We start from the raw sequence: 55,227 nt of genomic DNA, 5'->3' as shown, positions 1-55,227 counted from the left end.
TGGGCGCTTTGCGGAATGCGGGAATTGGCGTAGCTCATGCGATGCTCGGTGGATTGATGGCCGGCGCCGGCACGCCGTGGCGCCGCAGCGCGCCTTCGACTTCGGCCAGCGTGCGCAGGCTGCGGATGGCAGCGAACAACTGCTGCGCCTGCGGATAATTGCGCGCCAGCAGGTGAAGCCATTGCTTGATGCGCCCGGGAGCGTGCTCCGCCTCGACCTTGTGCCTGACGCGCTCGCGGAAGGCGCCGATCAGTGGCAGCAGCGCCGCCCATTCGTGCGCCCGCTCCTCGGCATCGGGCTGTTCCAGCCTGCCGGCACGGATGCGCGCGGCCAGGAAAGGGTCTGCCACCGCGCCGCGGCCCAGCATCACGTCGTCGACGCCGGACACCGCCCGGCAGCGCCGCCAGTCGGCCGCGCTCCAGACTTCGCCATTGGCCACCACCGGCACCGCCACGGCATCGTCGATGCGGGCGACCCACTCCCAGTGCGCCGGCGGGCGATAACCGTCGGCCTTGGTGCGCGCATGCACGACCAGCGTGCCGGCACCGCCTTCGCTCAGCGCCTGCGCGCATTCGATCGTCCTCCCCGCATCGTCGATGCCCAGCCGCATCTTGGCGCTGAGCGGAATCGATGCCGGCACGGCGGCGCGCACGGCAACGGCGATACGGTTCAGTAGCTCGGGCTCGTTCAGCAGCGCCGCACCGCCGCGATGGCGATTCACCGTCGGCGCCGGGCAGCCGAAGTTGAGATCCACGCCTGCCGGTGCCAGGCTGGCCAGCCGCGCCGCGTTGTCGTGCATGCACGCCGGATCGGAGCCGAGCAACTGCACATGCACCGGCGTTCCGCCCTCGGTACGGCTGCCCTGCCGCAGCTCCGGCGCAATGCGGCGGAAGAAGCGCTCGGGCAGCAGCGTGCCGGACACTCGCGCGAACTCGGTCACCACGTGGTCGTAGCCGCCCGACGCGGTCAGCGCGGCACGCAGCACGTCGTCGAGCAGGCCTTCCATCGGAGCGAGCAGCAGGCGCAAACCGGTACTTCCTCGAAACGGGTTCATCAGGGGCGCGGCAAGCCGCGTGGGGAGCGGAATTCTAATCCAGACGCGGCCGCAAGCCGATTTCCACTTGCCAGCCATTGCCCAGTCGCGGATAATTCCGCCTCTTTACCACTCAGGGCGGTCACAACCGCCGCCCGCGCGCATCAGGAAGACACCATGAAAGCGGACATCCATCCGAAATATGAAGACGTGAACGTGACCTGCTCCTGCGGCAACACCTTCACCACCCGCTCCACCGTCGGCAAGCCCCAGTACCACGTCGAAGTCTGCTCCGCCTGCCACCCGTTCTACACCGGCAAGCAGAAGATCGTCGACACCGCCGGCCGCGTCGAGCGCTTCCGCCAGAAGTACGGCACCGTCCAGCGCGCCAACTGATCGCGGCTGCACAGCCGGATTCGTGCCCTCCGCTCAGTCGGACTCGCGGCACATCGCAAAAAAGGCAGCCGCGGCTGCCTTTTTTATCGTCGAAACCATCGTTCAGCTCGAGGCCCAACCCGGCTTCGAGCCACCGCCTTTGCCTGCCGGAGCACTCCGCCCCACAATGCGCGCATGATTCGAGAATCCGAAACGTCCTCCCTGTTGCAGCGCCGTATCTACGGCACGCTCGGCATCACGCTGCTGGTCGGCCTCTACCTGCTCGTCGGCCTGGCCGGACACGATCCCTGGCGCGGCGACGACGCCCGCCATTTCGGGCCGATCCTGAGCATGCTGCAGGGCGAAGGCTGGCTGTTCCCGATGCTGGCCGGCGAAGCGCTGCCCGACTATCCGCCGCTGTATTACTGGACCGGCGCCCTGCTGGCCTGGGCCAGCAGCGGTTTTCTCGCGCTGCACGAAGGTGCCCGCCTGGCGAGCGCACTCTTCGTCGCGCTGGGCGTGTATTTCTCCGCCCGCACGGCGGAAGCGCTGTACGGCCGGCCGGCGCGCACCCCCGGCGCGCTGCTGATGCTGGGCGCGCTCGGCCTCGTTCTCCACGCTCACGAAACCCAACCCCTGCTCGCCCTCGTGGCAATGGTCGCGCTGACGCTGCGCGGCCTGTCGCGCGTGCCGCAATCCCCTCTCAGCGGTGCCCTGCTCGCCGGCCTCGGCAGCGCCCTGGCCTTTCTCGCCGCCGGCCTCGGCGGGCTGCTGCTGACCGCACCGCTGTTCCCGCTGATCATGCTGTTCAGCAGCGACTGCCGCAACCCGCGCGCCAGCGGCGCCCTGCTGCTGGGGCTGTGCCTCGCCCTCACACTGTCGGCGCTGTGGCCGCTGGCCGTCCATCTCCACCAGCCCGAGCTGCTGAACCTGTGGCTGCGCACGGAATGGGCCCGTCTCGGCAGTTCGCCGCTGGCGGCCGGCGAAATCGTGCGCGGGCTCGAGCTGTTCGGCTGGTTCACCTGGCCGCTGTGGCCCATCGCGCTGTGGAGCCTATGGCGCGGCCGACGCACGCTGGGCGACCTGCGCTGGCTGCTGCCGGGCCTGAGCGCGCTGCTGATGATCGCGGTCTTCGCCGCTGCCGGCGACCTTTCCCAGGCCGCAGCACTGCCCATCCTGCCCGCCATGGCACTGCTCGCCGCCGGCGGCGTGCCCAGCCTGCGACGCGGCGCGGCCAATGCACTCGACTGGTTCTCGCTGATGAGCCTGGCGGTGTTCGGCATCCTCGTCTGGCTCGCCTGGTCCGCCCAATCCGCAGGCTGGCCGCCCGGCCTCGCCCGCCACGTCGCCCGCAACGCCCCCGATTTCGTGCTGCCCGATCCGGTCTTCCAGGCCGTGCTCGGCGCGGTGATCAGCCTGATCTGGATCGCCCTGCTGTGGAAGCTGCCGCGCTCCAGCTCGCGCGCCCCCGCCAACTGGGCCATCGGCCTGACCATGCTGTGGTGCCTGGCTGTGGTACTGCTGATGCCCTGGTTCGACAACGGCCGCAGCTACCGCGAAATGGTTCGCTCGCTCGACATCGCCGTCACCGGCGAACGGGAAACCAGCCCCGGCGCCTGCATCGCCACCACCGGCCTGCCGGCGCACGTGAAAACCTCGCTCGACTATTTCGCCGACCTGCGCACCGAACGCATCATCGACGACAGCACCCCCTGCCCGCTGCTGCTGGTGATGGATGATGCGCCCCTGAAGACACCGCTCGCCCCCGAATGGCAGGCCGTGTGGGAATTCCAGCGCGGCGCGGGGCGGCGGGCGGAGCATTTCGTGCTGTTGAGGCGGGAGCTGCCCTGAGAGGGGAAACGTGCACCTACCCTCCGCCGCTTCGAGGCTTGCGCCACCGGGTGCCAGCCTCCAAAGTCGCTGCTGCCGGCCTTGTCCGCCGGCGTGAATGACGTGCTTCGGCTTTGATCGGTATCAGCCTTCTTGAAACCGGCGTGCCCCTTCGGCTTCAAGCCCCTGACCCGCTCCCTCTGTAGAACGGCCAGGGTGCCGCATCCAGAGTTGCACTTCATGGGCTTCAAGCCACGCCGGCTGATGCAGCCCCTTGTCCGCATGGCAGACTTTTCGATGATTTTGTAAATAATTCTCGATTACATATAAAATCCGCAGCCTATGCGGAACAGCGTCGCAACAAACCCAAGGACTGGACGCACCAGCCTTTCCCCCACCCTCTTCTTCGATCGACTCTAGGAGCGTGGGCGGTAGAAGATTTCGACTCGATATTTCCGCCAAACCGAGGGGTCAATGACCACGTCCGGGGTCTGGCATGCGCTTGATGTGGCTCGCCGGTCACTTCGATACCGCCCCATGCACTCGCGCGGCGTTTCTGTGGGCTCCCCACGCGCCCTGATCAGGCCGCAACCCAGCCCAATCGATGCATTCGGCGCAGGTTCGACGCCAGACACACCAGGTTCCACTCACCGTTGACCGGTGCCAGCCCGCGCACACTGAACTGCCTGAACCCCATCGCCTGCTTGATCCAGGCGCTATTCACGGTTGCGTTGCTGGGCATCACTGCCGGCGTGCAGATGAGCGACATGGGCCTGCAGGCCATCTCTCTCTCCGCCATCCAGAGCAGCTTCGGCGTCGGCGATGCCACCCTGGGCGCGCTGCAGGGGCTGGCAGGCGTGCTGGTCGGCAGTGCGCTGGCCGTGCCGCTGGCGCGTTTCGCGGATCGTTTCTCGCGCAAGGGGGTGCTGCTGTGCCTGATCCTGGCATCGACCGCGATGATGGTGCTGAGCGCGCTCGCGCCCAATTTCCCGCTGTTCTTCATCGGGCGCTTGGCAGCAGGCATCACCGAGTTCGCGATGGTGCCGCTGGTGTACTCGATGATTCAGCACCAGCACGGCCGGGTTGCCACCCGTGGCGTGGTGGCGGATGTTCGCCACCAGTTTCGCCGGCTCCCAGTAGGGCACGCGGTCGTCCTTCAAGCCGGCGGTGCACAGCACCGGCGGGTAGGCCGCCGGTTGCACGTTCTCATAGGGCGAGATGCCGGCGATGTAGTCGTAAGCCTGGGGATCGGCGAGCGGATCGCCCCAATCCGGACGCAGCAGCGGCACCAGCGGGTGGTCGGCATCACTCATGGTGTTGAGCATGTCGACGAAAGGCACCTGCGCGATCACACCGGCCCACAGTTGCGGCGCCATGTTCATGGCGCCGCACACCAGCAGCCCACCCGCCGACACGCCCTGGGCCACGATCCCGCCCGGCGCGGCATAACCGATCTCCCGCAGATGCCGCGCGCAGGCGATGAAATCGGTCATCGAGTTGCGCTTGTTCATGCGGCACCCGTCCCAATACCAGCGCCCGCCTTTTTCCGCGCCGCCGCGCACGTGCGCGATGACATAGCGAAACCCGGCATCGACCAGCACGGTCGCGGGCAGGGAGAAACGCGGCTCGCTGGAGATGCCATAGGCGCCATACCCGGTGAGCAGCAGCGGCAGCGGCTCAGCCACCGCCGCATCCCGGCGGGAAAGCACCGTGATGGGGATGGTTTCCCCATCGTCTGCGCGCGCGTGCAGGCGCTCCACCCGGTACGCCGCGGGGTCGAAGCCGCTCAGGCGCTCCTGCCCGAAGACCGTGCATTTCCCATCGGCAAGGCCGACGTCGATCCAGCGCGGCGGGCTGGCCGGCGCCTGGTGCACGATGCGCACCTGCCGGGCCTCGTAGCGCTGGGCGGGGGCGAGTTCGATGGCGTAGGCCGGTTCGTCGAAAGCGACCGTCACCTCCTGGCCGCCGGCCTGCATCAGCACCAGGCGATGCAGGCCCTCCGCGCGTTCGAGCCGTACCAGTACGTCGGCGAAGGGCAGAACGGCGACGATCGGCACACCGGCACGGTGCGGCACCAGTTCGCGCCGGACGGTGAAGGTCGTCGGGTCGAGGCTCAACAGCTTGCGGTCGATGGCCCCGTCGGCGTCCGTCAGCATCAGCAGCGCGTCGCCCCACTCATCCACTTCGTAGCGGATGCCGCGCTGGCGCGGCTGCACGATGCGCGCCGGGGCGGTTTCGGCATCGGCGGCGATCAGGCGGACCTCGCTCACGTCGGGGCCGCCGAGCGTCAGCGCGACGAAGCCGCCGGCCGCCGTGCGGGCCACCTGCATGAAGATGGCGGGATCGTGTTCCTCGTACACCAGCACCGCCTCGCCGCCCTCTACGGGCGAGCGATACAGGCGCGCCGGGCGGCTGTGCGCATCGCGCCAGATCCAGAACAAATGGCGGGACGACGGCGAGAAGGTGAAACCGCCATAGCCGAACGCATCGGCCCGCACCACGGTGCGGACGATGCCGCTGTGCAGGTCGAGCAGGCAGATGCGGTGGCGATCGTCGCCGACCACGTCCTCCGCCCAGGCGAAGTAGCGGTCGTCCGGGCTGTGCTGGTGACCGGTGGCGCGATAGTAAGCGTGGCCGCGTGCGCGCTCGGCCTCGTCGAAGAGAAACTGTTCCTACCCGTCCGGCCCCGCACGGGAAAAAACCCGGTGCGAACGGCCGGCGGGAAGCTTGAAGCTGTAGCACCAGCCTTTGTCCGATCTGGGCAGCGGTTCGCTGATCTCGGGCGCCCTGGCCGCCATGCGGGCGCGAAACTCCTCGATGCCGGGCCCCAGCGGACGCAGCACCTCCCGCGCATAGCTCATCTCGGCTTCCAGGTGTTCGCGCAGCGGCGGGGGCAACTGCTCCAAGGTGCGCGAGCCGGACTGCGGGATGAATTTCATCCAGGCATAGGCATCGATGCGCGTGCGCCCGAGCTGCCGGATCTCATGTTCCTCGCGCGGCGCCAGCGGCGGAGAAATTTCAGGCCAGGGAGCTACGGGCCCGGATGACGAGGCAAGAGACATGACCGGATCGCTCCACTCACCCATAAACCATGCACATTCCCGGCAGCGCGACCGGTGCGGCGAAGTACCCCAGCACCGAAAAGAACAGGCTGACCGCGATCAGGATCAGGATCAGGCGACGGTGGCGACGCCAGAAACGCCGCCCCCCATCCACGATGATGCCGAAACGGTGCTTCACGCCCGGACTTTCAATCCAGCCGCAGGAAAGTATCGCGGTAATGCCGCAGTTCCGCGATCGACTCCTGAATGTCGGCCAGCGCGGTATGCGCACCCGCCTTCTTGACTCCGGCATACACTTCCGGCCGCCAGCGCTTGGCCAGTTCCTTCAGCGTCGACACATCCAGGTTGCGGTAGTGGAACCATTCCTCGAACTGCGGCATCCAGCGCGCGAGGAAGCGGCGGTCCTGGCATACCGAGTTGCCGCACATCGGCGAGGTGCGCGCCGGCACCCATTCCTTCAGGAACGCGAGCATGCGTGCTTCGGCTTCGGCCTCGGACACGGTCGAGGCGCGCACGCGGTCGATCAGGCCGGATTTGCCGTGGGTGTTCTTGTTCCAGTCGTCCATCGCGTCCAGTACCGAATCGGGCTGGTGCACGGTGATCACCGGGGCTTCGGCAATGGTTTCGAGCTTTTCGTCGGTCAGGACGATGGCGATCTCGATGATGCGATCGCGGTCCGGTTCGAGGCCGGTCATCTCCATGTCCAGCCATATCAGCGTATTCGGGTCCTGTGCCATAATCCGTGCGCCTTCCTGTCGTGTTCATGCGAAACATTAGAGGGCGCGATTGTGTCATAGAACGGGCCTGCACCCCGCCGCCCCGCCCTCCTTACACACCGACGACCGCCCCATGCAAGCCGATACCCTTTCTTCCCTCGCCAACGGCCTTGCCGTCCTCTTCGTCGCCTTGCTGCTGCTGAGCCTGGCCGTCAGGACGGGCCTGATGCGCCGCCAGATCAACCACGTGCAGGCCTGCCGCGACAGCGTTCCGCCGGCCTTCGCCGAATCCATTCCGTTGAGCTCGCACCAGCGCGCGGCCGACTACACCACCGCACGAACGCGGCTGAGGATGGCCGAGATCGCCGTCAGCGCGGCCTTCGTGCTGCTGCTGACGCTGGGCGGCGGCCTGCAGGCGATCCACGACGCCTGGTCGGCCGTGCTTGCGCCCGGCGGCATCGCGCACGGCGTCGCCCTGCTCGCCGCGCTGGGCGTGCTGGGCTGGCTGGTGGACCTGCCCTTCGTGCTGCTGCGCACCTTCGTCATCGAGAAGCGCTTCGGTTTCAACCGCATGACGCCGGCGCTGTTTGCCGCCGACAGCGCGCGCGAGGCGGTGCTGGCCGCCGTCATCGGCCTGCCGCTGCTGGCCGTGCTGCTGTGGCTGGCATCGGCGATGGGCAGCCTGTGGTGGCTGTGGGTGTGGGTTTTCTGGATGGTGTTCAACCTGCTCGTGATGCTGGTGTGGCCGACTTTCATCGCGCCGCTGTTCAACCGTTTCACGCCGCTGGCGGACGAGGCACTGAAGGCCCGGGTCGAAGGCCTGCTGGCGCGCTGCGGCTTCAAGTCGCAGGGCCTGTTCGTCATGGACGGCTCGCGCCGCTCGGCCCACGGCAATGCCTATTTCACCGGCTTCGGCGCCTCGAAGCGGATCGTGTTCTTCGACACCCTGCTCGACAAGCTGAACGCCGATGAAGTCGAGGCGGTGCTGGCACACGAACTGGGGCATTTCCGCCACCGCCACATCGTCAAGCGCTTCGCCATCATCGCCCCCGCCAGCCTCGCCCTGCTCGCCCTGCTCGGCTGGCTGGCCGGGCAGCCCTGGTTCTTCGCCGGCCTCGGCGCCGAGGCGACCGACAGTGCCACCGCACTGGCGCTGTTCTTCCTGGCGCTGCCGGTGTTCACCTTTCCGCTGGGGCCGCTGATGAGCCACTGGTCGCGGGTGCACGAGTTCGAGGCCGACGCCTATGCCGCACAGCAAACGCGGGCAGCCGACCTCGTCAGCGCGCTGGTGAAGCTGTACCGCGACAACGCCTCGACGCTGACGCCCGACCCGCTGTATTCGCGCTTCTTCGATTCGCACCCGCCTGCGGCAATACGCGTCGCCCGCCTGCAATCCCTGTAGCCCAGCCCAACCGGAGGAGACGAAAAATGAACACCCGATCACTGCTTCGCATCGCCCCGTTGAAAGGCGCCACGGCTGGCCTGCTGGCTGCCGCAGCGCTGTCCGCAAACGCAGACCCCTTCCCCGACGGCGACCCCGTCGAGGGCAAGGCGATGCACGCGAAGCACTGCGTCGAATGCCACGCCAGGCAATTCGGCGGCGAAGACGGCGCCGAGATCTACACCCGCTTCGAGCGCCGCGTCACCACCGCCAGCGCGCTGGCCCAGCAGATCACCACCTGTACGACGATGCTCAATCTCGACCTCTTCCCCGAGGACGAGCAGCACCTCGCCGCCTACCTCAACCAGCACTACTACAAGTTTAAGTGAGCCACGGAAAACAGCAGCGCAAGAAGGGCAATGACGCCACGATCGACGGCCTCATCGTCGCCGCCTTCGGCCGGCACTACGAAGTCGCCACCACCGAGGGCCGGCTGCAATGCTACACCCGCGGCAAGAAGAGCAGCTTCGCCTGCGGCGACCGCGTCCGCATCACGCCGGGCGGCGACGGCCAGGGCGTCATCGACTCGCTGGTTTCGCGCCGCAACCTGCTGTGGCGTTCCGACGCCTTCCGCGAGAAGCTGATCGCGGCCAACCTGAGCCACATCCTGATCGTCGTCGCCACCGAGCCGGGCTTTTCCGATCTGCTGGTGTCGCGCTGCATCGTCGCCGCGGAAAGCCAGGACATCACGCCAATCATCGTCCTCAACAAGGCCGACCTGGGCGACAGGCTGGATGCGGCGCGCACCCAGCTCGCGCCCTTCCGCGCCCTCGGCTACGAAGTGATCGAAATTTCCGCCCTGCAGGGCGCGGCCGGCCTGCGCGAGCGCCTGGCGGGCCTGCAGTCCATCCTCGTCGGCCAGTCCGGCATGGGCAAATCGACGCTGACCAACGCGCTGATCCCGGACGCCCAGGCTGCCACCCGCGAAATATCCGAGGCGCTGGATTCGGGCAAGCACACCACCACTTTCGCCCGCTTGTACCCCCTGAGCGCGCCGCCCATCGACGAAGCAGAATCGGAAGAAGGTGCAGGCTGGCTCATCGACAGCCCCGGCCTGCAGGTGTTCGGCCTCGCTCACGTGAGCGCCGATGAACTGGCCGAGAGCTTCATCGAGTTTCGTCCGCTGCTGGGCCAATGCCGCTTCCGCGACTGCCGGCACGAAGCCGAACCGGGCTGCGCCCTGCTCGAAGCGCTGGCCGGCGGCCGCATCGCGCCGCGCCGCTTCGAGCACTATCGCACGATCCGCGCCGAGATCGCCGAAGCGAAGCGCCTGAACCCCGGCTGGTAAGGCACGGCGGCCGGGCGCGGCGGAGCGCACCCAAAGCCGCCGTCAGCTCGATTTCAGGAAGTCGCCGACGACGCGGATCTGTTCCGGATCCATCAGCATCGGCGCATGGCCCACGCCTTCGAACTCGACGATCTTCGCGCACGGTCCCCGCTGTGCCATCGCTTCCAGCGTCGATCGTTCCAGCAGGTCGGATTCGGCGCCGCGCAGGGCCAGCGTCGGGCAGCCGATGCGCTCGTACACCGGCCACATGTCGATGTCCTCGGTCGCCGGCGTGGCGCGGAAGACCTCGCCGATCGCCGGATCGTAGATCATGACGAAGCCGCCATCCGGCCCCCCGACCGGGCGCACCGAGTAATTGGTCAGATGGCGCCACTGCTCGTCGGTCAGCGGCCCGAACGGCGTGCTGACCTCGCGGATCCAGGCTTCCGCCTCTTCCATCGTGGCGAAGCGCGGTGCCGTGCCGACATAAGGGCCGATGCGCTGCAGCGACACCGCGGTGATCAGCGGGCCGACGTCGTTCAGCACCAGCCGCCGGATCGGCGAGTGCGGCAGGCTGGCGACCAGCATGCCGATGATGCCGCCCATCGAAGTGCCGACCCAATCGACCTGCTCGACGTTCAGGCGTGCGATCAGCGCGATCATGTCCGACACGTAGAGCGGGAAGCCGTAGTCCTCCTTCACGCCCAGCCAGTCGCTGCGCCCGCGTCCGACCACGTCGGGGCAGACGACGCGGAAATCGTCCGCCAGCGCCTGCGCCAGGTCGTCGAAGTCGCGTCCGTTGCGCGTCAGCCCATGGACGCAGACCAGCACGCGCGGATTGTCTACGTCGCCCCATTCGGTATAGGCCATGCGATGCAGCCCGTGCGGGCCGATGCATTGCACGCGGCGCTCGCGCACGCCATGTTTCGGGCGGCGCGGCGGGGTCGGCGCTTCGAATGCGCGGCTGAGTTCGGAGAACAGGGACATGATGGGCTCCTCGGATAGTCGCTTCCGGGGCAGTCTAGCATCGTGCCGCGGGATCATCGGCCGTGCCAGTAGCGCGGCTCGCGCAGACGCTGTGCCCTCAGGCCCACTCCCGCATCGGCGTCGGCCGCGAACACCGCCTCCACCGCCCCCTGGCTGTCGGTGCGCCAGTTGCGCGCGCCGGCAGCCGCCCAGCGCGCCCATACCTGGGGGTGCGGATGGCCGAAAGTGTTGCGATGCCCCACCGAATGGATCACCGCCTGCGGCAGCGTGGCATCCACCAGCGCGGCGGACGAGGACGAGCGGCTGCCGTGATGCCCGCTCACCACCACGTCGGCCGCCAGCGCAGCCTCGCCGTGGCGCGCCAGCATCGCCTGCTCGCCCGCAGATTCGACATCGCCCAGCAACAGCAGCACACCCGCCGGATTGGCCACGCGCAGCACGCAGGAGCGGTCGTTGTCGTGCCGCCCGCCGGCAGGCCGCGGCGCCTCGCCGTCCGGGTGCAGGAAGGCGAACTCCACACCGTCCCAGTTCCAGCGCATCCCCGACACACACGGGGTGACCATTGCCACATCACCGGCAATCGCCGCCGCCTCCCCGGACGACCACCAGCGCTCCACGTCCAGTGCCCCGGCTATGCTGCGCGCGCCGCCGACGTGGTCGCTGTCGTCGTGCGACAGCACCACGCCGTCGAGACTTCTCACGCCGAGGGCCTGCAGATAAGGCAGCACGACCCGGCTGCCGGCATCGGCATGCGCGCCATAAGGCGGACCGGTATCGAACAACAGATCATGGCTCGCGGTCTGCACATGCACCGCCAGCCCCTGCCCCACGTCCAGCACCCGCACGACGAAGCCGCCGGCCTCGGGACGTGGCGGCGGCCATACAAGCAAGGCGGCAAGGACGGCCAGCGCCGCCAGCCTGCCCGGCGTGCCGCGCGGCAGCATCGCCCCGGCCACCGCAAGCATCGCCAGCATCCCGAGCCACATCGGCGGCGCGGGCTGGCGCCAGTAGCCGGGCTCGAACGCGGCCAGCCATTCGACCCAGACCATCAGCAGCACCGTCGCCATGTGGCCCCAGTGCAGCAGGAAATCCAGCGGCAACAGCGCTGCTAGCAGCGCGAGCGGCGTGATGACGAAGTTCACCAGCGGAATCGCCAGCGCATTCGCCACCGGCGACAGCAGCGGCAGCGCCTGGAACAGCAGCACCAGCAAGGGCAGCAGTGCGAGGCTGATGCCGAGCTGGACACGTACCGCGGCACGCCAGCCGATCGCGCCGTGCTGCCGCCCGCCCAGCACGAAGCCGATCGCCGCCACCGCGCCGAAGGACAGCCAGAAACCCGCCGACAGGCAGGCCCAGGGGTCGGTGACCAGTACCGCGAGCAAGGCCAGCACCAGCACCCGCGAAGGCAGGATGGAACGGCCACGGTACACTGCGATGGCGACCACGAACAGCATGATCAGCGCACGCTGCACCGGAATGCCCATTCCCGCCAGCAAGGCATAGCCGGTGCCGGCCAGCACCGCCGCCAGCGCCTGCACCCTGCGCACCGGGCAGCGCAGCACCAACCACGGTAGTCTGCGCCACACGCCGCCAAGCGCCGCACCCATGACGGTGGCAACCAACGTTATGTGCATTCCGGATATTGCGACGAGATGACTGAGGCCCGTGCGGCGGAAGCTTTCCCATTGCTCGGATGGGATGCCGCGCTGGTCGCCGATCACCAGCGCCACCAGGATGCCGCCATGGGGCGCATCGCCGAGTACGGCGGTGAATCGCTCGCGCACGGCATCGCGCAGCCGGTGCACCGCGTCCATCGCCCTGATATCTACTGCCTCCAGGCGCCGGGCACCACTGCGCACGTAACCGGTCGCACGCAGTTCGCGCTCCAGCAGCCAGGCTTCGTAGTCGAAACCACCGGGATTGTGAAAGCCGTGGGGACGCTTGAGCCGCACGGTGAAGCGCCAGCGTTCTCCCGGCTTCACCGCCGGCGGCGCCTCGGTGCTGCCGCGCGGCCTGTACCACGACAGCAGCAGCTTGCCGGGCACGCCTTCGACCGCCGCATCCGGCTCGAAGCGGAAGCGTACGCCTTCATCCAGTGCTTGCGGCAGATCGGCGACATATCCCGTCAGTTCGATATCGACGCCTTCGAGATCGCCGCGCAATTCGTCCGCCAGCCGCCAGTCCGCACGCAGCGCCGCCCAGCCGAAACCCAGCACGAAGGCGAGCCCGATCGCTGCAGAACCACGCACAAAGCCCCACACGGCACGTGCTCGGCCCACTTCTCCGGCCTTGCTGCCAATGAAATGCCTGCCGATTACCCACAACGACGCGAAGACTGCCGCAGCCAGGCCGATCATCGCGATATCGGGCAACTGCGCCTGCCCCTGCAGCAGCACGACACCTCCAGCGAAGGACACGGCAAGCACTCTCATGGCTTCGGATATTGCCATCGCCATCATGACGATGGCAATCACAGCCAACTCTTCGTATCTGCTTACCGAATCGCACCCGGCGTGCCGCGCGGCATCCGCGCTCCGCTGCTACACTTTCGCGCCTCGAACACCATGCGCAAACGACTCAAGAACTTCCTGCCGGACCACGAAAGCATTCGCCAGAACCGCTGGCTGAGGCCGTTCTCGTCCACGCTGCTGCATCCGCGGCTGTGGCACCTCAACCGCCACTCCGCGGCCGGCGCCGTGGCAGTGGGCCTTTTCTGCGGTTTGATTCCCGGCCCGCTGCAGATGCTCGGCGCCGCCATCATGTGCGTGGCCTTCCGGGTCAATCTGCCGCTGGCGCTGCTGACCACGCTCTACACCAATCCCCTGACGATCGTGCCGCTGTACGTGCTCGCCTACGGTTTCGGCAGCCTGGTGATGGGCCTGAACGGCACGGACTTCGTTGCCCCGCCCGAGCTCGAGGGCATGCGCTTCTCGGCCTGGATTCCCGCCCTGATCGACTGGATGGCGGGACTCGGCAAGCCGCTGGCGCTCGGCCTGGTGCTGCTCGCCGCCACGCTGTCGATCAGCGGCTATCTGGCGGTCCGCTGGGGCTGGCGGATCTGGCTGATCCGCCAGTGGCGCAGGCGCAAGGATAGGAGCCGCAAGCGCTGAAGGACACGGCGGGAGCCGCCTGCCGTGTCCTTCGGCCTGTATTCAGACCTGGAAGCGCCCCACCTGCTGGCGCAGGGTCGCGGCCAGGTTCTCCAGCACCTCGGCGGTGGACGTGGTCTGGTGCGCAGCAACGCTGTTGTCGCCCGCCATCGCCGCGATGCGCTCGACGTTCTGCGCGATCTCGTTGCTCGCCAGGCTCTGTTCGTTGAGCGCCACCGTGATCTCGCGCACCGCCTCCAGCACCTGCTGCGCACCGCCGTGGATCTGCGCGATCGATTCGCCCGCCTGGTTGCTCAGCGCCACGCCGTCGCGCACGCGCTGCACGCCCTGCTGCATGGTCTCGACCGCGCGCTCGGTGCCCTGCTGGATGGCCTGCACCATACTGGCGATTTCCTGCGTCGCGAGCGACGTGCGTTCGGCGAGCTTGCGCACCTCGTCGGCCACCACGGCGAAGCCGCGCCCGGTTTCGCCGGCCCGCGCCGCTTCGATCGCCGCGTTGAGCGCCAGCAGGTTGGTCTGGTCGGCGATGTCGCGGATCGAATCGACGATCGTGGTGATCTGACGGGACTTCTCGCCCAGTTCGCCGATCGCTTCGCCCGAACGGTCGACCGCATCGGCGATGCGCTCCATTTCCTCGACCGAGCGGCGCATCACCGCACCGCCCTCTTCGGACAGGCGTCCCGAGGTCTCGGCCATTTCCTGCGCAGTCGCCGCGTGGCGGGAGATCTCCTGCACGCTGACGGTCATTTCCTCGACCGCCACGGCCACGCCGGAGGCCGATTCGCTCTGGGTTTCCGAGCCGTCGGAGACGCGCCGGGCCGATCCGGAGAGTTCGCTGGCCGAGGAACCGAGCTGGGAAGCGCCCTGCTGGATCTCGCGGATCAGCACGGCGACTTCGTCCGCCATCTTGTTGAACTGCTGGGCGACTTCGGCCAGCTCGTCGCGCGCCGAAAACTCGACGCGATCGCGGTAATCGCCGGCGGCGAAGCGCTGGGCGCCGGTCGACAGTTCGCGCACCGAGCGCAGGATGGCGAGATAGACGCCGATGAAGAGATAACCCGCAACCAGCATCGCCACCACCGACAGCACGATCTGCAGCTGCAGCTGCCCCGACAGACGGTCGAGCCGTTCGTGCAGCAGCTTGCCGGCCTGGGGACGCAGTACTTCGTTGAAGTTGCGCACTGCGACGTCGATCGCATCGGTGACGAGAGCGAAATAGGCGGGGGCGGAAATCGTGAATTGCTGATCGACGATGTCGCGCATCACCGCCGTGCGCACGCCGCTCACTGCGGCAGAGATCTCGCCGCGCATGCGCTCGAGCCCGCTCGCAAGCGTGGCATTCGCCCTGCCGGCGCGGCCCAGGCGGTCGAGCAGATCGGCCTCGGCGCGGCCGATCTCCGCCAGCAGCGCGATCACGCCAAGTTCGTCGCTGCGCAGCAGTTCGTGGCGGGCGACGATGTTGGTACCGCGGGCACGAAGCTGGCCCAGACGCTCGCTCAGTTCGGGCAGCGAAGTCAGCAGCGGCGTGATCAGGTTCGCACTCGCGGCATCGGGGTCGAGCGCCAGGCCGGACGCATCACCAACGTCGCCGAGCCAGTGCAGCAGCCGGGCGATCGCCTCGGTGTGGGCACGGAAACTTTCCGGCCCGCCGAGTTGGGTCGCCGACCGTGCCAGGCGGTCCAGTTCGCTGCGGATCGGCGCCCAGGGTGCCTGCAGCGGCCGCCACAGCGGATCGGCCCCGATCGCGGCATCGAGCTTGCTCAGCGCGGCCTGCAGTTCGCTTGCCTTCGCCTCCCGCCGCGGCACCATTTCGGCGCTGCCGCCCAGCACGCCCGCGCTCAGCCCCCGATGCTGCTGGGTCAGCAGGACCACGTCGAAGCCGGCGTCGAACAGGGTGAGGCCGGCGATCTCGCGTTCGGCCACGTCCATGTTCTGGCGTAGGCTGACATAGACCTGGGCCAGCAAGGCCAGCGCGGCAACGAAACAGACGAACATGATCAGCATGAACTTGAAGGGGTAGCTCATGCGGTCGAGCAGACGGATGGCCGGGACGAAGAGGGCTTTCATTTTGTTCGACCCGCGCTGGCGCAGGCTCCATTGAGTGAGTCCCCATACTATCGTCCCCAATCTGGGCAACTTTATGACCCTGATCAATCCGCTGCGCTCTCCCCTGCCAATGGGCCCATCAGTGTGACGCAAGTCTCAGTTCAGCCGGCCGTCGTCGAGCCGCAGGCTGCGCTGCGCACGGGCGGCCAGGGTTTCGTCATGGGTCACGATGACGAAGCTGGTCGCCAGGCGCTCGTTGAGCGACAGCATCAGCTCGAACACCGCTTCGGCGGTGCGCCGGTCGAGGTTTCCGGTAGGCTCGTCGGCCAGCACGCAGGCGGGCTGCGACACCAGCGCGCGCGCGATCGCGGCACGCTGGCGCTCTCCGCCGGAGAGTTCGCCCGGTGCATGGTCGAGCCGGTGCCCGAGGCCGACTTCGCGCAGCATGGCCGCCGCCTGTGCGTCCGCCTCGGCCTTGCCGACGCGGCGGATGTAGAGCGGCATGGCGACGTTCTCCAGCGCGGAGAATTCCGGCAGCAGGTGATGGAACTGATAGACGAAGCCCAGCGCCACATTGCGCAGCCGGCCGCGCTCGCGCTCGGACAGGGTGGAGAAGTCACGTCCCATCAGCCGCACCGAGCCGGCACTCGGCACGTCCAGCCCGCCCAGCAGATGCAGCAGCGTGCTCTTGCCCGAACCGGAAGCGCCGACGATCGCCACCCGCTCACCGCGCCCGATCGACAGGCTCACGCCGTCGAGCACCGCCACCGCATCCGCGCCCTCGCGGAATTGCTTGGCCAGGCCGTCGCAGGCCAGTACCGGCTCGCCCGGCTTGATCACCGTGTCACTCATAGCGCAGCGCCTCCGCCGGATTCACCCGCGACGCCCGCCAGCTCGGATACAGCGCTGCCAGCAGGGTCAGCACGAAGGATACCGAGACGATGCTGATCACGTCCGCCGGCAGCACTTTCGAGGGCAGTTCCTTGATGTAGTAGATTTCCTTGTTCCACAGCGTCGCGCCGGTCAGCGTCTCCAGCGCCGGAATGACGACGTCGAGGTTGCCGGCGATCGCCAGCCCGCCTGCCACGCCGGCCAGCAGCCCGACCAGGCCGATGATCGAACCCTGCAGCACGAAGATGCCCATGATCGAGGCCGGGCTGGCGCCCAGCGTGCGCAGGATGGCGATGTCGGCATATTTTTCCTGGACCGCCATCACCAGCGTCGACACGATGTTGAAGGCCGCCACCGCGACGATCAGGAACAGGATCAGCGTCATCATCGTCTTCTCCAGCGCCACGGCGCGGAAGAAGTTCGCGTGGCTGCGCGTCCAGTCGTGGATCATCAGGCCGGGCACGGAAATCTGCATCGCCAGCTCGCGGGCAACGCGCGGCGCGGCGAACAGATCGTCCAGCTTCAGCCGCACGCCGCTCACCGCATCGCCCAGCCGGTACAGCGCCTGGGCGTCGGCCACATGCACCAGCGCCAGGCCGGAGTCGTATTCGTACATGCCGGCCTCGAACACACCGACCAGTTCGAACTGCTTCACCCGCGGCAGCACCGCCGCAGGCGTCACCAGGCCTTGCGGCGCGATCAGGGTGATCTTGTCGCCGAGCTGCACGCGCAGCGCCTGGGCCAGGTCGCGGCCGAGCACGATGCCGAAGCGGCCGGGCTGCAGCGCATCGAAGCTGCCCGCCTTCATGTACTGGCCGAAATCCGCGACCTTGTCCTCCTCGCTCGGGACGACGCCGCGCACGACGGTGCCGCGCACGCCTTCGTCGAAGGACAGCATGCCCTGCTCCTGCACGTAGGGCGCGGCAGCCTTCACCGCGGGATGGCGCATGGCCTCGTCGGCCACCCGCTGCCAGTCGCGCAGGCCGCCGTCGAAGCTCTGCACCTGGACGTGCGAAGCCACGCCGAGGATGCGCGAGCGCAATTCTTCCTGAAAGCCGTTCATCACCGACAACACCACGATCAGCGCCGCGACGCCAAGCGCGATGCCGAACATCGACACCAGCGAAATGAAGGAAATGAAGCGGTTGCGCCCCTGTGCCCGCTTGCGCGAGCGCGTGTAGCGCAGGCCGACGAGAAATTCGTAGAGCATCGGAAAAGGTTCGGCAGGTCTGTCCAGCAAGCCCGGCATTGTGCCCGCGCAGAGGCGATCGTGACCAGCCCGATCGATGTCCGACTGTAAGCAGGCCGGGCAAATGCCTCGCCGCCGTTCCGACACGGGCGCGGGAAAATCACGATGGCGTAACGCAGCGCATGCTTCTACGCTGAACCTGTCCTGCCCGCGCCCCTGCCGCAGATCCGGCCGAGGCGCGGCGCCGACCATCGAATCCCGATCACCACGCCGAGGAAAACGACCATGATCCGCATCCTGCTGCTCGCCGCAACGCTGCTGTTCGCACCTCTGAGCCACGCCGCCTACACCTCGATGTACGTGTTCGGCGACAGCCTGTCCGACAACGGCAACGCCTACGCTCTCAGCGGCGGCATCTGGCCTGTCTCTCCGCCCTATGCGGAGCAGTTCTCCGACGGCCCCACCGCCGCCGAATACCTCGCCGGCCGCCTCGGCATCGACCTGCGGCCGTCGACAGCAGGCGGCACCAACTTCGCCGTCGGCGGCGCGACCAGCGGAACGCAGAACTACAACTACGAGATTTCGTCCCCCGCAGCGCTGCCACCGGCACTCGGGCAAAGCGGCGCCCTGGCCCAGGTCGCAGGTTTCGTCGGCAGCGCACCGGCCTTCGATCCGGCAAGCTCGCTGTTCATGCTGTGGGCCGCGCCCAACGACTTCTTCCTCGCCCTCAGCCAGGGCACCGACCTTCTTGCCGCGGCCGGCACCGCCGTCTCGAATCTGATCACCTCGGTCGGGCTGCTGGCCAGCGCCGGAGCGACGGACATCCTCGTGCCGAACATGCCCAATCTGTCACGGACCCCGTTCGGACTCAGCCTGGAGCCGCAGCAGCAGGCTGCGCTCGATGCTCTCTCGCGCGGCTTCAACGATGCCCTCGCCGACGCGCTCGATCTCGCCCGCAGCGGCTTCGTCCCGGGCATCCCCGGCGGACTGCGCCTGATGTTCTTCGATACCGCCGCTTTCCTCGACGAAGTGATCTCCGACGCCGCCCGCTTCGGCTTCACCGACGTCGTCACGCCCTGCGTGACCTCGCCCGCCGGCTGCGAAGGCGCCTTGTTCTTCGACGGCGTCCACCCCACCACTGCCGGCCATCGCCTGCTCGCGGACCGTTTCCTCGCCGCCATCGCCGTACCCGAACCGCCGACGGGCACGCTGCTGCTGGCTGCGCTTGCCGGCGTACTGCTGATGCGCCGCCGTCCGTAGCCGGATCAGCGGCCCGACCGCGGCGCGCGCTTCGCCGCCGGTTTGCCGTTCTTGCGCCCGAATGGTGCGCAGGGCGCCCGGCCATCGCCCGGCGGGCGCCGCGAGGATGCGGCCGGCGGCCGCCCACCTTTCGCCACCGGCTGTACCGGCTGCTGGCGCGGTACCAGGCAGTTCGGCCCGTTGCCGATCAGGTCGGCGCGCCCCATCCGCATCAGGCCCTCGCGCAGGATCGGCCAGTTCTCGGGGTCGTGCCAGCGCAGGAAGGCCTTGTGCAGCTTGCGGATCTTGCCCGCGCGCGCGGTCTCGACCGCTTCCGAGTCGGCCGACACTTTCTTCAAGGGGTTCTTGCGCGAGTGGTACATCGTCGTCGCCAGCGCCATCGGCGTGGGCAGGAAGGTCTGTACCTGGTCGAGGCGGAAATCGTGCTTCTTCAGCCACAGCGCCAGGTTCAGCATGTCCTCGTCGGTGGTGCCGGGGTGGGCGGCGATGAAGTATGGCACCAGATGCTGCTTCTTGCCCGCCTGCGCCGAGAACTTCTCGAACATGCGGCGGAACTCCTCGTAGGCGCCGATGCCCGGCTTCATCATCTTGGAGAGCGTGTTCTCCTCGGTGTGCTCGGGGGCGATCTTGAGCAGGCCGCTGACGTGGTGCGTGACCAGTTCCTTGACGTATTCGGGCGAGCGCACGGCGAGGTCGTAGCGCAGCCCGGAGCCGATCGTGATGCGCTTGACGCCGGGCAGCGCCCTCGCCTTGCGGTAGAGTTCGACCAGCGAGGAGTGATCGGTGTTCAGATTCTCGCAGATGCCCGGATACACGCAGGACAGCCGGCGGCAGTTTTCCTCGATCGCCTTGCTCTTGCAGGCCATGCGGTACATGTTGGCGGTGGGGCCGCCGAGATCGGTGATGTGGCCCTTGAAGTCGGGCGACTTGTCGCGGATGTCCTCGATCTCGCGCAGGATCGACTCGTGCGAGCGGCTCTGGATGATGCGGCCCTCGTGCTCGGTGATCGAGCAGAAGGTACAGCCGCCGAAACAGCCGCGCATGATGTTGATCGAGAACTTGATCATGTCCCAGGCCGGGATGCGCGCACCGCCGTAGGCCGGGTGCGGGGCGCGGGCATAGGGCCGGCCATAGACGAAATCCATCTCGGGCGTGCTCAGCGGCTGCGGCGGCGGGTTGATCCAGACGTCGCGCGCACCCGGGCCTTCGCCGTGGCGCTGCACCATCGCGCGGGCATTGCCGGGATTCGATTCCAGATGGAACACCCGCGAAGCGTGGGCGTACATCACCGCGTCGTCCTTGACCTGCTCGAAGGACGGCAGGCGGATCACGGTATGGGCGCGGTCGACGCGGCGGGCGGCGACACGTTCGGCCGCCGGCACGATGCGCACCGGCTGCGCGCCGTCGGCGGTGGGCTTGGGTGCAGCGGCAGCCGGCTCCATCGCGTAGGGGTCGGGATGGGCGTCGATGCGGCCCGGCCGGTCGAGCGCCAGCGAATCGGTCTCGTGCCAGGCCGCCGACGGCAGCCAGCCCGGCTTGACCATGAAGGCGGTGCCGCGCAGATCGCGGATCGCCTCGATCGGCTCGCCAACGGCCAACCGTTTGGTCAGCGCCACCAGCGCGCGCTCAGCGTTGCCGAACAGCAGCATGTCGGCCTTGGAGTCGGGCAGCACCGAGCGCCGCACCTTGTCCGACCAGTAGTCGTAATGCGCGATGCGGCGCAAGCTGGCCTCGATGCTGCCGATGACGATGTTGGCATCCGGAAAGGCTTCGCGGGCGCGCTGCGCATACACCGTGACTGCGCGGTCGGGGCGCCTGCCGGCCTCGGCATCGGGCGTATAGGCATCCTCGGAGCGGATCTTGCGGTCGGAGGTGTAGCGGTTGACCAGCGAATCCATGTTGCCGGCGGTGATGCCGAAATACAGCCTGGGTTTGCCCAGCGCTCGGAAAGGCTCGGCCGACTGCCAGTCCGGCTGGCTGATGATGCCGACACGAAAGCCGTGCGCTTCGAGCAGGCGGCCGACCAGCGCCATGCCGAAGCTGGGATGGTCGATGTAGGCGTCGCCGGTGACGAGGATGACGTCGCACGCATCCCAGCCGAGCTCGTCCATCTCCTTGCGCGACATCGGCAGGAAAGACGCAGCGCGATGGCCGGGGAGCGCGTCCGCGGCAATGCTGGAAGCCGCTGATTCGGCTCCGGAAAACATGTTCGATTTCATGGCCGCCATTGTACGGTGCCGCGCGCCGGCGGGTGTTCGCGGCGGCAATCCATGATCGCTCGCACACCACGCCTGCGCCCGGCTGAAGCAAAGCCGGCGTTTGCTTGCCGGACATGCAGAGGTGCGGCGCCGGGGAAGGCCTCGCGGGCTCGCTGCGCCGCCGCGCGCAAAGAAATGAGTATCTTTGGTTGAATGTTTCATTCATACTGCGCCGCAGCGATGTTCAAGTCGTGTAGTCTGTGTTTGTTGGTCTAGCATCCGATTCCTCGGTTTTATTCCCCCAAGTCATACCTCGCCTTCTTGAAACTCGCCCCAGTCAGAGGGGGGTTTTCCTCATTTTCAGGAGATTCAGGACATGGCAACAGGTACCGTCAAGTGGTTCAACGATTCCAAGGGTTTTGGCTTCATCACGCCGGAAGCGGGTGGTGATGACCTTTTCGCCCACTTCTCCGCCATCCAGGGCCAGGGTTTCAAGACCCTCGCGGAAGGCCAGCGCGTCAGCTTCGACGTGACCACCGGCCCCAAGGGTCTGCAAGCGTCGAACATTCGCGCCGCTGACTGAAACTGTGTTGCGGCCCTGCGCTTGTGGCGCAGGCCGTCTCTACAGATCGACGAAAGGCCCGACAAAAGAGTCGGGCCTTTTGTTTTCAGGCTTCTGGAAGATGGCCCCCATTGCGGCCATCTCCTGCGCCATCCGCAGGTGCAAGGCCGCCCGACAATCCCTATCGAACAAGGAAGATCCAATGCCCGGACTCATACAACGAACCGAACTCAAGACCTTCTATTACACGCCGGTCCATTGCCCGTTCTGCGGTGTTCGCGTCATGGGCGCCGACCCCGAGGACGAGACCCGGATCACTGCCTGCCCGCACACGCTGTTCATCGCCCACGATACGGCTTTCGAATATCGCTCGGAGCGTCTCGACGAGAACCTCCGCCTCAACGGCCTCTCGGAACGGGAGATCAAGGCGAAGTGGAACGAGGACGCGGGTGGCATCGACGGCTTCACCGACAAGATCAGCCTGGCCGATGCGATCAAGGTCGCCGCCTACGCACCGGCTCCGTCTGCGTACGGGTCGTACTATGGCTTTGCGCCGGTCGAATAAGGCGCATCGACAACCCAGCGAGCCTACCCCATTCACCACAGGCGCGGATCGGGCCGATGTTCGATGCGCCGGGTCCGCACTTTTTTCGCATCCGGATGTGCGGGGTTCAACAGGTAATTCCAGCCCACCGGCACCACGACCGACGGCACCCGCATCAGCAGCATGGCGCCCGCCTTCACCCATTCATCGCCCAGTGCCTGGCTTTCGGCGCAGCCCACCGACCAGTCCACATTGGCCTCGTCCCAGCCTTCCGGCGGCTCGACGGCATGCGCCGCGGCCAGCGAGGCGGCGGGCAGCCTCGCCTCCACCGCGATCATGCCGCGCGGCGGCTGGCGAGGCGTATGGACGCGCTTTTCGAGTTGCGCCAGCGCCAGGCTGTCGGCCAGATAGATCACCGGCGTGCCGACGCTGTTCCAGCGTCCGCCCACCGTCGCCGCGCCAGTGCCGGCGCAGCCGAAGTCCTCTGCCGCGCACAGCACCATGCCGGTGTCGAAATCGATCCAGTCCTGTGCCAGCCGCCACAGGATGGCCATCAGGCCGCGGTCCCGGCCATGATGCGGCGCAGGGCGTTGATGACCGCCTGGTGGCCGGGCGTGGTGGCGAGCAGTTCGATCGGCACCGCGCCACCGAGAACCGGCACCGGCGCCGCAAGCCATTCCCGGGCGGCCTCTTCATCGCCGAACACCCGCGCAGCCGCGCGCTCGACGTCTATCAGCCGCGCAACCCGGTCGGAATCGTCCTGCGACAGCGGCTTGCCCTCGCGCACGCGGCGGTCGTAGGTCGCAGGTGCCACGCCGAGCAGTTGCGCAAGACTGCGCCCGCTGCGGCCGAAGCGGTTGGCGAAGCTGTCCAGCGAACCGACCTCGAAGCCTTCGCGCACCATGTGGTCGCGTTCGAGCGCGGACCTGGCATGCAGATAGTGCTCGATGCTGGCGCCCGCAGCCGAATGCCCGCGAGCAAACGCATAGGCTGCGCCGGGCTCGTGTGCGGCGTGTCCTGCCTTCGATTTGCTCATGACGCTTCCTTGAATCGTTTGATTGCCTTTCGTGAATCAAGTGAACACCGTCACCCCTGGATTGTCAAGCGATATCCGCTGCCGGACAGCCATGCCACCCTGCCCTCCAGGACCCGGGCCGACGTATGCCGGCAGCCGCATGCTAGACTCGCGCCGCTTTCCATCCGCGCGCTTCCGATGCAGATCCATCTCCTGATTCCCGGCCTGCTGTGGCCCGCCGCCACGCTGCTCGGCCCGGCTTCCGGGCTTGCACTGGACGGCCTGGCCGCGCTGCTCGGCCGCGGGCGGCGACTTGTCCGTGAATTCGAACCCTACGACCGCCAGCTCGCCCGCCTGTTCGGCCTGGAAGGCGGCGGACTGCCGCTCGGCATGCTGCGCCGCCTGGGCGAAACGGATGCCGCGGCGCCGCCACCCGGCAGCCACTGGCTGTGCGCCGATCCGGTCAATCTCTCCTTCGCCCGCGAGCACCTGCTGCTGTACGCCTTTGCCGATGGCGAGCTCGCGATGGACGAGGCCAATACCCTCGTCACCGCCCTCAACGATGTATTCGCAGATCTGGGCCGCTTCGAAGTCTGCACCCCGACGCGCTGGTACCTGCGGCTCGACAAGCCCACCCGCGCCACGCTCTATCCGCTGGACGACGTCATCGGCCGGCCGGTCAAGCATTTCCTGCCCGAAGGCGAGGACGCCCGGCTGTGGCAGCGCACCATGAACGAGGCCCAGATCGTGCTGCACAACCATGCCGCCAGCCGCGCGCGCGAAGACGCGGGTTTGCGTGCGGTCAACAGCCTGTGGCTGTGGGGCGCGGGCGAAGTCGAAACCGCCCCGCTTGCCCCCGCCAAGGCCGTGCAGGCCACCGATCCGCTCAGCCTCGGTTTCGCCCGCGCCGCCGGCGTACCGGCAAGCGCGCCCGCCCCCGCCAGTGCCCTGCGCCAGGACACCCTGGTCGTGCTCGATGCACTTCGCAAGCCCGCCCAGCAGCTCGACCTCGACGCCTGGCGCGACGGCTTGCAGGCCATCGAGCGCAACTGGTTCGCGCCGCTGGCCGCTGCCGTGCAGAATGGGCAGTTGAAAACCTTGCGCCTCAGCGCGCCGAGCGACCGTGGCACGCTGGAAGTCGAAGTGCGCAGCACCGACCGCTGGAAGTTCTGGCGCAAACCCCATGCCTTCGACGTCCTGCTGAAGTCCATCGCGCCGGCGCCCACTGAGCTGCCCACGGCGCCGCCGCCCACGCATCCCGACACCGACCGATGACCCGCATCCAGTCCCGCCCCGTTTCGCCGCAAGCCCTCGGCCGCCTCGCCGATGCCGGCCTGCACCCCCTGCTCGCCCGCCTTTACGCCGCCCGCGGCATCAGCCGCGCCGACGAGCTCGACACCAGCCTCAAGCACCTGCTGCCGCCCGAAGCCCTCACCGGCACCCGCGAAGCCGCACAACTGCTGGCCGATGCCATCGAGGCCGGCGCGCGCATGGTCATCGTCGCCGACTACGACTGCGACGGCGCCACCGCCTGTGCCGTCGGCATGCGCGCGCTGCGCGCCTTCGGCGCCGACGTGCATTACCTGGTGCCGGACCGCGTCACCCTCGGCTACGGCCTCACCCCGGCAATGGTCGAGATCGCCGCCCGGCTCGAACCGGACGTGCTGATCACCGTCGACAACGGCATCGCCAGCGTCGAAGGCATCGCCGCCGCGCGAGCGCACGGCATGGCGACGCTCGTCACCGACCACCACCTGCCCGGCGACGAGTTGCCCGACGCCGACGTCATCGTCAATCCCAACCAGCCCGGCTGCGACTTCCCCAGCAAGGCGCTGGCCGGTGTCGGCGTCATGTTCTACACCATGCTCGCGCTGCGCGCCGAACTGCGCGAGCGCGGCGCCTTCGCCGGCGGCAAGGAACCCAACCTCGCCGACCTGCTCGACCTCGTCGCCCTCGGCACCGTCGCCGACGTGGTCAAACTCGACCGCAACAACCGCATCCTGGTCGCCCAAGGCCTCGCCCGCATGCGTGCCGGCCGCCTGCAGCCCGGCATCCGCGCGCTGTTCTCGCTCGCTGGCCGCGAGCCGGCGCGCGCCAGCACCACCGACCTCGGCTTCATGATCGGCCCGCGCCTGAACGCCGCCGGCCGGCTGTCGGACATGAGCCTGGGCATCGAATGCCTGATCACCGACGACGCCGGCCGCGCCATGCACATCGCCCAGGAGCTCGATCGGCTCAACCGCGAGCGCCGCAGCATCGAGGCCGGCATGCAGGAAGAAGCCCTCGCCCGCCTCGCCGTCAACGGCGAGATCAGCGCCGGCAGCCGCGCCACCATCGCGCTGTTCGAGCCCGACTGGCACCAGGGCGTGATCGGCCTCGTCGCCAGCCGCATCAAGGAAAGACTGCACCGCCCGACCATCGCCTTCGCCCGCAGCAGCGACGGCGAGCTGAAAGGCTCCGGCCGCTCGATCCCCGGCCTGCATCTGCGCGACGCGCTCGACCTCGTCACCAAGCGCCACCCCGACCTGATCGCACGCTTCGGCGGCCACGCCATGGCCGCCGGCCTGAGCATCCGCGAAGCCGACCTGCGCCGCTTCGACGAAGCCTTCGAGGAAGTCGTCGGCGAACTACTGGACCCCGCCCAGCTCGAACACCGCATCGACACCGACGGCAGCCTGGAGCCCGGCTATTTCGCCCTCGACGCGGTGCGCATGCTGGACAACGAAATCTGGGGCCAGGGCTTTCCGCCGCCGGTCTTCGACGACGTCTTCCGCGTCGAGCGCCAGCGCGTGCTCAAGGACAAGCATCTCAAGCTCGAACTGTCGCGCGGCAGCACCCGCTTCGAGGCCATCCGCTTCAACCACGCCGACGGTGCCGCCGGCCAGATCCATGCCGCCTACCGGCTGGGCATCAACGAATACAACGGGGTGTCGAGCGTGCAGTTGATGCTGGAGCACTTCGAGGCGGCCTGAGGGCAGGACGCAAGCGATTCCTCAACGCCGGGGCCGCTCGATGAGCCGGACGGTGCTTCCATATCGGGCCAATCTTCCATCTGCGGTGAGCAGAATCAGCGGCTCGGCGGCCGACTGGGCAATCAGCACGTCGATGGGCTCATCGAAATCGTCTCCCATCCTCCAGTCCTGGCCGCTCAGGCTCCCCGGCGGAGCAATCCGGCACTTCCGGGGCCGGTCTTACGGTTCGTCGTGGACCTCGATAACCGCATGGCGCTCCCGTGCGCCTTTTGCCACCCGGCAGCTCACGGAAACATCCTTGTCCCCGGTACGGAGGCTTCCTTCCACGATCAGGAGATTCCCCTTTTCATGGTGGCGCCCGCTCCGCTGCCAGGTCGCAATACCCTTGCCGGCGAAATAGGCCTCCGCTTCCGATCGGCACCATGACAGCAATTCGCTGCCCTGGCGGAACTCGATCTCTTCCTGCTGATAGGGCTGCGCGGCGAGATTTGGCGCGGAGATCAGAACAGCCAGTCCCAGAACGAATCGCATCGAAATCTCCCTGTCTTGCCTGATCATTCTTCCCGCTCCGTCAGCCACGCGTTTTCCGCTGTCCCGTTTTCCGCGTTGCCGGCTTTCGCGCGGCCGTCTTCTGCGAACCGGACTTCGACCCTGCCCCTTTCCCCGGGTCGAGCAGATCCAGCCACAGCAGCGCATCCGCATAGGACATGAAGTTTTCCAGATATTGCGGCGCGATGTCACGCATGCGGATCAGTGCCTGCAGCACGAGGAAATGCGAATTGAGCGGCCCGGCATTGTCCGGCGCCTGAGCCAGCGCCTGCGACAATTGCTGCTCCAGGCTGAGGCGCGACCAGGTGCTGCCGAAGTAGCGCAGGGATTTCAGCTCGACGGCAGGCGTGCCGGGGCCGACCGGCGATGCCGCCTGAGCCGGAGCGGCGGCGTTGGCGCCGCTGCGGGCGGCATGGGCGAGCAGTTCGGCGAGCGGGCTGCGGCCCCGCGGTGGCACCTGGAGACCGGCGCCTGCCCCAGTTTCGCCACCGGCGCGCTCGAAGCGCTCCCGGAACGTGGCCAGCCGGCGCGCGAGCTTGTGCTGCAGCGCCGTGCGTGCCGCGCCGCACAGGTGTTCGCCGCGCCGCCACATTGCTTCGATGACGTAGAAAGCGACCGCATCGAAGCGCGCCGCGCCGCGGCTGCGCAAGGCATCGATGATGGCCGCCGCACCATCTTCCGCCGCGGCGTCGGGCAGCGACCCCGGCCGAAACCGCAGGGGCGCTTCGGTCTCCGTGGAAAACCCGGCGGCGAACCCGCTGCGGACGGGGGCCGGCAGCGCCGCGCCGGACGGCTGCGTCTCGTCAGCCATCGCGCGCGGCGGTTTGTTCCGCTGGCTTCTGCGGCGTTTTCGGCACCGGCGCCATCTCCACCCGCCGGTTGCGCGAGCGGCCTTCGGCGTCGTCGTTCGATGCCACCGGCTGCTCGGGGCCGAAGGCGGCAGCGAACACCGACGAGGACGGCACGCCGTCCTCGATCAGCGCGCGCGTGACGGTCAGCGCACGCTGGGCGGACAAATCCCAGTTGTCGGCGAAGCGGCGGTTGCTGTCGAGCACCGGCCTGTCGTCGGTGAAGCCGCTGACCATCAGCATCTCGTCGCGCGTGCCGAGGTAGGCCGCCAGCGGCTGGACCAGGCTTCGCAGCAACTGGCGGCCTTCCAGTTGCAGATCGGCGGAGTTGTGCGCGAACAGCACGCTGCCGCTGATGCCGATGCGCCCGTCGTCCAGCGTCACCCGTCCGCTGGCCAGCGGCACCGCCAGGGCCTTTTCCAGCGCTTCACGGCGCTGCTCCGCCTCGCGCCGCTTCTGCACTTCGGCTTCCAGCGTGGTCGCCAGTTCGAGCTGCACGCCCAGCACGCCGATCAGGATCAGCACGAAAGCGCCCAGCAGCCCCGACATCAGGTCGCCGAACACGCCCCAGGCCGGCGCGGAGTCCTCGATGCTGCCGTGGATTTCTTCCATGCTCAGGCTTCTCCGGCGGGCGCCCCGGCCGGGCGCTGCCGCAGGTCCTCGACGATGCGCTGCTGCGACATCAGGCTGAGGTCGATGATCTCGCGCGCCTGCGCCACGTAATAGGCCAGTTGCTCGTCGCTGCGTGTCATGGATTTTTCCAGCGCGCTTTCGATGCGCTGCAAGCCCGCCATCAGCTTGTCGTTGGATTCGCTGAAGAGCTGCACCGCCAGCCCGAAAGCTTCGGCCAGGCTCGCCACCTCGACCGCGCCGCCCGCGATCTGGCCGGCGGTTTCGTCGAGCCGCAGGGATTCGGCCTCGATGCGTTGCGCGAAGCCGGCGCCGGCACGTTCCAGCGCCGACGCCGACGAGGCGACCAGCGCGTCGATCGCCTGGCGCTGCTCGGTGGACGCATGGTTGATCGCATCCAGCAAGCCGCCCAGGGTCTCCATGATGCGGCTGCGCTCGGCCAGCGCGGCATTGTCGCGCGCGATGCTGGCCGACAGTTCCTGCCGCAGCTCGCCGATCACTTCGGCCGCGGCGCGCGGTGCTTCGGCGGCGGTCTGCAGCAGGCCGCCGACCTGTTCGATGGTGCGGCTGGCCTGTTCCTGCGTGGCCGCGCTCAGGCTGCGCGCGGTTTCCTCCAGGCGGGCGAGAACGTCCTGCTGCCGCATGCCGGCCTGTTCACCCGCCTGGCGCCATTCGTCGCGCAAGGCGGCCGCCATCGCATCCAGTGCCTGTGCCTGCGCAGCCTGCCGGGCCGCATCCTGCGCGGCCAGTTCAGCCTGCAGCGCGGACAATTGCGTCCCCACCTGCTCCACCAGCCCGGCCGAGCGCTGCGCGAAAGTATCGGCAAAAGCCTGCAAGGCCTGCCGCAGTTCGGCGCTCGTCGTCCGGCTGCTGTGCTCGTGGCCGGCCAGCGCCTTCACCCAGGCTTCGGCCGCACTGCCGGCACCGGCATCGAAGCGTGCCGCCAGCCCGTCGAAGCGCGCCTGCAGGGCATCGGCCACGCGCATGTGCAGTTCGGTGGTGTGGCGCGCGATGCCTTCGGTCGCCGCCGCAAGCTCGGTAAGCAGGCCGGCATGCGCGTCTCCGACCGAAGCCAGCAGGGCGGCGGCGCGCTGCGCGAATTCTTCGGCCCATGCGGCGTGGGAAGCATCCAGCCTGCGGCCCATTGCCTCGCTATCGGCTTCATGGCGGGCGAGCGCCGCCGTCCAGGTGTCGGCGACGCGGGTGGTGGCTTGATCCAGACGTTGCGCCACGCCATCGAGCTGCGCCTGCACGCCGTCGGCCACGCGCTGCTGCAGCGCGGCCGTCTCGCGCGCGATGCCGGCCATGGTGTCGGCCACCACCGGCTGGATGGTCTGCCCGGCCAGGCGCGCGCTTTCGGTCAGGCTGTGTTTCAGCGATGTGTCCACCGACGCGGCCAGCGCCGAATAGGCGCTGCGCGCTTCGTCGTGGAAACGCTGCTGACCGGCGGTCAGATGTTCGTTCAACTCCCTGCCCTGGCGCTCCATCTGCACCATCATGGCCTGCAGGCTGTCGACCAGCGCCGGCAGCGTGCGGGCCTGTTGCTCGATGGCGGCGAAAGCCTTCTGGCGCTGATGCGCCAGCGAGGCGCCGCGCAGTTCGCCGGCGATGCGGGCATCCAGCAGTTGCGAAGCCTGCATGCGTGCGCGGCGGCACAGCGCCGACATCAGCCCCAGCATCGCCGATGCTGCCACGCCCGCGACCGAAGTGCCGAAGGCGACGCCCAGCCCTTTCACCGGCGCCGCCAGCGACGCACGGATGGTCTGCAGATCGGTGGTGGTTTCGAGCGCGGCCACCGCGCCGTCCAGCGTCATCACCATGCCCAGGAAAGTGCCCAGCATGCCCAGCAGCACCAGCATGCCCACCAGATAGGGCGTCAGCGCCGGGCCGGGCAGGCCGATGCGCTCGCCTTCGACGCGCAGGCGCACCGCGTTGCGCAGCGAAACCGGCAGGCCGCCCAGCCAGCGTTCGAATCCGGCTGCCACTGCGCTGCTCTCCGCCGCCCCGGCGCCTTCTCCCGCATCCGCGGCCGGAAGCGCGCCCAGCGCCTGCCGCAGCGCCGCCGTGGCGCGCTCGAAGCGCAGCAGTTCCAGCGTACCGGCCAGGTACACCAGGCCGATCAGCACCGTCATTCCCAGGGCCAGCGGACTGCGTCCGACATAGCCCGCGCCCACCCACACCACCACGGCCCCCCCCAGCAGGAAGGCCGCCACGCTCATGCTTCTGTTCATTCCCGTTCCGTCGATTCCGTATCCAGCGCCGCCACCAGCCCCGCCACCGGCATCAGCCGCAGGTCCAGTTCGGCCAGCAGCACGTGCTGCATCTCGGCGCAAAAGCGCGCCAGCCAGCCATCCGGCTGCATCCATCGGCCAGAGCCGTCGTCCTGCCCTGCTCCGCCGCTTGTTTCAGCGCCGCTTTTGCCCTCACCTCTTCCGGCCGATTCCGCGCCGGGCCGCGCGCCATGCGCCTCGGACAGACGGGCGAAGCGCTTGCCCAGCAACACCGGCACCTGCGCCAGCAAGCCGGCTTCGCGCGCAGCCAGCGCCTGTTCCATCACCGCATCCAGCGTGGCGAGCTGCTTCAGCACGGCGGACCGCCGTGCCATTTCCGCCCGCGCCCGCGCCCGCAAGGGCGCGATGCCGCCCGCCAGGCTGCGCTGCCGGGCCAGGTAATAGCGGTGGAGCGGCAAGAAATTCGGCGCAGCGGGGTCGGCAAGCGCGTCGGCGGCAGCTTCGGCCAACGCTTCCGGCCAGACCGCAGCCGGATCGGCACCGCCCCGCGCCGCCTCATCGGCGGCGGCGATGCTCTCCGCCAGGCCGCTCCGCATGCGCACCAGCTCCGCACGCAAGGCCGCCGCGTTCGCTGCCGGAGATGCCGTGACAAGCGCTGTGGTGGCGGCAGCTGCGCCCGAATTCAGTGCCGGATACAGCGCCAGCGCATCCTTGAAATCCAGCCACGCGCCCAGGCGCTCGGCAAAGGACTGCCTGGGCTCCACGGCATCCGCCACAGCCAGCTCTGCCAAGGCCCGCACCAGCGCGGCACTGTTGAAACGCGTATTCGGCAGCCCCTGCGCCATCCCCCGACCCGATGCCCAATGGGCGGAAAAGGGCGAAGGCTACACCAAAGCGGGGCGATGGAGCGTGCGCGTCAGGTCGATCGCGCCATTCAAAACCTCGCAGCGGACGGCAAACGTGCTAGCTGTGCATGCAGCAGTCCCCGCGTTTGGCCGCCAAAACTGACCAGTCCATCCAGCTATGGCCACTTTATCCGGAAGCGCTACCCGCCTAGACTCCAATCCCTCGCAACCGTGTCGAAACAGGAGCTTTCCGATGGCAAACCATTCACTGAAAGACAAGGTCGTTCTGATCGCGGGTGGCGGCAAGAACCTGGGCGGCTTGATCGCGCGCGATTTTGCCGCGCAAGGCGCAAAAGCCGTGGCCGTGCATTACAACAGCGACGCCAGCAAGGCGGAAGCCGATGCCACCGTGGCCGCCGTCAAGGCACTGGGTGTGCAAGCCGCTGCCTTTCAGGGGGATCTGACCAAAGGCGCGAACGTCGAAAAACTGTTTGCCGATGTCCGTGCGGAGTTCGGCCAGATCGACGTGGCCGTCAATACCGTGGGCAAAGTGTTGAAGAAGCCCATCGTCGAGATCAGCGAAGAGGAGTTCGACGATCTGGACGCCGTCAACAACAAAAGCGCCTTCCTGTTCATCCGCGAAGCGGGCAGGCAACTGGCGGACAATGGCAAGGTGGTGACGCTGGTGACTTCACTGCTGGGCGCATTCACCCCTTTCTATGCCGCCTATGCGGGCGGCAAGGCGCCGGTGGAGCACTACACCCGCGCTGCCGCCAAGGAATTTGGCGCACGGGGCATTTCCGTCACCGCCGTCGGCCCCGGCCCCATGGACACCCCCTTCTTCTACCCCGCTGAAGGCCCGGACGCAGTTGCCTACCACAAGACCGCTGCGGCACTGTCACCCTTCAGCCCGACCGGGCTGACCCATATCGAGGACGTCGTGCCCTTCATCCGCCATCTGGTGACCGATGGCTGGTGGATCACCGGCCAGACCATTCTGATCAACGGCGGCTACACCACCAAGTAGCACCGGCGGCTCCCGTTTCGTCTTCATCGTCGACGGCGGCCAGGTGCGTCGATGCGTATCATGCCACCGGGAGCGACACGTCGCCGCGCGCTCCCCAAGCAAGGGAAAAGCCATGCGCACAGCCATCATCATCCTGCTCGGCCTTGCAGCCACCGCAATCACGCTGTGGTTCACACCCTCGGCGCAACGCAAGATTGCCGCTGCGCTGTTCACCGTCGCCTGGCTGGCGGTCACCTTGCTGAACCTGCGCACCGGCCTGTCGCATGGCTATACGCTGGCACAGGAACTGCCAATCCATCTCGTGCTTTTCGGTGTACCCGTCATCACGTTCTGGGTTCTCGTGCTGCTGAAGAAAGGCTGAGCATGGCAGCCGCCGCGTCCAGCATGGCAGCCATGCAGAACGCCCTCACTGACCGGCCATGCCGGACTGCGTGATCATGGATCGTCTGGAGCAGTACCGAATCTTCATTCAGGTGGTCGAGGCGCGCAGCTTCATCCGCGCCGCCAATGCGCTCGGCATTCCACGCTCCAGCGTGTCGGCAGCCGTGCAAGGTCTCGAACGCACGCTGGAAACATGCCTGCTGCACCGGACCACTCGCCAAGTCAGCCTGACGCCCGATGGCCAGCGCCTGCTGGAGCGCCTGACGCCGCTGCTGGCCGACGCGGAAGAGATCGAGCAACTGTTCAGTTCCGGGCGGCGGCAGGTTGTCGGCGGCCTGCATGTCGACGTGCCCAGCCGCATTGCGCGCCGGCTATTGGCACCCGCATTGCCAGAGCTGCTGGCGCAGCACCCTCGATTCGTTCTTACGCTGGGCGCCAGCGACCGCAACATCAACCTCGCGCAAGACGGCGTGGACTGCGTCGTGCGCGTCGGCAGCGTGCAGGACAGCAGCCTTGCAGCACGACCTCTCGGACGTGTGCGCATGGTCAACTGCGCCAGCCCGGACTACCTGGAACAGCACGGCCATCCCGAGCATCCGGACAATCTGGACCGTCACTGGGCCATTGGTTACGCATCGAGCCCCGGACAGGCGGCCACATGGGACTACCTGGACGCGAACGATTGCCTGCGCACCGTCAGCATGCGCCACCCGGTGCTGGTGAACAACGTCGAGACCTACATCGCATGCTGCCGCGCGGGGCTGGGACTGATACAGGTACCGCGCTTCGACGTGGAAGATCTGCTGGAAAAGCGCGCCCTGGTCGAAGTGCTGCCGCACTGGCCCGCGCCGCCGATGGAAGTGACCGTGCTGTATCCGCACCGGCACCAGCGCTCGTCCCGGCTGCGCCTGTTCATCGACTGGCTGGAAAGCCTGCTGGCTCCGCACCTGGACAAAAACAGCCCATGAAGTCGAGGCCTCGCGCAGCGCAATCGCGCCGCGGCGTGCATTCCGCCCGCATCAGTTCCCTGAACTGAAGAAACGCAGCCTGCTCAGGGCGCCAGGCGGCAAGGCTCCCATCAGCGCACCCAGCGACACCACGAGAATCCCGACCATGGTCATCAGGCCCAGAGCCTCGTCCAGGATCAGGAAACCGCCGATAGCCGAGAAGGCCGGGACCAGCGCCAGCATCATCGAGGCCTGGCAGGCGCCGATCTTCTGGTTGGCATAGCTGTACATGCCGGCCGCCAGCATCGCGGCGATGATGCCCTGGTAGACCGCCTGCAGGCCGATCTCGCCCCAGCCGGCCTGGGCGATGTTGCCCGGCAGCCACAGGAAATAGACCGGCATGTAGGACAGCATCGAGAAGGTGGCGATGCCGAGGATGCCCAACTGGGGACGGATCTGCCAGCGGCGCATCAGCAGCCCGAAGACCGCCCAGCTCAGCGCGGCGGCAAGGAACAGCACGTCGCCGATCCATTCGCCCGGCGTCGGCGACGCGAACAGACTCCGGAAGCCGATCAGCACCAGGCCGGCGGTCGACAGGGCCAGCGCCAGCACGGTCTGGCGGGCGATGTGGAAGCGCGCCATGGCGGCGACGATGACCACGGTCCAGAACGGAATCCCGCCGTTGACGAACACGCCGGCATGCGCGCTCGGCGCGAAGGCAAAGCCCGAATAGACGAGGATGCCGTAGCCCAGTCCGCCGAACACGGCCAGCACCATGTAACGCGGCCACTCGCGCGGCGGCACCATGCGGATGAAGAAGGGCATCGCCAGCACCCCGGACACGCCGTAGCGCAGCGCCGCGAGGTCGAAGGGGGTGAAGGTCGCGGTGCTGCCGAAGCGCGACACGATGTTGAAGCCCGACCAGCAGATGACGACGACCAGCGCGGCCAGCAAGCCCTTGGCCGTATCGGAAAGTCCCGTGTGATGAGCGCTGCTCAACTGAACCTCTTCTCCAGAATGAATGGGCCGCCCTCGCAGGGGCGCCCGTGCGAGGGTGCGCGGCAGTGTGCCACGCAATGCCCCGATGCACCGCATGTGGCGCTCAAGGCAGGATGAAACGGCTCTTTTCCCGGCGCTCGGTGCCGGCATCACCAAGCGCAACGGTATGGAATTCGATCGGCCTCGCTCCCGCCGGCGCTCCTCCGGCGGGAGACGACACGACCAGCGGCACGGTGTGGATGCTGCCCGGCCCGACGCCGAACTCGTTGCCGCCTTCGATCCGCAGTCCCGGCAGCCCGGCGACCTCGACACGGAAGCGGCGCGGCACCTCCTCCATGTTGATCAATTTCAGCGTGTAGTCGTTTTCGATGCGGCCTTCGGCGGTTTCGCGCGACAGCAGGCCGCGGTCGCGGATCACGTCGACGCGCAGCGTCGAACGCTGGCCCAGCGTCCATGCGCTGAGCACTGAGAACAGCAGCAGCAGGCTGGCATAGACCAGTACCCGCGGCCCCGGCAGCCGTTGCCGTTTCCCGCTGCCGCCCCTCTTCGGCATGCCGGCGAGTTCGTGCTCGGACGCAAAGCGGATCAGCCCGCGCGGCGCGGCGAGCTTGTCCATCACCTGGTTACAGCCGTCTACACACAGGCCGCAGTTGATGCACTGGTATTGCAGGCCGTCGCGGATGTCGATGCCGGTCGGGCAGACCTGCACGCAGATGCCGCAGTCGATGCAGTCGCCGGTGCTGCCCGCGTGCCGCAGCGCCCCGCGCGGCTCGCCGCGGCGGCGGTCGTAGCTGACACTGGCGGTCGCGGCATCGATCATCACGCCCTGGAAGCGGGAATACGGGCACATGTGCTGGCACACCGCCTCGCGCGCCAGCCCGGCCTGCACGTAGGTGAACGAGGCGTAGAAGATCAGCCAGAAGCTTTCCCACGGGCCGGTCTGCAGGGCCACGACCGACGGCAGCAGTTCGCGGATCGGCGTGAAATAGCCGACGAAGGTGATCGCGGTCCAGATCGCCACCAGCGCCCAGATGCCGTGCTTGGCGGCCTTGATCGCCAGCTTGCGCGCCGACATCGGGCTCTGGTCCAGCTTCAGGCGCGCCAGGTGGTCGCCTTCGACCTTGGTCTCGATCCACACGAAGATCGAGGTATACACCGTCTGCGGACAGGCGAAGCCGCAGAACAGCCGCCCGGCCAGCGCGGTGGCGAAGAACAGCGCGGTCGCCGCCAGGATCAGCAGGAAAGCCAGCAGCAGCGCGTCCTGCGGCCACAGCACGAGGCCGAAGAGATAGAGCTTTTCATGCACGATGTCGAACAGGATCGCCTGCCTCGCTCCCTCGCCCGTGTCCCAGCGCAGCCAGCAGGCGCCATAGAAAACGATCTGGGTCAGCCACACCATCGCCCAGCGCGCGCTATTGAAGCGCCCTTCGACTGCCTTGGCGTGGATCGTGCCCTTGTTGCGGTAAAGCTCAAGTCTGGCTTCGCGCACCTTGCTGACAGCCTTGCCCATCGGGGAACTCCGGTTCTTGCGATGGGCGAAGTACATCATCCGGCACAGAACCGGAACAGATTCAGACGACACGATTTTCGATAGGAACAGATCAGGCGAGCTGCTGCCCGATCAGCGCACCGAGCGTACGCAAGGCCTCATCCTGCCGGGCGCCGGCCGGATGGCCGAAGTTCAAGCGCAGGTAGTTGCGAAACTCGCGCGTCGCCGAAAAGATCGGTCCGGGTGCGATGCTGATGCCGCACGCCAGCGCCTGCTGATGAAGGCGCAGGCCATCGGCCTGCGGCGGCAGCTCCAGCCACAGGAAATAGCCGCCGTCGGGGCGCGCCAGCCGGATACCGGGTGGAAAGTGCCGCTCGATGCCCGCCACCAGCATCGCCTCCTGCTCCGCCAGTTGGCGGCGCAAGCTGCGCAGGTGCGCATCGAAGCCGCCGCGCTTCATGTAGCCGGCCAGCGCGACCTGCAGCGGCACCGCCGTCGCCAGGCTGGTGGAGAACTTCTGCCGCTGGACTTCCCTGGCATGGCGCCCGGCCGCCACCCAGCCCACCCGGTAGCCTGGCGCAAGGCACTTCGAGAACGAGGACACGTGCAGCACCAGGCCGTCCGCGTCCAGCGCCTTGGCGGCGGCCGGTGCATCGCGGCCGAAATACAGTTCGGCGTAGACGTCGTCCTCGATCAGCGGCACCTGGTGCCTGCGCAGCAGTTCGACCAGCGCGCGCCTGTTCTCGTCCGGCACCCGGCTGCCGGTGGGGTTGGAGAAGTTGAGCATGAACAGGCAGGCCTTGACCGGATGGCGGCGCAGCGCACCGGCCAGCGCATCCAGGCTCACGCCCTCGCGCGGATGGCTCGGAATCTCCACCACCTTCAGCCCCAGCCGCTCGCTGGCCTGCAGTCCTGCATAGAAGGTGGGCGACTCCACCGCGATCAGGTCGCCCGGCCGGGTCAGCGCCTGCAGGCACAGGTTGATGCCTTCCAGCGCGCCGGAGGTGATGACGATTTCCTGCGGCGACACCGCGGCTCCCTGCGCCAGGTAGCGCAGGGCGATCTGCCGCCGCAGCTCCTCGTTGCCCGGCGGCAGATCGGTCACCGTCGACAGCGGCGCCAGCTTGCGCCCCGCGCCGGCGAGGAAGCGGCCCAGCTTGTCCAGCGGATACAAGTCCGGGCTCGGAAAGCTGGACCCGAGTGGCACGATCGCGGGGTCACGCACGCTGTCCAGGATCTGGAAGATGAAGTCGCTGACCTGCAGCGCCGTCGCCTCGCCGACCGGATCGCTCATGGCCGGTTCGGGCAGGCCATGCCCGAGCCGGGCGCGGACGAAATAGCCCGACTTCGGCCGCGCCTCGATCAGCCCCCTGCTTTCGAGCAGGTGGTAGGCCTGCGTTACCGTGACCGGGCTGACGCCATGGCGCCGGCACGCCTGCCGAACCGAGGGCAGCCGCTCGCCCGGGCGCAGCACGCCATCGGCGATCAGCGCCGCCGTCCTGTCCGCGATGTCCTGGTAGAGCGTCATGGCCGGATGCTAACAGCCTGGCGGCGCAGTGCCGCCAGGCATGCCCGCGCAGACCGGCCTCGGGCACCGCACTGGAAGCGGAGGCGTCCGTTCCTACACCTGCTGCTGCCTGTCGAAGTACGCCTCCAGCTCCGCCACCGGCAGCGGGCGGCTGAACAGGTAGCCCTGATAGGCATTGCAGCCTTGCTGCACGAGGAACTCGCGCTGGGCTTCCGTCTCCACCCCTTCCGCCAGCACTTGCAGCCCCAGGTTCTCGGCCAGGACGATGATCATCCTGGCGATCACCGCATCATTGGGGTCGACCAGAATGTCGCAGACGAAACCCTTGTCGATCTTCAACCTGTCGAGCGGCAAGCGTTTGAGATAGGCCAGTGACGAATAGCCCGTGCCAAAATCGTCGAGCGAGAAGCGCACGCCCATTGCCTTCATCGCGTCCATCTTGGCGACCACGCTTTCGACATCGTCCAGCAAGGCGCTTTCCGTGAGCTCGATTTCGAGGCGCGAAGGCGGGGCACCGGTACGCCCAAGGATTTCGATCAGTTCGTCGACGAAGTGCTCGTGACGGAACTGCCGTGCGCTGACATTGACCGCAATCGCGAGCTCTGCCCTTGCCGGGTCCGACGCCCAGTGCGCAAGCTGTACACAGGCGGATTCCAGCACCCACCGGCCCAGCGGCACGATGAATCCGTTTTCCTCCGCCAGCGGGATGAACTCGGCCGGCGAAATCATGCCGCGTTCGGGATGGCACCAGCGCACCAGCGCCTCGACCGCGACGACGCGTCCGTCGGCGAGGATCTGGGGCTGGTAGTGCAGGACGAACTGCTGCCGTTCGAGCGCCTGCCACAGTCCGGCATCGAGTTCGGCACGGCGGCTGACTTCAGCCTGCATCTGCGGATCGAAGAAGCGGATCGCATCGCGCCCGGCAAGCTTCGCCCGGTACATGGCCAGGTCAGCGCGCTTCAAGGGCTCTTCCGTGCCTTCCTGCGGGTCGTCGCCGAACAGCGTCACGCCAATGCTCGCGGACCCCCGATATTCGGCGTTGCCGAGACGGAAGGTCTTGCGCAAGGCGTGCAGGATCTTGCTGGCGACGAGTTCGGCCTCGCGTACCGCCGCGGCGGTCTCGCCGTTCAGCCCTTCCAGCATCGCCACGAACTCGTCGCCACCCAGGCGGGCGACACTGTCGTCCTTGCGCACGCACTGGAGCAGGATCCCGGCCACCTGCTGAAGCAGACGGTCGCCTTGGTGATGCCCGGCGGTGTCATTGACGGACTTGAAGTTGTCCAGATCGATGAACAGCAAGGCACCCCTGCCCTTGTGATACGCGCATGAGCGCACTGCCGTTTCCAGGCGCTCGATCAGAAGACGGCGATTGGGCAGGCCGGTCAGCGGGTCGAAGAACGCCAGCTTCTTGACCACGGCCTCCGACTTCTTGCGCGCGGAAATGTCGCGCGCCGAATGGAACACGACCGGCTTGCCATCGAGTTCGAGCGGATAGGACGTCAGCTCGACGGGAAAAACCTCCCCGTCCGCCCGACGGTGCAAGGTTTCCAGCGTGCAGACCTCGCCCGATGCATGAATCTTCCGGATGGCGTCGAGCGCCTCCGCGGCCGTCAACCTGGCCTCCCACGTCGACACGTTCATGCCGATGATTTCGCTGCGCGGATAACCCAGCATGCGGCAGAACGCATCGCTGGCTTCGATCACCTTGCACTGCAGGTCGGTGATGTGGATGCCGTCGCTCGCGTTCTGCAGCAGGATCCGGCTGCGCTGGTTGGCACGTTCGTTCACACCGATCAGGCGCCAGAGCAGCCAGGCGGCAAAGGTGGTGACGAACAGGAAGAGCAGCGCCAGCATGCCAGCCTTGCGCATGTCGTCCCGCCACGCTGCGAGGTAGTCTTCTTCCCCCCAGCCGACGACCACGAACGCCGGCATCAGGGACAGACGGCGAAAAGCGTTGATGCGGCTGATGCCGTCCGCCGTTCTGGCGCTGTAGAAGGACTCCGCTCTCGCCCCTGCCGCAACGATGTCTCTCAGTTCGCGGGAGCCGCCCTGGCTGCCGATCCGGCCCCCCATGCCCGCCGACGGCGGAACGCGGGCGGCGAGCCTCATGTCCAGGTCGCGCATCAACGCAATGCTGTGCGGGCCGAGCTTGAGCCCGGACAGCAGCAGTTCGAGCTGGCGTGACGACACCACGGCTGCGACCACCCCTGCAAACCGACCATCGGGGTAGTTGTAGCGCCGCGAGAAAACCATCATCCATGTGTCCCCGCCCTCCCCCTGGATCAGCTTGCTGGCGACCAGCCCGAGGTCTGCCCCCGACCGGTGCTCTTCGAAGAAGGACTGGCCGGCGCAACGGGTGCATGCCTGTGCCGTGACGCCGAAACCGAGCACGGCCATGCCGTGCTCGTCGGTAACGCGAAGTTCGGCAATTTCCGCAATCCGGCCCTGTTGCTGGGAGATCGCCGCCATCGTGCGCTCCACCTCCAGCCTTGCGCCCGAACGCAGTTCGCGCTCCAGTTGATCGCCGATCAATTGCAGGGAGAGATCGATCTCCCTGACCGAAGACGTGATGCTCTGGTCGAGCAGCAGGGACAGGTTCTCGACCATCGCGCGAACCTCGGCTTCCTTGCGCTGCTTCGATTCGCCAAGCGTATAGAGCAACACGGCACCGACGAGCATGTTCAACACCACAATCGTGGTAATCAGAGCAGGAAGAACAGAATCCTTGTTCCGGTACATGTAGCCTCGATGCGTTTGAACGATGACGGAAAAGCCCCCCGAAGAGCCTTTCTCCAGCGGCGGACATTCTCGCTCCCTGCCCGGCATAGCGCACCAACAAATGATGGATGGCGCTCAGCCGGAATGCATGAGCTGCCATCATCGGCTCCCGATCGGGGCCATCCTGGCGGCCCGAGCCGCACCCGCTCCCGAACCGGGCACGCGATCCACCTGCGGGCGAACGCCGGCTGCCGGTATAATGCGCGGCTTTCCAGATTCCGCCGGAGCCTTGCATGGAAGCCGAACGCCAGAACGCCATCGCCGAGAAACTCGCCGACCTCGCCGCCCGGGGTCGCGAACTACGGAGGTATCTTTGACTACGATGTGAAAGCATCGAAGCTCGAAGAAGTCAATCGCGCGCTGGAAGACCCGGCCGTCTGGAACAACGCCGAGCGTGCGCAGGAACTCGGCAAGGAAAAGCGTGTGCTCGAGGACGTGGTGCTGACGCTGCAGCACATCGACGCCCAGTCGCGCGACCTGAAGGATCTGTACGAACTCGCCGAAGCCGAGGACGACGACGACACCTTCGAGGCGGTCGAGGCCGATCTCGGCGGGCTGGCGGCGGACATCGAGAAGCTCGAATTCCGCCGCATGTTCAGCAACCCGATGGACCCCAACAACTGCTTCATCGAAATCCAGGCCGGCGCCGGCGGCACCGAGGCGCAGGACTGGGCGGGCATGCTCGAGCGCATGTACCTGCGCTACGCCGAGAAGAACGGTTTCAGCGTCGAGCTGATGGAAGAGACCGAAGGCGAAGTCGCCGGCATCAAGAACTGCACGATCAAGATCAGCGGCGAATACGCCTACGGCTACCTGCGCACCGAGACCGGCATCCACCGCCTGGTGCGCAAATCGCCGTTCGACTCCAACGCCCGCCGCCACACCAGCTTCACGTCGGTGTTCGTGTATCCGGAAGTCGATGATTCGATCGAGATCGAGATCAACCCGGCCGACCTGCGCATCGACACCTACCGCGCCTCCGGCGCCGGCGGCCAGCACATCAACAAGACCGACTCCGCGGTGCGCATCACGCACGAGCCGACCGGCATCGTCGTGCAGTGCCAGAACGACCGTTCGCAGCACAAGAACAAGGCCGAAGCGATGTCGATGCTGAAGGCGCGCCTGTACGAACTCGAACTGCGCAAGCGCCAGTCCGAGCAGCAGAAGCTGGAAGACAGCAAGAGCGACATCGGCTGGGGCCACCAGATCCGCAGCTACGTGCTCGACCAGTCGCGCATCAAGGACCTGCGCACCAACTACGAAGTAGGCAACACCCAGGCGGTGCTGGACGGCGACCTGGCGGACTTCATCGCCGCGAGCCTGAAGCAGGGCGTCTGATCATCGTCGCGGCCAAGGCCGCTCCTACGGCGTGTAGGAGCGGCCTTGGCCGCGATCAACGAACCTTGATCAACCGACCACCTTGAATCCGTCTCTCAATCTGTCCGATTTCCTCGCTCCCGGCGTCGACGCCGACGAAGTGCCCGAACTGGCGGCGCTGGCGTCGGCGCGGCCGCTGCTCGACGCCTTCATCACGCTGTTCCGCGGCACCGAAGCCGAAGTGCTGATGCGCCTGCTGGTGCTGCGCGAGATCGGTCAGGAGGCCGAGGTGCCGCGCTGGTCGCCCGACGCGCTGCGCGCGCGCTTCGCCTATCTCGACCCGGTGAAGCTCGAAACGGTGCTCAAGCGCCTGCGCGACAATGCCCTGCTCGCCATCGGCGAGGACGGCCAGTACGCGCTGTCGGACATCGGCCGCAACGCCGTCGCCGCACTGGCCATGCTGCTGCGCTTCGGCGACGAGGAAGACGCCGAGCTGGGCTTTCTCACCGCGCAACTGGCCGGCCTGCAGGCTGTCGGCGGCGTCACCGCCGAATCGCTCGGCCACCTGCTGTCCAAGCTCACCGACCTCACCTGGCACTTCGAGGAAGCGATCGCCTCCGGCTCCGAGTTCCGCATCCTCGACGCCCGCCGCCGGCTGTCGGCCAATGGCCGCTGGCTGGAGCGCGGCACCGACATCCTCAACAAGCTGCTGGCCGAGCCGGATGCCGATTTCGAGCTCGCCCGCGTCGCCCAGCGCATCGGCCTGGCGCAGTCGCGGCTGGCGCGCGCCGACGCCTCCTTCCAGCGCGCGCTGAACAAGATCGAGGCGCAGCGCGTGACGCTGGGCAGCTCCGGCATCTCCTCGTCGGACGTCGCCGCCTGGCTGCGCCGGCTGGACGGCGCCACGCTGGCGGGCCTTGCCATGGGCTGCACTGCCGCAGTGCCCGAACTACCGCTGCTGGCCGGCGGGCATGAACTGCTGGACCGCGCCGAAAGCGCGCTCGGCGGCGAAGCTGCGCAGAACGCGACCGACGCCACGCTGCCACCGCCCGATGCCACACCGGTCGACGCCGCGCCCGAGACCGAAGACCTGGCGATGCTGGAGCACTTCACCCACCGCCTCGACGCCCTGCCCGGCGCCCGGCCGCTGCACCAGGTCGTCGCCGGCGGCGGCTTCGCGCCGGCCAGCTACCGCCTGTCGCTGCTCGCCCTGCTGGCCGACGGCGAGGATGCCAGCCCGGTCGACGGGCCGGTCGGCGCCTTCATGCGCCTGCCGCTGGACGTCCATTTCGGTGACGAACTGGTCACAGTCGGCGAAGACGAGATCGCCGCCATCAACACCGGCGAGGTCATTCCCCGCGTCCCGCGCCCGCCGCGCGCCCCTGCCCCACTCACCCACTCCTGAACGGTGCGCCCATGGAACACGAACTGAAGACGCTCACCGCCCGCCTGCTCGCCCAGCGCTGGCTGCCGCGCAGTGACCGCATGGTGCGGCGCGCGCTGGTCGATGAGAGCTTTCGCATCGAACTCGACCGCCGCCTGGCCGACGTCGGCCTGCAACTGCTCGACAACCCCTACGCCGCCCACGTCGGCGTCGCGCTGCAGGCCGACATGGCCGAGCCGGTGTTCGGCGCCGGCCGCGAGTATGCGGCGAGCAACCTGGGCCTGACGCGCGACGAGATCGCGCTGCTGGTGGTGATCTGGTCGCTGATCGTGCTGCCAAAGCGCGAGCGCCAGGTCACGCGGCGCGAGCTCGTCGACGACGGCCAGACCGACATGTTCGGCGGCGACAAGCCGGTCGCCCACGGCGAAGCCGTCTCCGGCAGCCTGACCGAAAGCTCGCTGCTGGCCGACTTCGGCCCCCGCCTCGGCGGCAAGACGCGCATGACGATCGCGCTCGGCAAGCTCGCCCGCCTGGGCTTCATCGAACGCCGCGCCGGCATCATCGGCGAAGGGCCGCTGCTCGACGTCGCGCTCGATTACCGCGTGATGGCCGACCGCATCATCCACGGCACGCTGGGCGAAGTGATCGCCCGCGCCGGCCACCCCATGCCGGAAACCAACGCCTTCGAAAACGCCGAAATCCTCGCCGACATCGGCGAGGACGACGCGGAAGACCCCGCCTGACGGCACCCGCAAACCCGCACGGCTCCGTCGCACCGCGCCCTACGGACAGTTCCCCGCAGAGCTTGCCACGCCTGACCGTGGGCGGAGGGGGCAGCTCCAGCAGCTCGCTTACCCGCCCGACCGGATTCGCAGCAGTTCGCCGGGCGCGTATACCGGCAGGCCAGCGGCGGCGAAGTCGCGCACGTTGCGGGTGACGATGGCCTGGCAGCCGGCATGGCGGGCGGCTTCGTGCAGCACGGCATCTTCAAAGTCGGCAAAGGCTGTTCCCAGTGCGTCGCTCAGGACCACGCGGCTGACGGGCGCGATGTCGAACAGGTCCAGCAGCGTACCGACGTGGGTGCGCGCCTGGTGCGCATCCAGTGCGCGCTGGCACAGGTAGAACAGCGTGGTGACGGTGGTGGCGCACAGGCTGCCGCGTATCTCGCCACGTTCCACCAAGGCCAGCACCTGGGCGCTGTCGTGCGCAAAGGGCGCGCGGTCGAGCAGGACGTCGAGCACGACGCTGGTATCGAAAAGGATGTTCATCGATGCTTGTTTTCAAGATAAGCGCGGTAGTCCTGCTCATCGGGCAGGTTTGCGCCGGCACGCTTGAGCGCGCCCTTCAGCGCGGCGATGGTGGGCGGCAGCGACGACTGGGCGGGCGTCTCGCCAAGCTGTGCGAAATAGTCGGCCACGAGCTGCGACAAGGATTTGCCGTTGCGCCGCGCCTGCGCTTTGGCCTGTTCGATCAGTACCGCATCGAGCCGCAGGGTGAGTTTGGTTTGCATGGCGCACTCCAGTTGACGTGTAGTTTTGGAAATATTGTACGTCAACCTCGAAGCTGTTGCGGGCCGGCAATCCAGCGAGTGATGCCGGGTCCGCGCCTGCCGCCCCGTCCCCCGCTTCAGCGGCCGCCGGCGGCATGCAGGAAGGCAAGCACCTCGGCCATCAAGCCGTTGATCGCGGCGTATCTGCCATTTTCCGCAGCCAGGATTTCGGCTTCGGACTGCACATGGGGCGCGGGCTGCAGCTCATCGCGGCAATGCTCGACGATCTGCCGCGCCGACTCGGGCGTGGTTTCCAGGTGGAACTGCAGCCCGATCACCGCCTTGCCGAACTGGAAAGCCTGGTTGTCGCAGGCCGCGCTGCGCGCCAGACGGACCGCACCGGCCGGCAGCGTGAAGGTTTCGCCATGCCAGTGAAAGACCTCCACCGACGGCGGAAAGCGGAACAGCGCCGGACCGTCGTGCGCCACCGCCTCGACCGGAAACCAGCCGATCTCGCGCTCGCGGTTGGCAAACACCCGCCCACCCAGCGCGCAGGCAATCAGTTGGGCGCCCAGGCACACGCCCAGCACCGGCCTGCCGAGGCGGATGACTTCGCCGATGAAACGCTTTTCCGCCGCCAGCCACGGCAACTCGGCCTCGTCGTTGACGCTCATCGGCCCACCCATGACGACCAGCAGATCGACCGACTCCGGCTCGGGCAGCAGCGCGTTCTCGTGGAAGCGGGTGGTGCCGATGTCGTAGCCGGCGTTTTCCAGCCAGGGGCCGATGCTGCCCGGTCCCTCGAAAGCGACGTGCTGCAGGATGTGCGCGTGCATGGGTCGGATATCCGTTTCTCTTATCCAGTTGTCGGGGAGACGCGGAATTGGAACACCGCGTCGTCATCCCAGCAATCCAGCAAGATGCGTTCCACCCGCTGCTGCCACAACTGGCCGAAGCGGCGGCGCGCTCCGTCGTCCGCTTCGCCATGCAGGCAGCGCCCCATCAGCGCCGACATCTCGGCTACCGCCGGCACCTGCGACAGATCCGACGCCGCATCGACGAAGCGGCCGGTATCGATGCGCGTCAGCCGCAATGCGAGCGGCAATTCAGCCTCGAAACGCTGCAGGCCGCGGCGCACGAAACGTCCGGCGATGCCCTTGAAACCGCCCTGCTGCGTGGCGCCGGTGATCAGCGTCAGCACGCTGGCGATGACGCCGGTCACGCCCTGCTCCAGCGGTTCGGCGAAATCGACGCGGACGCCGCCGCGCTCGGGCAAGGCATCCGGGTAGAGCAGGCCCATCGCGCGGCAGGCCAGCACATAAGCCGACGCCACGGTCGGGCAGGAATGCCCGGCCAGCTTCACGGCATCCTCGTAGCCGTATTCGAGCACGCCGCCCTCGGCGGCGCCGAGGAAGTCGGCCAGGGGATCATGCACGCGGATGCGCGGCACGTGGTGGAAGAATTCGGGAAAGCTCATCGGGTCGGCCTCTGTGGAGCGATGCACGGGCGCCCAGTGTCGCGGGGCCGGCCATGCACGGCATTGATGCAGCTCAGTTTCCGTCCCGCACCACGCTGGCTCGGCTTCCGGCATGGCCGGGGCATTTGCCGCCGGCCGGGGCCGCCGCTACACTGCCCGCCTCGCATCCTGCCCGCGCCATCCGCTGCCGGGCCGCAAACCCTTTCGGCCGAATACCCGATGTTTCACATCAAGACCCTGGAACTCGTCCATTGGGACTTCTGGCGCCGCTTCTCGCTGCCGCTGGACGCCCAGATCATCACCATCGTCGGCCCCAACGGCTCGGGCAAGACCACGCTGCTCGACGCCCTGCGCACGCTGTTCGCGCTGCGCTGCTCGGGCAAGCGCGACTTCCGCCGCTATGTGCGCCGCGCCGACCGCAGCTTCGCGTGGATACGCGCCATCGTCGCCAACCTGCCGGGCAGCAGCGGCAAGCGGCCTTTCTTCCCCTGCCTGTCGGACGAAGTCACCCTCGCCTGCCGCATCCGCAAGGCCGGCGGCGACTGGATACGCGACTACACCATCGTCGACGGCAACCAGGACATCGAGGCGCTGGAAGCCAGCAACGACTGGATCGGCCTGCGCGACTACCAGCACCGCCTCGCCTGGGGCGGCCTGACGCCGGCCATCACCAAGGTGCTGGCGCTGGAACAGGGCGACACCGACAAGCTGTGCGAATACTCGCCCAAGGCGCTGCTGGAACTGGTCTTCGACGTGTTCGGCGACAAGGAGGTGCTGGACAACTACCAGGCCGCGCGCGAGGAGCAGAAATCCGCCGAGCGCGAACTCGACGAACTCGGCATCGACCTCGACCGCCTGAAGACCCAGGCCGAGGAAAAGAAGGCCGAAGCCAACCGCTTCCTGGAATGGAAGCAGCTCGCCGACGAAGCTCAGGCCCTGCAGGCCGAGCTCGTGCCGCGCCTGGAAGTGGCCGAACTCGCGCGCGACACCGCCGCCGAGCGCGAGGCGCTGCGCCGCGTCGGCAGCGAACGCACCGACAAGCTGGCCGAACAGCGCGACGCCCGCCTGCGGCTCGACGCCGTGCGCGCCGAACAGGACGCCGGCAAGGCCGAACGCGCGCGCCTGAAGGATGGCGACGCCGCCACCGAACAGGCCTACCTCGCCGCCCACGACCGCGTGCGCGACCTGGAAAAGCTGCTCGCCGAACGCGACACCCTGCGCGCCCAGCTCGCCAGCGAACACGGCGCCGACGCCGTCGCGCTGGAACAGGAACACGAGGAAGCCGATGCCGCCCGCGCCCGCCTGCGCACCAAGGAACGCGAACTCGTCGCCGCCTTCGAGGACAAGACCGAAACCCTGCGCGCCGAGCGCAACCGCAACAGCCCCCCGGGCGACGCCGAAGTCTCCCGCTTCCGCGTCCGCCTCAGCGCCGAAGGCATCGCCCACCGCAGTCTGGCCGAAGTGGTCGAAGTGACCGATCCGGCCTGGCAGGCCGCGCTCGAAGCCATCCTGCGCCCCTACCGCCACCTGATCCTGCTCGAACGCGAAGCCGACCGCCACGCCGCCTGGGCGCTGGGCGAGCGCGAACGCTTCCGCCACTTCATCGTGCCCGAGCGCGAAACCGCGCCGCCGCCGCGGCCGATGAGCCTGGCCGAAGTGGTGGAATTCGACGCCCCGGTGCCGCGCTGGCTGGCCGACCTGCTCAACCGCATCCGCCGCGTCGAAAACGCCGACGCCGCGCGCGAGCTGCCGCGCGAGCAGGAATGGATCACCCGCGACGGCTACCACCGCGAACGCCGCGGCGCCCGCCACCTGGGCCGGCCGCAGGAATTCCACTTCGGCGAACTCGCCCGCCAGTCGCGCATCGCCGCGCTGCAGGACGAAATCACCGCGCTCGACAAGCAGTTGCACGCCCTGCGGCCCAAGCTGGACGAAGCCACCGAGCGCGTCACCGCCCTGCGCCAACGCATGCTCGGCCTGCAATCGGCGCAACTGCTGGCCGCCAATGCCGAACGCTACGCCGCCGCCGAAGCCGAGCTGCCGCAGGCGAAAAAAGCGCTGACCGCCGCCATCGCCGAGCGCGCCGACATGCGCGGCACACTGGACGCGCTGAACGAAAAACTCAGCGGCATCCAGATCGAAGCCGACCGCCGCCAGCGCGAGCTCAAGGCCATCGACCAGCGCCTGGCCGACATCGCCCGCGAACACGGCCCGCGCCGCCGCACCCAGGCCGAGCGCATCCTCGCCCTGCGCCGCCGCCGGCGCGGCATGCCGCCGCACTGGCTCGACAGCGGCGAACTCGCCCTGCTCGCCGAACGCTACGGCGACGCCCGCGGCGCCCGCGCCGAGCTCGACCGCCTGCGCCGCCGCCTCGAAGAAGGCGACTGGATCACCGACCCGGCGGTGCTCGTCGTGCGCGACCGCCTCGCCGCCGACGTCGCCCTGCGCGAACGCGACTACCTCGACCGCCAGGGCTACTGCGCCACCGCGCGCCACCACACCGACAACGCCCGCGCCGCCTACATCGCCAAGCTGCGCGCCACCGTGCGCCAGTACGCCAAAAACCTGAAGGCGCTGGGCGAGCTCGCCAACCTCAGCGTCGACTGCCCCACCCCTCACCTCGACAACGACGACCTGTCGCTGGCCCAGGCCGGGCTGGAAGTGCGCTTCGACTTCGACCGCAAGGGCGCCGTCGGCCTCAACGACGGCGAAGCCTCGGGCGGCCAGCAGGTGATGAAATCCCTGATCCTGCTGATCGCCCTGCTGATGGACGAAGCCCGCCCCGGCGGCTTCGTCTTCATCGACGAACCCTTCGCCCACCTCGACGTCGCCAACATCGACCGCGTCGGCACCTTCCTGCGCGCCACCCGCGCGCAATACCTCATCACGACTCCGGTAACGCACAACGCCAACGTCTTCGCCCCCGCGCAACTGACACTGGTCACGCGCAAGAAACAGCCGGGGGATGATTGGGCGCCACCGATCGGGGTGCTGCAACGGGCAGTCTCGTGATAGGCTTCAAACACCTGAAATAGCCAATTCATGGAGTTCAGCCATGATCACATTTACCTCGGTCGAAGCACAAAACCGCTTTGGCGAACTGATAGACCGCTCGCAGCGCGAACCAGTGCAGGTAACTCGCCGCGGGCGCGTCGTTGCCTACGTCGTTTCCGAGCACGACATGCAGGAAGTACGCGCCCTGCAACAGCGGCGCAACGACGCCGCACACTGGTACGCGCAATACCGGCAAGCCCTCGTCCGGAGCAGCGGCGACACCGCTGCCGGATTGACCGACGACGACATCAACGACCTCGTGCATGAGCTTCGCTAGGCGCATCGTCGTCGATACGGGAGTATTGGTCAGCGCCGCCATCCGGCCGGGCTCGATCCCGGCACTCGCATTGGAAAAGGCCTTTCTCCAATTCGAGATTTGCGTCAGCGACGAAACACTGGCCGAACTGCAAACAGTGCTGTCACGCCCCAAGTTCGACCGTTACACCCCTCCGGCCCAACGCGATGAATTCATCACTGGCTTCACCCGGCATGCGCATCACTTCGAAGTCATCCACGAGGTCAATGACTGCATCGATCCGAAGGACAACAAGTTTCTCGCCCTTGCCGAAACCGCAGAGGCCGAACTGATCGTCGCCAGCGACCCCCATCTCACCAGCCTGCACCCTTGGCATGGAATTCCCATCATGCCGCCAGCAGCCTTTCTCGTCGCCATGCGGTAGATCGAGTGGAAGCGAAAGAACTCACCTGGCTCCCGCCCGACACCCACGGCATCTCCGCCGCCTGGCTCACCGACCCCACCCGCTCCACCTTGCGCGGCAAGCGCCTGCGCTGCGCCTTCAACAGCCCCGCCGCCGCACTGGATACCTGGCCCGCAAGCTGGCGCGAAGTCCTGGCGCTGTGGGTACGCCGTGCCGAAACCGGCAAGCACTACCGCTGCGCCACCCTGCTCGCCCGCGCCAGCGCCGCACGGGCAAACGCCGCGCTGCAGCTCTTCGAACGCCTGCTGGCCGACGGCCTGGCGGAAGTGGAAGAGCGGCGCGATCCGCAACGCGGCTGGCAGGCCCACAGCCTGCGCTTTCTCGACCCCGCTGCGCTGCGCGCAGCCCTCGGCCAGCCTGAGCCGGACGCCGACCAGCTCCGCTGGACCGAACTGCGCAACACTCCGCTGGGCCTGGAAGAACTCGACGCTGCCCGCAGCACGCTGGACGAAAGCCCGCCAGGCATCGCCCTGGCCCGGCTGGAGCTGCTTGTTGCCCTGCAAAACTGGCACGATGCCGGACACCGCAGCGGGCAGGCTACCCGGCGGGATTTCGCCTTCTTCGCCCGTACCGAGACCAAAAAGATCACCGACGCCGAATGGCGCTGGCTGACCGACAACGTCGACCTGGCCGCATTCGGCATCGCCGCCCACGCACCCCTGCTGCTCATCGCCGCAAACCTCAGCCTGGAAAGCGCCACCGGCACGCTGGCGCTGGCCGCCCTGCCCGGCTTTGTCGGCCTGCCGCCCCAGGCCGTGCAGGCCATTACCGCGATCGGCAACCCGCCTTCCTGCTGGCGCCTGGTGGAAAACCGCAGCGCCTTCAAAAAGGCCGCCGCAGCCCGAACCCCGGACGAAGCCGTGCTGTGGCTACCCGGCTACCCACCCGGCTGGTGGCGCGACGCCGTCGCCCACTTGCTGCGCCTCGCCCCCGCACCCGCCGCCATCGCCTGCGACCCCGATCCGGACGGCATCGCCATCGCCGTGCAGGCCAGCACCCTGTGGGAAAAAGCCGGCCAGGAATGGGCGCCCTGGCGCATGGATGCCGCCGACCTGCACCGGCTGATCCACCGCCGCCCACTCACCGAACGCGACCGCGGCCTGCTCGAACAACTACAGCAGCAGGCCCTGCCATCCACGCTCGCCGAACTTGCTTCAGCCATGCTGGATACGGGTGAAAAAGGCGAGCAGGAAAGCCTGTTCTGGCAGTAAGCGGCGCTTGGAACGCGGTTCTGCTATGGAGTCGATACTCAGGATGCAGACATGACAGGCTGATGGCTGACCGTCGGATCGAATCGCCGGATTGCCAAGCCTCTCACCTGGAGCTACGATGTGTATGTTGAGAATGGGAAATACACATCATGCGTACCAACATCGTGATTGACGACACGCTCATGAACGAAACACTGCGCGCAACGGGATTGAAGACCAAGCGTGAAGCAGTCGAGCTTGGCCTTCGGACACTCCTTCGCCTCCGGCAACAGGAAGAAATTCGCCGATTTCGCGGCAAGCTGAACTGGCAGGGAGACCTCGATTCGATGAGGTCCGACAAATGATTCTGGTCGATTCCAGCGTCTGGATCGACTACTTCCGTGGAAACGCGACACCACAAGCCGAAAAACTGGACTCGCTGCTTGGCGTGGAGCCAATTGCAATAGGTGACTTGATCCTGGCCGAAGTGCTACAAGGCTTCACCGCCGAACGCGACTTCAACCAAGCCAGAACACTGATGGCCTCATTGGTCATCGTTGACCTGTGCGGGCGGGACATTGCCATCCAGGCCACCAGAAACTTCCGCTCGTTGCGGACGCTGGGCGTGACGGTGAGGAAAACGATCGATACCGTGATTGCCACCCACTGCATCGAAAATGGCCTGCCCTTGCTATATAGCGACAGGGATTTCGATCCGTTCGTCACGCATCTGGGCCTCCAGTCCGCGCTTGCTGCAAGCTGACCGGCAAGGACTGCTCCAGCACCTCCCGGTACAGGAACAGGATTGCAGCCACCGCCTTCCAGTAGCCTCGCCGTTGCTGCAAAGCCATCGCCCAGCGACTCAATGTGTCGGTCTTGTTCTTCGCTGCCGCCAACACTGCTCGCGCACCCATGACCAGCAAACTGCGCAAGTAGGGATCGCCGGCCTTGGTGATGCGGCCCAGTCGGGCCGTGCCGCCCGAGCTGTATTGGCCGGGCACCAGGCCGAGCCAGGCGGCGAACTGCCGACCGCAGCCGAAGTCATGACCGTTGCCGATCATGGCGACCAGGCAGGTAGCACCATCAGGTGCGATTGCTGATCGAGCGTCTTGATCGGCACGAAACGCATGTGGGGCCGCTGCACTGCCTCGCAGATCGCAGCGGCGTCGGCCGCATCGTTCTTGCTGCGTCGCCCGCTCATGCGGTAGGGCGTGACGAACTTCGGTGCGATCAGGCGAACGGTATGACCCGAAGCCTGGAACAGCCGTGCCCAGTGATGCGCACCCGAGCACGCTTCCATGCCGATCACGCACGGTGGCAGGCTTGCGATCAATTCATGCAGCTTCTCACGCGGCACTGCCGGGCGTACCAGCTCGGCGCGGCCGGCTTCGTTGACGCCATGCACGGCAAACACGTTCTTGGCGAGATCGATGCCAACGGTCACAATGCTCATGGACCTCCCCTTTCGGACGGATTGATGAGACTTCGCACTTCCCATCGTGGCACTCAGGTGCCGATCACCGCAATGCGGTCAGGCCGGGACGGGGAAGTCCCTTTCATTCGTTGGGCCGCTCATGCTTGAAGCTCTCGCCCAGATCATTCTTGTCGGCATCTTCTACTGGCCAGGTTGGGTTGTGCTTCGCGCGGTTACTCTCGGCCGTTACCCGCCCAAGAAGGGCACTAAACACGATCCCGAGTTTGTGGCTGTTGTGGGGCTAGCGTTCTTCATCGCAATTCTCATAGCCATCTATTCGTAACTATGCCCTTGCTTGAAGCAGTTGCCATTTCGCTCGGAGAACTCGCTGGTTATATGGCTACCCGGTGCGCCTGCATTGGCCGTCGTCCTTCGTCAGTGCGCCGTGGCCGCCGTCTCGCCAGCGCCAACTTTCATGCCTGGGCTGTTGCAGGCAGTAGCCCAACCCATCCCCAAGGGACTTCCCGTCAACTGTTTTCTGCAGACAGCAGCCGTTGATCATGCACCCATCTTCTTCTCCTGCTGATCACGCCCGGACGTGACCGATTCTGGACTGCCGGCATCGCGCCGGACAAGGACAGAACAGACTGTCCTTTCCCCAATCGGCCTTATTCGGCACGTGCTCCCTTTCATGCTGATCACACACGGCGGCAAGCTTGCGATCAGTTCGCGCAGCTTTTCACGCGGCACCGCCGGGCGTACCAACTCGACGCAACCGGCTTCATCGATGCCATGCACGGCAAACACGTTCTTGGCGAGATCGACTCCAACGGTCATAATGCTCATGGACTTCCCCTTTCGGACCGATTGATGAGAGTTCGCACTTCCCATCGTGACACTCAGGTGCCGATTGCCGCAATGCGGTCAGGCCGGGACGGGGAAGTCCTTTTCATTCGTTATGCATCGGAGTAATCATCGTGGCCAACCGTATCTTTACTCAACCAATGTCATTCCCGGGCCAAGCGCCAAGGCCAACGACAGAAAACTGATTGGCATCTCGGAATGGAACTACGACATACCAATCGTTTTCAAGCTTCTCCTCTCTGGCAACCCAAAGACATGTCCATCTTCGATTTGGGACAACCCGGAGGAAATTGCTCTAATAGGTGACTACGCTTCCGGCGTCAAGAACCTCGAAGGATTCTTGTCGAAAGTAGCGCTTCCATCGGCTCAGGACTTGATTGCCGAATCCATCGATTTCTTGAACAAACCAGACAACCAGAACCAATACTTCGTGTTGGAGTGCGGTGAGATTTTCGATATGAGTGAGATACCACTTCTTGAGCAGAATCTGGCACTCCTTGAGCAGATAAGAAATTTACAACCTGAAGCGGAACAGGCGCTGCAATCCTTGGTGCCACCTCCCGTTGTGCCGCCTAAACCAGTTGGTTTCTTTTCTAAGCTGCTGGGCCGTGCACCCGAATCACAGACGCCAGCGCAAGATCCGATGAAGCCGATCTATGCCCTCGGGCTTGGAAACTGGTCAAACATCCTGTACTTCGACTTTACCAATGCATAACAAGCCCAACGACCGGGCCGTTAAAATGCTACGCTTTTTGCAAACACCCGCTTCTTGCGCCTCTTCGGTATGAACATCACATGGTGCTTGCAGTCCCATCCCGTGGGACTCAGGCTCTGGTACTCTTTCATCGTGAATCTCCTTCTCTTGGCAGAGATCAGAAATTCACGCCGACCGCCGTAAAGGTCAAACCTTGGTGAGTCCCTCGTCACAGTCGGGGGCTTACCTCTATAAGTCAATCTTGGCACCGAACAGGCCAGCGGCGGAAGTGGGAAGTCCCTTTGTAGTCATTCAAGCCGACGCCGCTTCGCGGCGCGGCTTAATTCATTCGTTAACGCCCTATGAAAGTCGATCAGCAAGCCCGAGCAGTACTAGCCGAATCAACCCGGTGGCTCATTGGTGCCCGCATCACCAACTATCAGTTCGACGATTCGGTGCCAGAATCGGACGACCCGGCAGTACGGGAGATCTACAATCAGTTCTTGTGGCTGCTCTACTGCGATCTCCGGGAGCATCGCTTGATAGGCACTGACAAGCTATCGCAAGCGCAAAGAGTCACGGCAGTCCGCTGCGTACTCTTCCTCAAGTCAGGTCTTCCCTACTTATGGCCGCCACTCTCTCGCGGCCAATCAGCACTTCTCACACTCGGCAATTTACTGACTTTTGGCTTGGCTGGACGTATCTACTTCCGCCGCCTCAGCTCTGAGCTGCCCCACGAATTTCGTCTTCCAGCGTAGTCGTCGTAGGATCGACACAACGAGAGGAAGAACGACGTGAAGCGCATCCCGAAACAGGAATACACGGCTGAGTTCAAGGAGCAGGCCGTCAAGCGAACTGACGAGGTCGGCAGCATC

Annotated in this window: 52 protein-coding genes and 5 pseudogenes (1 of these 57 only partly in view); 25 read left to right on the top strand and 32 right to left on the bottom strand. The window is 67.0% G+C overall.

The features are described from left to right. On the bottom strand, nt 1–38 hold the 5' end (the start) of the coding sequence (trmB, locus tag TBU01S_RS15220) for a tRNA (guanine(46)-N(7))-methyltransferase TrmB (RefSeq protein WP_068637639.1). 643 nt of this gene lie to the left of the window's left edge; 38 of the gene's 681 nt are visible here — the first part of the coding sequence; it begins with the start codon at nt 36–38; its stop codon lies beyond the left edge, outside the window. Next, nucleotides 35–1,054: a tRNA dihydrouridine synthase gene (locus tag TBU01S_RS15215; RefSeq protein WP_068637637.1), complete on the bottom strand. Its 1,020-nt coding sequence runs from the start codon at nt 1,052–1,054 to the stop codon at nt 35–37. The genes trmB and TBU01S_RS15215 overlap by 4 nt, the downstream gene beginning before the upstream one ends. 156 nt (nt 1,055–1,210) lie before the next feature. Between TBU01S_RS15215 and rpmE the strand changes: the two genes are divergently transcribed. Both rpmE and TBU01S_RS15205 read left to right on the top strand, forming a co-directional pair. Next, nucleotides 1,211–1,429, top strand: coding sequence for a 50S ribosomal protein L31 (rpmE, locus tag TBU01S_RS15210; RefSeq protein ID WP_068637635.1), 219 nt, complete (start codon nt 1,211–1,213; stop codon nt 1,427–1,429). Nucleotides 1,430–1,603: 174 nt separating this feature from the next. Next, the gene (locus tag TBU01S_RS15205; RefSeq protein ID WP_068637633.1) at nt 1,604–3,259 is read left to right on the top strand and encodes an ArnT family glycosyltransferase; all 1,656 of its coding nucleotides are present in this window, start codon (nt 1,604–1,606) and stop codon (nt 3,257–3,259) included. A 559-nt stretch (nt 3,260–3,818) separates the two neighbouring features. On the opposite strand, the pseudogene TBU01S_RS23115 reads toward TBU01S_RS15205, so the two are convergent. Then, nucleotides 3,819–3,947: pseudogene (locus TBU01S_RS23115) on the bottom strand (transposase); the annotation flags it as partial. Nucleotides 3,948–3,996: 49 nt separating this feature from the next. Between TBU01S_RS23115 and TBU01S_RS25125 the strand changes: the two are divergent. Further along, nucleotides 3,997–4,245: pseudogene (locus tag TBU01S_RS25125) on the top strand (MFS transporter); the annotation flags it as partial. Between the two features lie 111 nt (nt 4,246–4,356). Here the strand turns inward: TBU01S_RS25125 and TBU01S_RS25120 are convergent. The 4 genes and pseudogenes from TBU01S_RS25120 to orn form a co-directional block, all read right to left on the bottom strand. Next, nucleotides 4,357–5,898 (bottom strand): annotated as a pseudogene (locus TBU01S_RS25120) (prolyl oligopeptidase family serine peptidase); the annotation flags it as partial. 12 nt (nt 5,899–5,910) lie between these two features. After that, nucleotides 5,911–6,300, bottom strand: coding sequence for a beta-propeller domain-containing protein (locus TBU01S_RS24530; RefSeq protein ID WP_217999633.1), 390 nt, complete (start codon nt 6,298–6,300; stop codon nt 5,911–5,913). 16 nt (nt 6,301–6,316) lie between these two features. After that, nucleotides 6,317–6,478 carry a hypothetical protein gene (locus tag TBU01S_RS24325; protein WP_169802976.1) on the bottom strand — a complete coding sequence of 54 codons (162 nt, stop codon included), beginning with the start codon at nt 6,476–6,478 and terminating at the stop codon, nt 6,317–6,319. A 10-nt stretch (nt 6,479–6,488) separates the two neighbouring features. Then, on the bottom strand, nt 6,489–7,037 hold the full coding sequence (gene orn / locus TBU01S_RS15195) for an oligoribonuclease (RefSeq protein WP_068637631.1): 549 nt from the start codon (nt 7,035–7,037) through the stop codon (nt 6,489–6,491). A gap of 112 nt (nt 7,038–7,149) precedes the next feature. Between orn and TBU01S_RS15190 the strand changes: the two genes are divergently transcribed. Genes TBU01S_RS15190 through rsgA form a run of 3 tightly spaced genes read left to right on the top strand, consistent with a single transcriptional unit; the run spans nt 7,150 to nt 9,745 of the window. Further along, nucleotides 7,150–8,418, top strand: a complete 1,269-nt coding sequence (locus tag TBU01S_RS15190; protein ID WP_068637630.1) for a M48 family metallopeptidase — start codon at nt 7,150–7,152, stop codon at nt 8,416–8,418. A gap of 26 nt (nt 8,419–8,444) precedes the next feature. Then, entirely contained in the window at nt 8,445–8,786 is a 342-nt protein-coding gene (locus tag TBU01S_RS15185) for a cytochrome c (protein ID WP_217999632.1), read from the top strand. A 41-nt stretch (nt 8,787–8,827) separates the two neighbouring features. Next, complete coding sequence (gene rsgA, locus TBU01S_RS15180; RefSeq protein ID WP_068637675.1) at nt 8,828–9,745, top strand: ribosome small subunit-dependent GTPase A; 918 nt, start codon at nt 8,828–8,830, stop codon at nt 9,743–9,745. A gap of 42 nt (nt 9,746–9,787) precedes the next feature. On the opposite strand, the gene TBU01S_RS15175 is transcribed toward rsgA, so the two are convergent. Both TBU01S_RS15175 and TBU01S_RS15170 read right to left on the bottom strand, forming a co-directional pair. Beyond that, complete coding sequence (locus tag TBU01S_RS15175) at nt 9,788–10,711, bottom strand: alpha/beta fold hydrolase (RefSeq protein ID WP_068637628.1); 924 nt, start codon at nt 10,709–10,711, stop codon at nt 9,788–9,790. Between the two features lie 53 nt (nt 10,712–10,764). Next, complete coding sequence (locus TBU01S_RS15170; protein ID WP_245650932.1) at nt 10,765–13,185, bottom strand: DNA internalization-related competence protein ComEC/Rec2; 2,421 nt, start codon at nt 13,183–13,185, stop codon at nt 10,765–10,767. Between the two features lie 90 nt (nt 13,186–13,275). On the opposite strand from TBU01S_RS15170, the gene TBU01S_RS15165 reads away from it, so the two are divergent. Continuing rightward, complete coding sequence (locus tag TBU01S_RS15165; protein WP_068637671.1) at nt 13,276–13,821, top strand: DUF2062 domain-containing protein; 546 nt, start codon at nt 13,276–13,278, stop codon at nt 13,819–13,821. A gap of 42 nt (nt 13,822–13,863) precedes the next feature. On the opposite strand, the gene TBU01S_RS15160 is transcribed toward TBU01S_RS15165, so the two are convergent. The 3 genes from TBU01S_RS15160 to TBU01S_RS15150 all read right to left on the bottom strand — a co-directional run bounded on the left by TBU01S_RS15160 (nt 13,864) and on the right by TBU01S_RS15150 (nt 17,968). Continuing rightward, complete coding sequence (locus TBU01S_RS15160; RefSeq protein WP_068637626.1) at nt 13,864–15,888, bottom strand: methyl-accepting chemotaxis protein; 2,025 nt, start codon at nt 15,886–15,888, stop codon at nt 13,864–13,866. A gap of 135 nt (nt 15,889–16,023) precedes the next feature. Continuing rightward, a complete protein-coding gene (lolD, locus tag TBU01S_RS15155; RefSeq protein WP_068637624.1) occupies nt 16,024–16,719 on the bottom strand; it encodes a lipoprotein-releasing ABC transporter ATP-binding protein LolD in 696 nt (231 codons plus the stop codon). After that, entirely contained in the window at nt 16,712–17,968 is a 1,257-nt protein-coding gene (locus TBU01S_RS15150) for a lipoprotein-releasing ABC transporter permease subunit (protein ID WP_068637669.1), read from the bottom strand. The genes lolD and TBU01S_RS15150 overlap by 8 nt, the downstream gene beginning before the upstream one ends. Before the next feature lie 264 nt (nt 17,969–18,232). Between TBU01S_RS15150 and TBU01S_RS15145 the strand changes: the two genes are divergently transcribed. Continuing rightward, nucleotides 18,233–19,207: an SGNH/GDSL hydrolase family protein gene (locus tag TBU01S_RS15145; RefSeq protein WP_088178888.1), complete on the top strand. Its 975-nt coding sequence runs from the start codon at nt 18,233–18,235 to the stop codon at nt 19,205–19,207. Between the two features lie 5 nt (nt 19,208–19,212). Here TBU01S_RS15145 and TBU01S_RS15140 read toward each other — a convergent pair whose 3' ends face one another. Beyond that, a complete protein-coding gene (locus tag TBU01S_RS15140; protein ID WP_083953637.1) occupies nt 19,213–21,414 on the bottom strand; it encodes a YgiQ family radical SAM protein in 2,202 nt (733 codons plus the stop codon). Nucleotides 21,415–21,781: 367 nt separating this feature from the next. On the opposite strand from TBU01S_RS15140, the gene TBU01S_RS15135 reads away from it, so the two are divergent. Further along, the gene (locus tag TBU01S_RS15135) at nt 21,782–21,988 is read left to right on the top strand and encodes a cold-shock protein (RefSeq protein WP_068637622.1); all 207 of its coding nucleotides are present in this window, start codon (nt 21,782–21,784) and stop codon (nt 21,986–21,988) included. Nucleotides 21,989–22,169: 181 nt separating this feature from the next. Beyond that, nucleotides 22,170–22,532, top strand: a complete 363-nt coding sequence (locus TBU01S_RS15130) for a hypothetical protein (protein ID WP_068637620.1) — start codon at nt 22,170–22,172, stop codon at nt 22,530–22,532. A 32-nt stretch (nt 22,533–22,564) separates the two neighbouring features. Here the strand turns inward: TBU01S_RS15130 and TBU01S_RS15125 are convergent, their stop codons facing one another. Continuing rightward, nucleotides 22,565–23,065 carry an RES family NAD+ phosphorylase gene (locus TBU01S_RS15125; protein ID WP_068637615.1) on the bottom strand — a complete coding sequence of 167 codons (501 nt, stop codon included), beginning with the start codon at nt 23,063–23,065 and terminating at the stop codon, nt 22,565–22,567. Further along, on the bottom strand, nt 23,065–23,547 hold the full coding sequence (locus TBU01S_RS15120) for an Xre family toxin-antitoxin system antitoxin (protein WP_068637613.1): 483 nt from the start codon (nt 23,545–23,547) through the stop codon (nt 23,065–23,067). The genes TBU01S_RS15125 and TBU01S_RS15120 overlap by 1 nt, the downstream gene beginning before the upstream one ends. A 177-nt stretch (nt 23,548–23,724) precedes the next feature. On the opposite strand from TBU01S_RS15120, the gene TBU01S_RS15115 reads away from it, so the two are divergent. Both TBU01S_RS15115 and recJ read left to right on the top strand, forming a co-directional pair. Next, nucleotides 23,725–24,801, top strand: coding sequence for a hypothetical protein (locus TBU01S_RS15115; protein WP_068637611.1), 1,077 nt, complete (start codon nt 23,725–23,727; stop codon nt 24,799–24,801). After that, nucleotides 24,798–26,498 carry a single-stranded-DNA-specific exonuclease RecJ gene (gene recJ / locus TBU01S_RS15110; protein WP_068637609.1) on the top strand — a complete coding sequence of 567 codons (1,701 nt, stop codon included), beginning with the start codon at nt 24,798–24,800 and terminating at the stop codon, nt 26,496–26,498. Before TBU01S_RS15115 ends, recJ begins: the two co-directional genes overlap by 4 nt. Nucleotides 26,499–26,519: 21 nt before the next feature. Here the strand turns inward: recJ and TBU01S_RS23105 are convergent, their stop codons facing one another. The 6 genes from TBU01S_RS23105 to TBU01S_RS15085 are packed head-to-tail and all read right to left on the bottom strand — an operon-like array spanning nt 26,520 to nt 31,601. Then, nucleotides 26,520–26,657, bottom strand: a complete 138-nt coding sequence (locus tag TBU01S_RS23105) for a PIN domain-containing protein (protein ID WP_174524541.1) — start codon at nt 26,655–26,657, stop codon at nt 26,520–26,522. Nucleotides 26,658–26,717: 60 nt separating this feature from the next. Next, entirely contained in the window at nt 26,718–27,029 is a 312-nt protein-coding gene (locus TBU01S_RS15105) for a hypothetical protein (RefSeq protein ID WP_157659160.1), read from the bottom strand. A gap of 40 nt (nt 27,030–27,069) precedes the next feature. Next, the gene (locus TBU01S_RS15100) at nt 27,070–27,858 is read right to left on the bottom strand and encodes a DUF2894 domain-containing protein (RefSeq protein WP_083953636.1); all 789 of its coding nucleotides are present in this window, start codon (nt 27,856–27,858) and stop codon (nt 27,070–27,072) included. After that, a complete protein-coding gene (locus tag TBU01S_RS15095; RefSeq protein ID WP_068637605.1) occupies nt 27,851–28,507 on the bottom strand; it encodes an OmpA family protein in 657 nt (218 codons plus the stop codon). Before TBU01S_RS15095 ends, TBU01S_RS15100 begins: the two co-directional genes overlap by 8 nt. Before the next feature lie 2 nt (nt 28,508–28,509). Then, entirely contained in the window at nt 28,510–30,756 is a 2,247-nt protein-coding gene (locus TBU01S_RS15090) for a DUF802 domain-containing protein (RefSeq protein WP_068637603.1), read from the bottom strand. Then, on the bottom strand, nt 30,753–31,601 hold the full coding sequence (locus tag TBU01S_RS15085; protein ID WP_068637601.1) for a DUF3348 family protein: 849 nt from the start codon (nt 31,599–31,601) through the stop codon (nt 30,753–30,755). The genes TBU01S_RS15090 and TBU01S_RS15085 overlap by 4 nt, the downstream gene beginning before the upstream one ends. Nucleotides 31,602–31,854: 253 nt before the next feature. Between TBU01S_RS15085 and TBU01S_RS15080 the strand changes: the two genes are divergently transcribed. The 3 genes from TBU01S_RS15080 to TBU01S_RS15070 all read left to right on the top strand — a co-directional run bounded on the left by TBU01S_RS15080 (nt 31,855) and on the right by TBU01S_RS15070 (nt 33,977). After that, entirely contained in the window at nt 31,855–32,628 is a 774-nt protein-coding gene (locus tag TBU01S_RS15080) for an SDR family oxidoreductase (protein ID WP_068637599.1), read from the top strand. A gap of 112 nt (nt 32,629–32,740) precedes the next feature. Then, a complete protein-coding gene (locus TBU01S_RS15075; protein WP_068637597.1) occupies nt 32,741–32,989 on the top strand; it encodes a hypothetical protein in 249 nt (82 codons plus the stop codon). Nucleotides 32,990–33,065: 76 nt separating this feature from the next. Further along, nucleotides 33,066–33,977, top strand: coding sequence for a LysR family transcriptional regulator (locus TBU01S_RS15070; protein ID WP_068637661.1), 912 nt, complete (start codon nt 33,066–33,068; stop codon nt 33,975–33,977). A gap of 51 nt (nt 33,978–34,028) precedes the next feature. Here the strand turns inward: TBU01S_RS15070 and TBU01S_RS15065 are convergent, their stop codons facing one another. The 4 genes from TBU01S_RS15065 to TBU01S_RS15050 form a co-directional block, all read right to left on the bottom strand. After that, nucleotides 34,029–34,955: a DMT family transporter gene (locus TBU01S_RS15065; protein ID WP_068637595.1), complete on the bottom strand. Its 927-nt coding sequence runs from the start codon at nt 34,953–34,955 to the stop codon at nt 34,029–34,031. A gap of 103 nt (nt 34,956–35,058) precedes the next feature. Beyond that, nucleotides 35,059–36,465 (bottom strand): cytochrome c oxidase accessory protein CcoG, encoded by a 1,407-nt coding sequence (ccoG, locus tag TBU01S_RS15060; RefSeq protein WP_068637593.1) that lies wholly within the window; start codon nt 36,463–36,465, stop codon nt 35,059–35,061. 91 nt (nt 36,466–36,556) lie between these two features. After that, a complete protein-coding gene (locus TBU01S_RS15055; RefSeq protein ID WP_068637590.1) occupies nt 36,557–37,972 on the bottom strand; it encodes an aminotransferase-like domain-containing protein in 1,416 nt (471 codons plus the stop codon). Between the two features lie 93 nt (nt 37,973–38,065). Continuing rightward, entirely contained in the window at nt 38,066–40,711 is a 2,646-nt protein-coding gene (locus TBU01S_RS15050) for a bifunctional diguanylate cyclase/phosphodiesterase (RefSeq protein ID WP_068637588.1), read from the bottom strand. Nucleotides 40,712–40,983: 272 nt separating this feature from the next. Between TBU01S_RS15050 and prfB the strand changes: the two genes are divergently transcribed. The 3 genes from prfB (at nt 40,984) to TBU01S_RS15035 (ending at nt 44,194) form a co-directional block, all read left to right on the top strand. Beyond that, nucleotides 40,984–42,088 (top strand): peptide chain release factor 2 gene (prfB, locus tag TBU01S_RS15045; RefSeq protein WP_157659159.1). Its coding sequence is split into 2 segments (ribosomal slippage): nt 40,984–41,064 and nt 41,066–42,088, totalling 1,104 coding nucleotides; the frame shifts between segments, so codons are not numbered across the junction. A gap of 82 nt (nt 42,089–42,170) precedes the next feature. Further along, nucleotides 42,171–43,472 carry a hypothetical protein gene (locus TBU01S_RS15040; protein WP_068637586.1) on the top strand — a complete coding sequence of 434 codons (1,302 nt, stop codon included), beginning with the start codon at nt 42,171–42,173 and terminating at the stop codon, nt 43,470–43,472. Between the two features lie 11 nt (nt 43,473–43,483). Then, entirely contained in the window at nt 43,484–44,194 is a 711-nt protein-coding gene (locus TBU01S_RS15035) for a hypothetical protein (protein ID WP_068637584.1), read from the top strand. 108 nt (nt 44,195–44,302) lie between these two features. On the opposite strand, the gene TBU01S_RS15030 is transcribed toward TBU01S_RS15035, so the two are convergent. From TBU01S_RS15030 to TBU01S_RS15015, 4 genes are all read right to left on the bottom strand, one after another. Then, nucleotides 44,303–44,719, bottom strand: coding sequence for a PIN domain-containing protein (locus tag TBU01S_RS15030; protein ID WP_068637583.1), 417 nt, complete (start codon nt 44,717–44,719; stop codon nt 44,303–44,305). Beyond that, complete coding sequence (locus TBU01S_RS15025; RefSeq protein ID WP_068637582.1) at nt 44,716–44,961, bottom strand: DUF6364 family protein; 246 nt, start codon at nt 44,959–44,961, stop codon at nt 44,716–44,718. The genes TBU01S_RS15030 and TBU01S_RS15025 overlap by 4 nt, the downstream gene beginning before the upstream one ends. A gap of 116 nt (nt 44,962–45,077) precedes the next feature. Continuing rightward, entirely contained in the window at nt 45,078–45,776 is a 699-nt protein-coding gene (locus tag TBU01S_RS15020) for a type 1 glutamine amidotransferase (RefSeq protein WP_068637580.1), read from the bottom strand. 20 nt (nt 45,777–45,796) lie between these two features. Then, the gene (locus TBU01S_RS15015) at nt 45,797–46,417 is read right to left on the bottom strand and encodes a hypothetical protein (RefSeq protein ID WP_068637578.1); all 621 of its coding nucleotides are present in this window, start codon (nt 46,415–46,417) and stop codon (nt 45,797–45,799) included. A gap of 219 nt (nt 46,418–46,636) precedes the next feature. On the opposite strand from TBU01S_RS15015, the gene TBU01S_RS15010 reads away from it, so the two are divergent. From TBU01S_RS15010 to vapC, 6 genes are all read left to right on the top strand, one after another. Further along, a complete protein-coding gene (locus TBU01S_RS15010; protein ID WP_068637576.1) occupies nt 46,637–49,429 on the top strand; it encodes an AAA family ATPase in 2,793 nt (930 codons plus the stop codon). Between the two features lie 43 nt (nt 49,430–49,472). Continuing rightward, a complete protein-coding gene (locus TBU01S_RS15005; RefSeq protein ID WP_068637574.1) occupies nt 49,473–49,748 on the top strand; it encodes a type II toxin-antitoxin system Phd/YefM family antitoxin in 276 nt (91 codons plus the stop codon). After that, a complete protein-coding gene (locus TBU01S_RS15000) occupies nt 49,735–50,151 on the top strand; it encodes a putative toxin-antitoxin system toxin component, PIN family (protein WP_068637572.1) in 417 nt (138 codons plus the stop codon). Before TBU01S_RS15005 ends, TBU01S_RS15000 begins: the two co-directional genes overlap by 14 nt. Before the next feature lie 5 nt (nt 50,152–50,156). Continuing rightward, complete coding sequence (locus TBU01S_RS14995) at nt 50,157–51,401, top strand: DUF2399 domain-containing protein (protein WP_068637570.1); 1,245 nt, start codon at nt 50,157–50,159, stop codon at nt 51,399–51,401. Between the two features lie 149 nt (nt 51,402–51,550). Continuing rightward, nucleotides 51,551–51,745, top strand: coding sequence for a type II toxin-antitoxin system VapB family antitoxin (locus TBU01S_RS14990; RefSeq protein WP_068637569.1), 195 nt, complete (start codon nt 51,551–51,553; stop codon nt 51,743–51,745). Continuing rightward, on the top strand, nt 51,742–52,143 hold the full coding sequence (gene vapC, locus TBU01S_RS14985) for a type II toxin-antitoxin system VapC family toxin (RefSeq protein ID WP_068637567.1): 402 nt from the start codon (nt 51,742–51,744) through the stop codon (nt 52,141–52,143). The genes TBU01S_RS14990 and vapC overlap by 4 nt, the downstream gene beginning before the upstream one ends. A gap of 40 nt (nt 52,144–52,183) precedes the next feature. On the opposite strand, the pseudogene TBU01S_RS23100 reads toward vapC, so the two are convergent. Both TBU01S_RS23100 and TBU01S_RS23960 read right to left on the bottom strand, forming a co-directional pair. After that, nucleotides 52,184–52,833, bottom strand: a pseudogene (locus TBU01S_RS23100) (transposase); the annotation flags it as partial. Between the two features lie 648 nt (nt 52,834–53,481). Next, a pseudogene (locus TBU01S_RS23960) lies at nt 53,482–53,640 on the bottom strand (IS110 family transposase); the annotation flags it as partial. 112 nt (nt 53,641–53,752) lie between these two features. Between TBU01S_RS23960 and TBU01S_RS23095 the strand changes: the two are divergent. After that, nucleotides 53,753–54,373, top strand: a complete 621-nt coding sequence (locus TBU01S_RS23095) for a DUF7822 domain-containing protein (protein ID WP_083953633.1) — start codon at nt 53,753–53,755, stop codon at nt 54,371–54,373. A 653-nt stretch (nt 54,374–55,026) separates the two neighbouring features. On the opposite strand, the gene TBU01S_RS24525 is transcribed toward TBU01S_RS23095, so the two are convergent. Further along, nucleotides 55,027–55,227: hypothetical protein (locus tag TBU01S_RS24525; RefSeq protein WP_217999631.1), on the bottom strand; the 201-nt coding region annotated here is incomplete at its 5' end.

It is taken from the genome of Thauera butanivorans NBRC 103042 (assembly GCF_001591165.1).
GTDB classification, from domain to species: domain Bacteria; phylum Pseudomonadota; class Gammaproteobacteria; order Burkholderiales; family Rhodocyclaceae; genus Thauera; species Thauera butanivorans.
This window is presented reverse-complemented; position numbering and strand designations above follow the sequence as displayed.

Excerpts from the sequence above, each read along its gene's own strand:
- TBU01S_RS15090 (WP_068637603.1), bottom strand. The coding sequence starts at position 30,756 with ATGAACAGAAGCATGAGCGTGGCGGCCTTCCTGCTGGGGGGGGCCGTG.
- TBU01S_RS15015 (WP_068637578.1), bottom strand. The coding sequence starts at position 46,417 with ATGAGCTTTCCCGAATTCTTCCACCACGTGCCGCGCATCCGCGTGCAT.
- TBU01S_RS15020 (WP_068637580.1), bottom strand. The coding sequence starts at position 45,776 with ATGCACGCGCACATCCTGCAGCACGTCGCTTTCGAGGGACCGGGCAGC.
- vapC (WP_068637567.1), top strand. The coding sequence starts at position 51,742 with ATGATTCTGGTCGATTCCAGCGTCTGGATCGACTACTTCCGTGGAAAC.
- TBU01S_RS15035 (WP_068637584.1), top strand. The coding sequence starts at position 43,484 with ATGGAACACGAACTGAAGACGCTCACCGCCCGCCTGCTCGCCCAGCGC.
- TBU01S_RS15135 (WP_068637622.1), top strand. The coding sequence starts at position 21,782 with ATGGCAACAGGTACCGTCAAGTGGTTCAACGATTCCAAGGGTTTTGGC.
- TBU01S_RS15000 (WP_068637572.1), top strand. The coding sequence starts at position 49,735 with ATGAGCTTCGCTAGGCGCATCGTCGTCGATACGGGAGTATTGGTCAGC.
- ccoG (WP_068637593.1), bottom strand. The coding sequence starts at position 36,465 with ATGGGCAAGGCTGTCAGCAAGGTGCGCGAAGCCAGACTTGAGCTTTAC.
- TBU01S_RS23105 (WP_174524541.1), bottom strand. The coding sequence starts at position 26,657 with ATGGGAGACGATTTCGATGAGCCCATCGACGTGCTGATTGCCCAGTCG.
- TBU01S_RS15185 (WP_217999632.1), top strand. The coding sequence starts at position 8,445 with ATGAACACCCGATCACTGCTTCGCATCGCCCCGTTGAAAGGCGCCACG.
- TBU01S_RS15120 (WP_068637613.1), bottom strand. The coding sequence starts at position 23,547 with ATGAGCAAATCGAAGGCAGGACACGCCGCACACGAGCCCGGCGCAGCC.
- TBU01S_RS15100 (WP_083953636.1), bottom strand. The coding sequence starts at position 27,858 with ATGGCTGACGAGACGCAGCCGTCCGGCGCGGCGCTGCCGGCCCCCGTC.
- lolD (WP_068637624.1), bottom strand. The coding sequence starts at position 16,719 with ATGAGTGACACGGTGATCAAGCCGGGCGAGCCGGTACTGGCCTGCGAC.
- TBU01S_RS15070 (WP_068637661.1), top strand. The coding sequence starts at position 33,066 with ATGGATCGTCTGGAGCAGTACCGAATCTTCATTCAGGTGGTCGAGGCG.
- TBU01S_RS15205 (WP_068637633.1), top strand. The coding sequence starts at position 1,604 with ATGATTCGAGAATCCGAAACGTCCTCCCTGTTGCAGCGCCGTATCTAC.
- TBU01S_RS15190 (WP_068637630.1), top strand. The coding sequence starts at position 7,150 with ATGCAAGCCGATACCCTTTCTTCCCTCGCCAACGGCCTTGCCGTCCTC.
- TBU01S_RS15215 (WP_068637637.1), bottom strand. The coding sequence starts at position 1,054 with ATGAACCCGTTTCGAGGAAGTACCGGTTTGCGCCTGCTGCTCGCTCCG.
- TBU01S_RS15140 (WP_083953637.1), bottom strand. The coding sequence starts at position 21,414 with ATGTTTTCCGGAGCCGAATCAGCGGCTTCCAGCATTGCCGCGGACGCG.
- TBU01S_RS15105 (WP_157659160.1), bottom strand. The coding sequence starts at position 27,029 with ATGCGATTCGTTCTGGGACTGGCTGTTCTGATCTCCGCGCCAAATCTC.
- TBU01S_RS23095 (WP_083953633.1), top strand. The coding sequence starts at position 53,753 with ATGCATCGGAGTAATCATCGTGGCCAACCGTATCTTTACTCAACCAAT.
- TBU01S_RS15025 (WP_068637582.1), bottom strand. The coding sequence starts at position 44,961 with ATGCAAACCAAACTCACCCTGCGGCTCGATGCGGTACTGATCGAACAG.
- TBU01S_RS15085 (WP_068637601.1), bottom strand. The coding sequence starts at position 31,601 with ATGGCGCAGGGGCTGCCGAATACGCGTTTCAACAGTGCCGCGCTGGTG.
- TBU01S_RS15130 (WP_068637620.1), top strand. The coding sequence starts at position 22,170 with ATGCCCGGACTCATACAACGAACCGAACTCAAGACCTTCTATTACACG.
- TBU01S_RS15050 (WP_068637588.1), bottom strand. The coding sequence starts at position 40,711 with ATGTACCGGAACAAGGATTCTGTTCTTCCTGCTCTGATTACCACGATT.
- rpmE (WP_068637635.1), top strand. The coding sequence starts at position 1,211 with ATGAAAGCGGACATCCATCCGAAATATGAAGACGTGAACGTGACCTGC.
- TBU01S_RS15055 (WP_068637590.1), bottom strand. The coding sequence starts at position 37,972 with ATGACGCTCTACCAGGACATCGCGGACAGGACGGCGGCGCTGATCGCC.
- orn (WP_068637631.1), bottom strand. The coding sequence starts at position 7,037 with ATGGCACAGGACCCGAATACGCTGATATGGCTGGACATGGAGATGACC.
- TBU01S_RS15115 (WP_068637611.1), top strand. The coding sequence starts at position 23,725 with ATGCAGATCCATCTCCTGATTCCCGGCCTGCTGTGGCCCGCCGCCACG.
- TBU01S_RS24530 (WP_217999633.1), bottom strand. The coding sequence starts at position 6,300 with ATGTCTCTTGCCTCGTCATCCGGGCCCGTAGCTCCCTGGCCTGAAATT.
- TBU01S_RS15010 (WP_068637576.1), top strand. The coding sequence starts at position 46,637 with ATGTTTCACATCAAGACCCTGGAACTCGTCCATTGGGACTTCTGGCGC.
- TBU01S_RS14990 (WP_068637569.1), top strand. The coding sequence starts at position 51,551 with ATGCGTACCAACATCGTGATTGACGACACGCTCATGAACGAAACACTG.
- TBU01S_RS15150 (WP_068637669.1), bottom strand. The coding sequence starts at position 17,968 with ATGCTCTACGAATTTCTCGTCGGCCTGCGCTACACGCGCTCGCGCAAG.
- TBU01S_RS15005 (WP_068637574.1), top strand. The coding sequence starts at position 49,473 with ATGATCACATTTACCTCGGTCGAAGCACAAAACCGCTTTGGCGAACTG.
- TBU01S_RS15075 (WP_068637597.1), top strand. The coding sequence starts at position 32,741 with ATGCGCACAGCCATCATCATCCTGCTCGGCCTTGCAGCCACCGCAATC.
- TBU01S_RS15165 (WP_068637671.1), top strand. The coding sequence starts at position 13,276 with ATGCGCAAACGACTCAAGAACTTCCTGCCGGACCACGAAAGCATTCGC.
- TBU01S_RS15175 (WP_068637628.1), bottom strand. The coding sequence starts at position 10,711 with ATGTCCCTGTTCTCCGAACTCAGCCGCGCATTCGAAGCGCCGACCCCG.
- TBU01S_RS15080 (WP_068637599.1), top strand. The coding sequence starts at position 31,855 with ATGGCAAACCATTCACTGAAAGACAAGGTCGTTCTGATCGCGGGTGGC.
- TBU01S_RS15160 (WP_068637626.1), bottom strand. The coding sequence starts at position 15,888 with ATGAAAGCCCTCTTCGTCCCGGCCATCCGTCTGCTCGACCGCATGAGC.
- TBU01S_RS15030 (WP_068637583.1), bottom strand. The coding sequence starts at position 44,719 with ATGAACATCCTTTTCGATACCAGCGTCGTGCTCGACGTCCTGCTCGAC.
- TBU01S_RS15125 (WP_068637615.1), bottom strand. The coding sequence starts at position 23,065 with ATGGCCATCCTGTGGCGGCTGGCACAGGACTGGATCGATTTCGACACC.
- recJ (WP_068637609.1), top strand. The coding sequence starts at position 24,798 with ATGACCCGCATCCAGTCCCGCCCCGTTTCGCCGCAAGCCCTCGGCCGC.
- TBU01S_RS15095 (WP_068637605.1), bottom strand. The coding sequence starts at position 28,507 with ATGGAAGAAATCCACGGCAGCATCGAGGACTCCGCGCCGGCCTGGGGC.
- TBU01S_RS15145 (WP_088178888.1), top strand. The coding sequence starts at position 18,233 with ATGATCCGCATCCTGCTGCTCGCCGCAACGCTGCTGTTCGCACCTCTG.